The following is a 57,389-nucleotide window of genomic DNA, read 5'->3' on the forward strand; positions in this document are numbered from 1 at the left end:
ATCTTCACTCGAAAAAAACCTTTTATCATTGATTTTATAGGTTCTGTCGTTTGTACCATAATAGACAGAATTATAATTAAACCCACTTAGTTTACTAAGGATTTTATCCTCATTCATACTGTCATTCAACCTTTTGTTGAGACGATCGCCTCTTCTAAGATGCAAACCAATTATTGGTCTTTGCAAACGACTTAAAATGTTGTCTCCAAGCACTTTAATATATTGGGTTGGAGTGACTTCGGGAATTACGAACTTGACACCTACACCGTGATATAGTTTTGCCAGAGCAAAAACATCATACAGTTTTAAATTCCAAAAATTATCGTCCTTTAGATCTCTGACAATAACTCTTGCATCCGACTTTTTATCACTTTTTTTATCGTTAATATTAAGTATTTTATCTTGTGGTATGTCTTTTAGAATGGGAAGAAAATCTTCTTCAAAAATACAGTCAACATCCAATCGGTCTATACCAAAATACTCGCCTATAAGATAGCTTTCTATTAACTTGCCATGGTTGTGATGCGATCCTAATTGAAATCTTGGAACTACGGCTACTCTTTGGCTTAACTTCGCTTCTGCTAAAAGAATCATTAAGCAAGATCTTCTATCTAGAAGCCCTTCAGCATATTTTTTTGCCGGTTTATAGTAAAGGTATTTCTTTGTTGGTTGCATCTAAAAAAAATGTCATTCAGAACAAAGTGAAGAATCTCACTCTATCCGTTTGTAGAATTGAGATTTCCCACATTCGTTCGAAATGACAAATATATCTTTTAGTAAATATAGTTAAGGGTAGTTTGAAATTATTATTTTAATTTCTTTTTAACCTCAACTTCCTGGAAGGCTTCTATAATGTCACTTTCTTTGATATCGTTATAACCTTTTATTTGCATACCGCAATCGTATCCTTTGGAAACTTCTTTTACATCATCCTTAAAGCGTTTTAGCGAGGCCAATTCGCCAGTAAATACTACAACGCCATCTCTAATAATTCGCACACCAGAATTTCTAAAGATTTTACCATTAGTCACCATACAACCTGCAATAGTTCCGATTTTTGAAATCTTGAAGGTCTCCCTAATCTCAGCTGTACCTGTAACTTCTTCCTTCACTTCAGGTGACAATAGACCTTCCATAGCATCCTTTAAGTCGTTGATAGCATCATAGATAATAGAGTATGTTCTAATATCTATTTCCTCTTTATCTGCGATTGATCTTGCATTTCCTACTGGACGTACATTAAACCCAACAATAATAGCATCAGAGGCTGAAGCCAGCAGTACATCACTTTCGGTAATTGCACCAACGCCTTTATGGATAATATTCACTTGAATTTCTTCAGTTGATAGCTTCTGGAACGAATCTGTTAAAGCTTCTACAGAACCATCAACATCACCTTTAAGGATAATATTCAACTCTTGGAAATCACCAAGGGCAATACGTCTTCCAATTTCGTCTAGTGTGATATGACGTTGCGTTCTCACTGATTGTTCGCGCTGTAATTGTGTACGCTTTGCAGCAATTTGCTTGGCCTCTCTTTCGTCTTCAAATACATTGAATTTATCACCTGCCTGTGGTGCACCATCGAGCCCTAAGATTGATACTGGAGTAGACGGTCCGGCTTCTAGCACATTGTTTCCACGTTCGTCGTGCATAGCTTTAACCTTACCACTGTTTTTTCCTGCCAATACGTAATCGCCAACTTTTAAAGTTCCGGCTTGCACTAAAATTGTAGAGACATAACCTCTACCTTTATCTAAATAAGCTTCGACCACGGTTCCGTTTGCTGGTTTATTAGGATTGGCTGTTAACTCTAATAACTCAGCTTCAAGAAGTACTTTTTCGAGTAATTCCTTAACGCCTGTACCAAATTTTGCTGAGATGTCGTGCGACTGAATCTTTCCGCCCCAATCTTCAACCAATAAATTCATGTTGGCCAAGCCTTCTTTTACTTTATCGGGATTAGCGTCTGGCTTATCTATTTTATTTATTGCAAAAACAATAGGCACACTAGCTGCTTGGGCATGGGAAATGGCTTCTTTGGTCTGTGGCATTATGGCATCGTCTGCAGCAACAACAATAATGGCAATATCTGTGACTTGTGCACCACGAGCACGCATTGCCGTAAAGGCTTCGTGACCTGGTGTATCTAAAAATGCTATTTTTTGTCCGTCTGATAATTCTACACCATAAGCACCAATGTGCTGTGTAATTCCTCCCGACTCACCTGCAATAACGTTCTCTTCGCGTATGTAATCTAGAAGCGATGTCTTACCGTGATCTACATGACCCATAACAGTTACGATTGGTGCACGCGGTTTTAGGTCTTTAGGATCATCAGCTGCTGTCTCAATAGATTCTTCTATATCCGCAGTGACAAACTCAACGTCAAATCCAAATTCTTCAGCAACAATCGAGAGTGTCTCTGCATCTAATCGCTGATTCATAGTTACCATCATACCTAATGACATACATGCTGAAATGACTTGGGTAACACCAACATCCATCATAGTCGCTACTTCACTCACCGTAACGAACTCGGTTACCTTTAGGATTTTGCTTTCTGCTGCTTCTGCCTGAAGTTCTTTCTCAGACTGCTCTCTATGCTGTTCTCTTTTCTCTCTACGGTACTTGGCGCCTTTTCCTTTGTTGGACTTCCCCTGAAGTTTTTCAAGGGTTTCCCTTACCTGCTTTTGTACTTCTTCTTCACTTGGCTCTTCCTTTACCACTTTTGGCCTAGAACTTCTTCCTTTTCCGCCACGTCTGTTATCAAAATTAGGTCTTCCTCCTCCTTCGTTTCCGCCTTTGCTAATACGACGCCTTTTGCGCTTATTAGCGTCATTATTAGATTGCGTATCGGGCTTTTTTTCTTCTTTCTTCTTTTTAGGCTTGTTAAATTGAGAAAGGTCTATTTTCTTACCTGTAGTAGTTGGCCCCGAAAGCTTTTGATATTGTGTCTTTAACTTTTCGTCTGTCCTAGGTTTAACAGGTTCTGTTGGCTTTTCTACTTTAGGCTCTACTTTTTTAACTATTTCTTTTTTAGGCTTTTCTTCGACTACCTTAGGAGTCTCGACTTTTTCTACAGGCTTTGGCTTTGGCTTAGGTTTTTCTTCTTTTTTCTCTACTTTGGCTCTTGGCTTCTTGTCTAAATCGATTTTCCCTATTTGCTTAGGACCGGTCAATTCGGCCTTAGCTTTAACTACGGTATCTTTTGCGGCTTCTTTCTTTTCCTTTTCTTCAATTTCGCGTTCGCGCTGCTCACGAAGCTCCTCTTTTTCTTTGAGTTTTGCTTCACTTACTTCTTGAGCTTTTTCACGTTTAGATGCATCCGTCTGAAATTCATCAGATAGCGTATCGTAAACCTCTTGCGAAATTTTTGTATTGGGACTTTTCTCAATATCGATGCCCTTGGACTCTAAAAAGTCCACTGCACGGTCTAGAGAGATGTTTAATTCCCTTAATACTTTATTTATTCTAATTTGAGCCATAAATTGCCGTAATATACTTAAATCTGTTTATATCAATCTAACTTTCTTCATTTTAAAGTTAAACTGTTATTTAGTCTTCAAATTCCTCTTTCAGAATTCTAATGACATCTAAAATTGTTTCTTCTTCTAAATCAGTACGTTTCACCAAATCGTCAACATCTTGTTCTAGAATGCTTTTTGCGGTGTCTAAACCGGCTTTACTAAATTCATCAATAATCCAACCATCAATTTCATCTGAGAATTCTTTTAACTCCACATCTTCTTCTGCACCTTCCCTAAATACATCAATCTCGTAACCCGTTAACTGCCCTGCCAAACGAATATTATGGCCGCCTCTACCGATGGCTTTGGAGACCTCTTCTGGTTTTAGCAATACTTCGGCGCGCATACCCTCTTCATCTAATTTTAAAGACGTTACACGTGCTGGGCTTAATGCTCTGGTTACGAAAAGCTGAACGTTATTGGTATAATTAATTACATCGATATTTTCGTTTCCTAATTCTCTCACAATACCATGAATACGTGATCCTTTCATACCTACACAAGCGCCGACAGGATCGATTCTATCATCATAGGAATCTACAGCTACTTTTGCTTTTTCACCTGGTATTCTAACGACTTTTTTAACAGTAATTAAACCATCGAAAACTTCTGGAATCTCTTGCTCAAACAGTTTCTCTAAGAACAATGGTGATGTTCTAGACATAATGATTGCTGGCTTGTTTCCTTTTAGTTCCACACTTTCAATGATTCCCCTAACATTCTCACCTTTTCTAAAGAAATCTGATGGTATTTGTCTATCCTTTGGAAGTATTATTTCATTACCATCGTCATCTAACAAAATAATTGCTCTATGGCGAATATGGTGCACTTCTGCTGTGTAAATTTCTCCTTCTAATTCTTTAAACTGTTTGTAGATATTGGTGTTATCGTGCTCGTGTATTTTAGAAATAAGGTTTTGCCTTAACGCTAAAATAGAACGTCTTCCCAAGTCTACCAGTTTTACTTCTTCAGCTACATCTTCACCGACTTCAAAATCTGGCTCTATTTTCTGTGCTTCAGATAAGGCTATTTCTTGGTTTGGATCCTCAACTTCACCGTCAGCTACAACAATACGGTTTCTCCATATCTCTAAATCCCCTTTATCTGGATTTATAATGATGTCAAAATTATCGTCATCTCCATATTTTTTCTTTAATGCATTACGCAACACATCCTCAAGGATTGCCATTAGTGTTACTCTGTCTATTAACTTATCGTCCTTAAATTCTGAAAATGATTCAATTAATGCTACATTCTCCATAATTGATATGAATTAAAATTTTATTCTAACTTTTGCTTCTTCTATGTCCTTAAAGGCTATTCTTGCTTCTTTTGCCACCGTTACTTTGCCTTTACCTATAGGTTTTGGCTCTCTTGCTTTCCACTTTAACACGATTTCGTCTTCATTAGCTTCGGCCAGCTGACCTTCTAGTTTATCCCCTTCGCGGGTTTTTACTTCTAAATTTCTACCTATGTGTTTGCTATATTGCCTGGGAAACAGTAATGGCGATGTAGCACCACTCGATGTCACTTCTAAAGAGAAGTCTTGCTCGTCTCTATCTAAGCTATGCTCTATAGCTCTACTGACAAACATACAATCCTCTACCAACACGCCATTGTCACCATCTAGTACAACTCTTATAGTATTATCGGATAAGATTTCAAAATCTATAAGGAACAAATCCTTACGCTCATTTAATGCATTATCCAATAGCTCTTTTACCGTTTCCTTAAACATTTCTTGATATAAAAAGAGAGGACTCCTCGTCCTCTCGCTTATTCATTATCGTAAACAACGGTGCAAATATACAACTTTTATATTGATTTTTCAAAGTCGTTAAAAGTGGAATTATTTTCATAAATTTATAAGACTAACTAAAATCAATTTATATAATGAACAGAATACTCGTCCCTACAGATTTTTCTGAGCAAGCAGAGCACGCGTTGAAAGTTGCAGCGATGTTAGCAAGAAAACACAATGCTGACATTTATTTATTGCACATGATGGAAATCCCAATGCAACAGATCGATCCTATAAATGCGCACAGCGATGTTCCTGAAGCCTTATTCTTTATGAGACTTGCCCACAGGAAGTTTGAAGATCTTATGGAAAATGATTTCTTAGATGGGATTACTGTTCATGAAACGGTTAAGGCCGATATTACCTTCAATGAGATTAAAGAGGCCTGTAAAGAGTTTGATATCGATTTAATCGTTATGGGCTCTCATGGCGCTTCTGGTCTTAGAGAGATGTTTATTGGCTCTAATGCCGAGAAGGTGGTTCGCTCTTCGGATGTACCAGTACTTGTCATTAAAAATGAGCATAATAGTTTCAATATCAGGAACTTTGTGTTTGCATCCGACTTTAAAAACGATAATAAAGAAACTTATAAACAAGCCGTGAAATTTGCTGAGCTTTTTAACTCCAGAATTCACCTGCTCTTAGTGAATACGGCTAATAACTTTATTACCACCTATGATTCCAGAACACGAATTAATGATTTTATAGCAGGGCAAACTTTTGAAAACTATACAATTAATGTGCATAATGACAAAAGTGTGGAGCAAGGTATTTTAAATTTCTCCGAAGAGATTGATGCGGACCTAATTGGGATTAGTACACACGGCAGACAAGGTATAGCCCATTTCTTTAATAGTAGCATTAGTGAGGATTTGGTGAACCATGCCGATCGCCCTGTGATTACGTTTAAGATTTAGAGATGACAGTAAATATGACAAATAAAAAAACCTAGTCAGTTTTGATTAGGTTTTTTTCTTGGCCTACTTAGCTTTCGCTAAATGCTACAGCTAACAATGTAGGGCTCACTTCGGCTACGTATTTCGACTTCGCTCAATACGGCACTCAGCACAGGCTTCTCGCCCTTATCATAATATTGCAAATCAAAAAATCCTCATTCAAAATAGAACAAGGATTTCATTTCTGTTGGCCTACTTAGCTTTCGCTAAAAGCTACAGCTAACAATGTAGGGCTCACTTCGGCTACGTATTTCGACTTCGCTCAATACGGCGCTCAGCACAGGCTTCTCGCCCTTATCATAATATTGCAAATCAAAAAATCCTCATTCAAAATAGAACAAGGATTTCATTTCTGTTGGCCTACTAGGGCTCGAACCTAGACTCTTCTGGACCAAAACCAGACGTGTTGCCAGTTACACCATAGGCCAATACTCAACTATTTGTAGGTTGAACCCACTAAAGCACATTTTGTGCGAAAGAGGGTGCAAATTTAAAACAAAGTTTGTCTTGGGCAAAAAAAATCCAAAAAATAATTGAAATTACTTAACGTTAACTTAAAAACTTAGGCATTACTATAATAATTAGTAAATTCGCCAGCATCAATAAGTATGGTTTTCATGACGGATTTTAACTTTAAAAAGTGGAATAACATTTTAGCATGGTTTGTATTTGCAGTAGCATTTATTGTCTATGCGCTCACTATAGAACCAACCGTGAGTTTTTGGGATGCAGGTGAGTATATTTTAACCTCTGCAAAATTACAAGTTGGTCACCCGCCTGGTGCGCCGTTGTTTCAAATGATGGGTGCCTTCTTTTCCATATTTGCTTTAGAAGCCTCACAAATAGGGATGATTATGAATATGATGAGCGCTGTTGCCAGCGCATTCACTATTCTATTTATGTTTTGGACCATCAGCATGTTACTCGTTAAGCTAGTGAAATACAATAAAGATTCTAGTGCTAGTAAAGGTATGGCTGTCTTGGGCAGTGCTTTAGTTGGTAGTTTAGCATTTACATTTACGGATTCGTTTTGGTTTAATGCAGTTGAAACCGAAGTTTATGCCATGGCGACCTTAATCATGGCCGTGATGTTCTATCTTGCCTTACGTTGGGAGCAGGATATGCACACATCAAGGGGTAATCGTTGGCTCATTTTAATAGCTTTCATCATTGGACTGTCTTTCGGAGTTCACTTTATGGGCTTGTTAACCATACCTGCAATCGGGCTTATTTACTATTTTAAGAATTACAAAACGATTACCGTTAAGAACTTTATCATTGCTAACGTGGTATCTGCAGCAATACTGTTATTTATATTCAAATTACTGCTACCATCCACACTTAAACTTTTCGGGTATCTAGAGGTTTTCTTTGTAAATTCCATGGGATTACCATTTAATTCTGGCACCATAATTACAGGGTTGCTCGTTATTGGCTTATTTTACCTAGGTTTGAATTATACACGCAGGAAAGGGTTGGTTCATATTAATACATTGGTACTATGCCTCATGTTTATTTTCATTGGTTTTTCTTCTTGGATGATGTTGCCTATAAGAGCTAATGCCAATGTGATCATTAATGAAAATGACCCATCAGATGCAAGAGAATTATTAGCCTATTATAATTTGGAGCAATATCCCGAAACACATTTGTTCTATGGGCCTCAGTTTACAGAAATCTATTCTGGCGCTGATAAAGACGAACCTTTTGTAGATGACAAAAAGAATTACGAACGGGACGAAAAACTTGGTAAGTACGTAATTATAAACGATTGGGAGAATAGCAAACAAAATTATAACCACGACCATGCTTCCTTACTTCCTAGAATGTGGAGTAGCGAGCACGCTGCTAATTATATGATGTTTACAGGCCTTATTGAATTTAAGGTAGATCCCAATCTTCAAACTCGGGCTTTCAATGAAGCCCTTAGTGTAGGACTCAGTGAAGAACAAGCCAGTCAATATGCGTTGCAGGAAAAAAGACGATTCGACCAAGTGATCAATGATTTTAGAATGCGTATAAGAAATGGTGAAGTAGACTATGAAGACTATGACCAATTTTTAAGACGCTATGGGCAACAATATTTGGTTATTGAAAAACCATCCTTTGGAGATAATCTTGCCTATATGCTTCAGTACCAATTTGGTTATATGTATTGGCGTTACTTTATGTGGAATTTTACCGGAAGACAAAATGACATTCAAGGAAAATTTGATGATTTTAATGGGAATTGGATCTCAGGGATAAAATTTATTGATGAAATACATTTAGGCGTCTCCCAAGATAATTTACAAACCGAAGTTCTTGAGAACAAAGCCAGAAACACCTATTATTTTTTACCGCTTATCCTTGGCCTGATTGGTTTTTTCTTTTTAATGTATACTGATGCTAAACGCTTTTGGGTATTGTTAGTATTCTTCTTGTTAACTGGTTTGGCCATTCAGTTTTACACCAATATTAGACCTTTTGAACCTCGTGAACGTGATTATTCTGTGGTAGGCTCGTTTTATGTATTTGCCATTTGGATCGGTTTTGGGGTTTACGCCATTTACGACCTCTTAAAGTCGAGCATCAAATCTAAATTGTTAGCTCCAGCTATTACAATTGCATGCATTGTCATTGTACCAGGAATACTAGCAGCAAACAACTGGGATGACCACGATCGCTCAGGAAAGTATACAGCCAATGCTATGGCACGCAAGTATTTAGAATCCTGTGCGCCCAATGCTATTCTCTTCACGATTGGAGATAATGATTCTTTCCCCCTTTGGTATTTACAAGAAATAGAAGGAGTACGTACCGATGTACGTGTGGTTAATACGAGCCTTTTTCAAACGGATTGGTATATTGACCAAATGAAACGTAAGGCTTACGAAAGCGATCCGATTCCATCACAATTAACCCATAATCAATATAGAGGTGGGAATAGAGATGTTACGATAAGACGGGAAATTACCAACGATACACTTCCTATTAAAGATTTTATGGATTTTGTTGCTAATGAAGATCCAAAAACTAAGTTTGAATATGTAATAAAAGCACAGCGCGAAGATCCTAGCCAATACCCCAAGCATATTTTAAAAACCAACTATTTCCCTACAAGGCATATCAGTATCCCTGTAAATAAAGATGTCGTTTTAAAAAACGGCATTGTAAAACCTAAGGACGCAGACAAAATCGAAGATTATTTATATGCTGAAATTGAAGGCAGCTACATCTACAAAAATAGATTGCTAATGTTAGATATTATTGCTAACAATAATTGGGAAAGACCTATATACTTTACAGGTGGAGCTTTTGGTGCTGACGACTATGTATGGCTTAAGGACTATTTACAGCTAGATGGTATGTGTTACAAGCTAGTCCCTATTAAAACACCTGTAGACAGGGCCAACCCTTATGATATGGGACGTGTTGACCCAGACTTAATGTACAATATGGTAAAACAATGGAATTGGGGCGGAAGCGGAGAAGACATCTACCACGACATTGAAACCCGAAGAAATGGTATAACCTATAGAGGTAATCTAGCACGCTTAATTGAGGCACTTATCAATGAAGACCAATTAGACAAAGCAGAAGAAATTGCTGATTTGGCTATGGAAAAAATGCCTGTAGATAAATTTGGCTTCCAATCGCTATTAGAACCGTATATAAGTGCTTATTATGAAACTGGCAATTTTGACAAAGGCAGGGCACTTTACAAAGATGTGGCTAGAATATATCAAGAAAATCTGATATACTATGGAGGTTTGGATGAAGATGACCAGATCCGCTTATTTGAAGACATCTATCTAGATATTCAAAGATATAGGGCACTTGTTGATATTTTGTTTATTTACAATGACAAGGATTTTGCAATGGAAGAGAAAGATAAATATAATGGTTACTTAGGTCTATTGAATAAGCTGTTAATGGATCCTTCGGAAGAAGAATTTGAGCCAAGAGAGGAAATAGATATTAATTCTATATTAAACGATAGCATTCAAGATTCTATAGCACCCGAAGAATAGAACTTATGAAAATTATTCCTGCCAAGACACCTGGATTTGTAAAAGCACTGTTCCCAAATTTTGTCTGGAATATCAATACCTCTAATAAAGAACTTTATCTAACTTTTGATGATGGCCCTACGCCAGAAATCACAGAATGGGTACTTCAGACTTTGAAAGCTTACAACGCTAAGGCAACATTTTTCTGTATTGGAAAGAATATAGAATCCAATCCAGAAATTTTTCAAAATATATTAAAGGAAAACCATAGTGTTGGCAATCATACTTATGACCATCTAAAAGGATGGAAAACAAAAACCAAAATGTATGTTGGTAACATCGAACTTACAGATTCAGTAATTACATTTCAAGTTCAAAATTCAAAACTCCCAAATGACCATAGTTTAGGTACTCTAAAACTTTTTAGACCACCCTATGGTAAATTTAAAACCAAGCAAAGTAAAAAGTTACAAAAGCTAGGTTATCGAATTATTCTATGGGATGTGCTCTCCTATGATTGGGATAAATCCGTAAGTGAAGACATGTGTTTTAAGAATGTGGTTTCGGCGGCAAAAGAAGGTAGCATAGTTGTATTTCACGATAGCATAAAGGCCTCTCGAAACTTAAAATATACTTTGCCCAAAGTATTAGACCATTACACCGAAAAGGGATACAAGTTTAAAGCGCTTTCTAAACATACTCTTGGATAATACCAATTAAGGTATTGGCATCTTGCTCGCCACTATGACGCCATTTCATTTCGCCATTTTTGTAGATAATTAATGTTGGTAGACCTTTAACCCTTAGGGCTTCTGCAAGTTCCTTATTCTTATCGACATCAATCTTAATAACCTTAGCCTTGTCACCCAATGCTGCAGCGACATCCCGAAGTACAGGGTGCATAGCTACGGATTGCTCGTTCCATTCTGTATAGAAGTCTAATAACACTGGAATATCGACATCTATTAATTCCCCAAATTTTGACATATCTTAGTTATTTTAGTCAAATGAGCTATACAAACCTACATAAAATTTTAATAGAAAAATCTAGCAAGTTTATAATGAGCTACATAAAAATAAACAATTGTTAGCAATTAAGCTTCCTTTGCTCCTTTTTTAAGCTCTATTACTGTTATTTCTGGCCATATTCCTACTCTCCCAGGAAATGCCAAATAACCAAATCCTCTATTGACGTTAATATACTGCCCTAGCGCTTCATAAATCCCTGCCCATTGCTTATATCGCCATTTTACAGGACTCCACTTAAACCATCCTGGGATTTCGATCCCGAATTGCATTCCATGGGTATGACCACTTAACGTTAGGTGATAATGATATTGATCATTGACCACCTCCGCATCCCAATGACTGGGATCATGACTGAGCAATATCTTAAAATCATCCTTATCTACAAGGCTAGAAGCTTTTTTTAAGTCACCTGCTTTTTTAAAACCGCCTTTGCCCCAATTTTCTACACCTATAATAGCTATGCGTTGACCTTCTTTTTCAATGAAACGGTTTTCATTTAACAGTAAATCAAAACCTATGTCTTTTTGAAGTGCTTTTAAATCCTCGAGATTTTGTTTTTTGTCGGCTTCTGAGTTCCAACTAACATAGTCACCATAATCATGGTTTCCCAATACTGAATACAAACCGTCTTTAGCTTCTAATTTTTTAAAAATATCAACATACGGCAACATCTCTTTAGCTTTATTGTTTACCATATCTCCTGTAAACAATATGACATCACTTTTTTGTTGATTTATGAGGTCAATAGCGTATGCTACTTTATCCAAATTATCAAAACTGCCCGAATGTATATCACTAATTTGAGTGAGTTTAAATCCATCAAATGCTTGAGGTAAATCTTCAAAGTTCAGTGTGTATTTTAAAACTTTAAAATTGTATTTCCCTTTGTACATTCCATAAAGAATTGATGCAAACGGAACTGCTGCCAATCCAAGACCAATTTGACTAATAAATTTTCTACGGGATGGAAGGTGTTTTATTTGGCTGCCGCTAGCACTATCATCTTGCATAAAATAGCTATAAATCCCTTGTGGTATTCTAAATACATCTTCCGTGAACATAACGGCAATTAATACTAGCTTTGGAACTACTAAAGCGATTAAAAAACCTACAGCTAAAGAATTGGCTTGCGAAAAACCACTACTTCTGTTAAATCCGTAAAACTGAAAAATAAAATTCCCTATTACAGCTATGGTAAAAAACCAATACAGTGCATACCACCAATTACTCTTTGTTACAGTTTTTAAGGATTGAAAAGCATAATAGTCGGCAATTCCAATAATTGCTACAAAGATTATCCAGCGAATCATAAACAATTTTTAATTGTCAAAGTTAAGCATCAGTTTTTCCACTTATCTTATGAAATTGTTAAAGGTTTTATTGTTTATCTTGCGCTAGGCTGAGACCAATAATGAATTTCATTTATGTTTAGACGCTTAAAACTAATGCCTTCTAAACTTCAATTGGTATACTCCCAAAAAGGCATTTGGGTTATAAGTACATGGATAGATGATGGATTTTTGTGGATGAAATCATTATTAAGTAATCAGTATCAATATTCGGTTTTCAGTTATGGAAATTATCAATAAACTTAAAGACACTCAACTAGACTGTCATTTCGAGTGACAACGAGAAATCTCATAAAACCAATTAACATCAAATAACCTATGAACAACCAAAACAACAAATCAGCGCTAGCCACCTTAGTCACTGTATTCTTTTTCTGGGGATTTATAGCAGCATCCAATGGCGTATTTATTCCATTTTGCAAGACCTATTTTAACATTGACCAATTTCAATCGCAATTGGTAGATTTTGCATTCTATGGTGCCTATTATATAGGTGCTTTATTGCTATTTATAATGTCTGGTTCCATTAAAAAAGATATTATGAACAATTGGGGTTATAAGAATGGTATTATATATGGCCTACTCTTATCTGCTATTGGTGCTTTTATTATGTATCCTGCTACCGCGGGTGCAGAACAAGGGCAAACCGGTGTTTTCTATTTGGTTCTTATTGCTTATTTCATAGTCGCTTTGGGGTTCTCTATACAGCAAACTGCAGCAAATCCGTTCGTTATTGCTTTAGGCGATCCCAAAACGGGTTCGCATCGTTTAAATCTGGCAGGAGGCATCAACTCTTTTGGTACAACCATAGGACCCATTGTAGTCAGCTTGGTCATCTTTGGTTCTGCATCTTGGAGTACAGATGAATTAGCTTCAATGATTACAAATAATGAAATCACTTTGGTTACGGTACAGACCTTGTATTTGGGTGTGGGTCTATTGTTTTTGGTCGCAGCAGCCTTATTTTATTTTTCAAAAAAACTACCTGCACTCAAATCAGATACGGCATTTGAACCCGCAAATAAAGCCCAAAACTTATTGATCTTATTAACGCTTATCATTATAGGCTGTTTTGGATATATTTTTAACACTTATGCTCAAGATACAGCAGCAATCGAAAACGTAGAGAACATAAGATTAATTGTTTTATTTATTGCACTTTTAGCTGTTATTGCTACTGTATTTGTAGCATATTCAAGTGCCTCTAAAAAACCAGAAGGTTGGGGAGCGATGAAGTATCCGCAATTGGTTTTAGGGATGCTAGCCATTTTTATGTATGTAGGTGTCGAGGTTACTATAGGTAGTAATCTAGGTGAACTATTAAAGCAGAGCGTTGGGAATACTGGCTTAAATGCACTTGGTTTACCAGTACTAAACGATTCTCAATTGGGCATATACATCTCCTTATATTGGGGAGGTCTAATGATAGGTCGCTGGGTTGGATCTATTACTGTCTTCAGTCCGAGCAAAGGCCTTAAAAAGGTACTATTAATTCTCGTTCCTTATATTGCTTTTGTTGTTATCCTTGCCGTAAACTATATCGCAGGGAATGAATTTTCAACTAATGAAATTCTATTTTTTGCGATCTGTATAGCTGTTCAGATATTAGGGTTCTTTTTAGCAAAAGACCGACCTGTAAAAACACTAAAAATATTTAGTGTTTTGGGCATCTTAGGAATGTTAATCGGTCTGTTTGCCTCTGGAAATGTGGCTCTCTTTGCATTCCTATCTGGCGGTTTATTCTGTTCCATTATGTGGCCCTGTATTTTTACATTAAGCATAGCGGGATTAGGAAAATATACGTCCCAAGGATCTGCCTTCTTAATCATGATGATTTTAGGCGGTGCCATTATTCCACCTGTTCAAGGAAAATTAGCTGACGTGTATACAATTCAGTCGTCATATTGGATCGCCGTAGCATGTTTTGGTTATTTACTGTTTTATGCTTTTAGAACAAAAACTGTTTTGGACAAACAAGGGGTTGAATATTAAAATTAATTACATTCAAATTAAATTTAAAAGATTCTGAAATAAGTTCAGGATAAAATGAATCTGTCGTTTTGAGTCAGAAAATGAAAAGTCTTTCTGACCATTATTTATTGCTACCTGATATGCTGACAACGCGGCAGCTAAAGCGATGAGCACACTGTAAAATACTGTAAATGAGCAAATACAATCCGATTTTTTTAATAAGGAAGAAAATTCTTAAATTGTTGGTGCTAACCGCTAACCTCATTACATTGAACTATTTTTGGATTTTTATTTTTGTCTCTACCGTTTCAATAGCTCAAAATGTATCCTTAAAAGATCAACTAAAGGACTCCATAAAATCTACCAATAGTGTAGAAAAAAAAGTTCAGTTTTATGTGGATTTGGCTTGGGAATATACTATCGAAGAGAACGATAGTGCTTTGATCTATTCAAAGCAGGCATTAGATTTTTCAAAAAACAACAACTATGCTCTCGGGGAAGCCATTGCCAAAGAAACAAGTGGTCTTTTTTATGAAATTGTAGAAGGTGATTACGAAAAAGCCAGTAGTCTTTATTTTGAAGGTATATCGATTTGCGAAAAGCATAATCTAGATTACGACAGATCAATATACCATTCTTTAGGAGTGATGTTTCATACGTCAGATAACTATGAAAAAGCTTTAGAATATTATAATATTTCTTATAGTAAAGCTCTAAAGTCAGACGATTTAGGACTTCAAAAAAAGTGCTTAATTAACCTGGGCACTATAAACTCTTCCCTTGGAAATTACAATAAAGCTGAAAAACTCTTGCTTAAGAGCCTAGAGATTAACATTCTCAAGGATTTAAACTACGACACCTATGCTAACTTGGGCAATTTATACATAAGGCAAGATAAATACCAAGAGTCTTTGCCATATTTGGAATTGGCAACAGCTCTGCATGCCGATAATTATGGTGCTGATGAAAACCTAACCTATCTTTTAAATGCAAAAATTGCATTAAAAGATACCACGGCTATGCAACCTGTTTTAGAACGTGCAAAATCTTTTTTAAAAACACACAAGTCGTTAAGAGACAATAGCCTATTAATAATGTCGCTATCCAATTATTATAGAATGATCGGTGACTATAAAACTGCATTATTATACAGGGATGACTATTTAAAGGCTTATGAAACCATTAAAGAAAAACAAAGAGACCAAACGGTCTATGAGCTAGAAACAAAGTACCAAACCGAGAAAACAGAAGAAGAGCTTAAAAAAAAGGAAAGAGAGCAAAAATTATATCTATTCCTATTAGCAATAGGTATTGTAACAGCTTTAGCGTTTGGAATCTTATTCTACAACAACAGAAAAAAGAACATACAATTAGCTAAACAAAAGAAACTACTCGAAGCCACAATAGACGAAAAAAATGTGCTTCTAAAAGAAACACATCACCGTGTTAAGAATAGCTTTCAAATTGTATCTAGCCTGTTGTACCTTCAATCCGAAAGTGTTGAAGACAAAGAAGCCAAGATCGCTATCAAAGAAGCTGAAAACAGGGTGCGCTCTATGGTATTAATTCATCAAAAACTTTATAATAAAGATGAATTGGTTGGTATAAATACCAAAGATTATTTCAGTGATTTGGTAAGGGATATATTTGAGAGTCATCAATTTAAATCCGAACCTATCGCCTACCATTTAGACATAGAATCTTTAGTATTGGATATTGAAACCATTACACCCGTAGGACTTATTTTAAACGAACTTATTGTGAATACCCTCAAACATGCCTTTGATGACGTTACTTCAAAGAGCAAAATAGACATCCTTTTTAATAAACAAGGTAACAACCTCGAACTTAAGGTAATGGACAATGGCAAAGGCTTTGAAGGTGAAGTAAAAAATACATCGTTTGGTATTACTTTAATGAAAGCCCTCTCTAAAAAGCTTAATGCTACACTAGATTATTCTTCTATCCTAAATAAAGGTACCGAAGCCAAATTAGTAATGAGAAAATACACCTTGCTTTAATTGAAAACAACATTTACTAAAAAAACAAAGGGCTTTACTAAAAAAAGATAGTTGTAAATTAGTGATTGATTAGATTATTCAAAAATAAAAAAGGTCTTGAAATCCCTAAATATTTACATTGTTGAAGACGAACCAATTATTGTTTCTACAATTGAAGTCGCCTTAAGAAAACAAGGGTTTTATGCCATTGGTGATGCTGAAGACTATTATACGGCTTTAAGTGATATTCAACGTTTAAAACCAGACTTAGTGTTAATTGATATTCAATTATCCGGTAACAAGGACGGCGTGGATTTGGCAACAGAGTTAGACAAGAAAAAACAACCTTATCTGTTTTTATCTTCCCAAACAGACCCAAATACCATCGAACGTGTTAAGCAAACCAACCCCTTAGGATATATTGTAAAGCCTTTTACTGAAACAGGCTTACGAACTAATATCGAATTAGCATGGCATAATTACAACGATTCCCAACAGCATTTTCTAACCGTAAAGCACGAAGGGCGGCTACACCGAATCAATCAAGACACAATAAGTTATCTCAAGGCTTATGATAATTATTGTTATATAGTTACCAAAACACAAACCTATTTAGTACCTCATACACTTAAACATATTTCCGAGCAACTAGAAGGCAGTGACTTTGTTAGAGCACATCGCTCATATGTAGTCAATCTCAAGCATATACTAAGTGTTGACAAAAACACAATTTCCCTAAAAACTGACAGTATTCCTGTTAGTGCTTCCCAAAAAGGCTTAGTCGTGAGCAAGTTAAAAAGCATATAATTAAGCTTAGCTGTATTCACTAAATAAAAACAGGTCTTTACTAAAAACAACAACCCAAGGCTTTGATTTTGAACTAGCTTTAGATAGCTATTAATCAGTTTATTACAGTTGTCAGATCGTTTCTCTACAAACTTCTTCGAACGATTTAACAACTACAAACTCAAAACATATGAATTATGAAAACTAGGTTGTTACTTTTCAGTTTATCCTTTTTACTATCAGTATTTGTAGGATACTCGCAAGTGGGTGTAGGCAATACCAACCCACAAGCAAGTTTAGATATTTCTGCAAGTAGTACTACGACTCCTGCCAATAACGATGGTATCTTAATCCCACGAATGAGTGCATTTCCATCCACTTCACCTACAGCGGCTCAAGATGGTATGCTTATCTTTTACACGGGCACAGGTGCCTCTGGAAAAGGGTTTTATTATTGGAATAACAATACAACAAGTTGGATAATTATTTCTGGTGTTACCGATAACGATTGGTACGAAGAAGGAAGCTTTAATCCACCTGATAATATTAACGATAATATTTATACTTTAGGAGCAGTAGGAATTGGTCTAAATAGCGTCACCAATGGAAAACTTCAGGTAACTAGTAATTTTAGCGAACACGCCCAAAGCATCTATTTAACATCTGCGGGTACAGGCACAGGTAGTGGTACCATGCATGGTATCTATAACCAAACAACGGTATCAGATGTTGCTTTACTTAGAGGATTGCATAATAGACTCGAAGGTGACGATATTAATAATGTAACAGGTGTTCGGAATGAATTTTTGACTACAGGATCCGGATCACGGTACGGCATGTTTAATTCGTTCAGTAATTTTGGAACGCCTTCAATACGAGTAGGTGTACAAAACCATTGGACGGGAGGAACAACTAATACTAATTATGGTTTTTTTAATTCAAGTCCCCCAGCATTTACAATTACAGGAAGTCTCTACGGCGTATATAATGATTTTGATTCTAGTGGAAATGGTCAAAGATATGGTACGTATAATACAATTTCAGGAACAGGCTCTGGAGCAAAATACGGAACATATTCATTAATTGCGAGTACCGCTGGTGGAACCCATTATGGCATATATAGCGATGTTCAAAAAGCCTCAGGGTTTGCAGGGTATTTTATAGGAAGAACATCATTAGGTAATTCGTCCTCTAATCGTTATTTAATGCCTAGCGCCGATGGTACCAATGGCCAGGTAATGACCACGGATGGTGCAGGAAATATATCGTTTCAAACAATTAATACTACGGATACCGATTGGATAGAAGTAGGCGGAGATATTGAGCGTCAATCTGGTAACGTCTATATTGGTGACACCAATGCTACTAACAATCAGCTTTACATCAGCGACCGTATTTTCGATTGGGACAATGTATCTTACTTTTTAAATCCTGATGGTGATAACCGTGTTGACGAGATTCAGTTCGACGCTGGCACCACAGCAGACCCAAGTATTCGCTTCGCTGATTTAAACACCGGCTTTTTTAGCCCAACCATAACTACCACAGCCTATTCAGCCAATGGTACTGAAGCCTTTAGAATTCAAAATGACGGCGAGTTTAGTTTGGGGCTTACTACACCTACAGATTATTTGTTCAGCGTTAATTCGCTAGGAAATCAAAACTCAGTCAGGATTGGAAACGATGTTAATTCGGACGATAATGTCATTACTGTAAATCATGGAGCCCAAAGAGGCAATTCAATTGATGTTTCTGTTAACAGCGTCTATACTTTAGCCAACAGATCTGCGATCTCTGCATTTAATAATAATGGAGATACGCAAGTAGATATAGCTAAATATGCTTCTGGAAGCTTCAACTTTTATGGAGTAGAAGTTACTATTCCTGTTAATGGCAGTGGTACAGAGTATGGTATTTATTCTAATGTGCAAACAACTAACGGATTCGCCGGATATTTTTTAGGTGATGTTTCAATAGGAACGACCACCATCAATACATATACACTGCCAGCATCAAGAGGAACAAATGGGCAAATCATGCGTTCTGATGGCGTTGGAAACGTCAGTTGGGTGGATCCGTCATTAGTGGTTACGGATACAGATGATCAAACTATAGACAACTTTAGCTTATCTGGTACTACGTTAAGATTATCTTTAGAAGATGATGGACAACCACTACAAACTGTTAACCTAGCTTCTTTGCAAGATGGAACTGGTAATGATTGGACGACCACAGGAAATGCCGGAACCAATCCATCTACTAACTTTATTGGTACCACCGACAATCAAGACCTAGCCATTAGAACCAATAATACCGAAAAAGTTCGTATTACGGCTAAAGGACAGATTGAAACAACGCAATTGCAATCTGTATGGATAGGTGAAAATGCGGGTAATGCAGTGACAACGGGAACCAGAAATACCTTTGTTGGAAGAAATTCTGGGATTGCAATGACTACAGGTGTAGACAACACAGCAATCGGCGGACTCACACTATCAACCCTCACAGCTGGACGAGATAATACTGCTTTAGGTCTAGGCTCACTACTGGATCTACAAATTGGAAATGGAAATACGAGCCTTGGTGAACAGGCTGCGGAGAATCTGGTAAATGGTAGCTTTAATGTAGTTATAGGACATACAGCAGGAGAAAATATGAATGGTTCATCAAATATTTTTATTGGACATGCTGCAGGACTATCCATGACTGGGAGTAACAAATTAGTCATTGACAACGCTGACAATGGGACAGCATCATTTATCTATGGCGAAATGGACAATGAAATTCTTAGGGCAAATGCTCAAGTTGAAGTTACAAGAAATAGTGGTGCCACAATTTCACATATAGAATTATCAGAAACTCAAGCTAACGACGGTGCTAGAATAAGAATGACCAATAGTATCGAAACAACCAACGAATGGCTCCTTTTTGGAAGAGCAGATAATACAACTTCTGAGAGCCGATTTAACATTAACCATACCACTACTGGTAATATTATTCATATTCGTGGTGATGGACGCGTGGGTATTAATGATAGTAACCCTACTTATGCCTTAGAATTACCCAATAGCGCAACAGCTTCCGTCGGTCAAGGACGCGCCAATGCATGGGTTAATTATAGTGATGGCAGGGTAAAGAAAAACCAACAAACCATACCTTATGGTTTAGAAACCATCTTAAAGATGACACCAAAATCATATATGCATCATAGTTCTTCATTTGACAACGGATTGCTTCAATTAGATCAAAATAGCAAAACTAGAACTATTGGGTTTATTGCTCAAGAGCTAGCAGAAGTTCTGCCCGAAGCCACCTTTGTTCCAAAGAATGAAAACAAAGAACTATGGTCAGTCAACTATGATAAAATCATTCCTGTTACCGTAAAAGCGATTCAAGAGTTAAACTCAAAAATTGAGACGCTAGAAGCAGAAAATGCTGCTCTAAAAGAGCAACTCAATAAAATGGCTCAATTAGAAGCTAGACTTTTGGCCATTGAAAAAAACATGATTGGAACAACAGTTAATAACCCTATAGCTTCCAATACTAAAGAATAAACTGTTTATAGTTGATTTATAATTCATATAATAATTATGTTTTGAGTCCGACGCCGTAAAGTTTTGTCGGACAATAGAAAAAGTCGCAGTAGGGAGCGACTTTTTCTTTTTTAAAATTATCGCTACAGAATTTTGATTATTTCACTAAAGAAAAGTGTCCATTCACTAAAAAAAGCTGATTACAAAATACGATTCTACTAACTTTACGTAGCTATTAATCTAGTTTTAGATTAAAACATTTAGAGATAAAAAGCCGCTGTAGGGAGCGGCTTTTTTTGTTTTGGATTTATTTAGTAATTTAAGTTAGTCTTAGTTAATAATAGTCTACTTGTCTTCAACTATCTAGATTAATGCCTTTAAAGCCTATGCGCAAAACGCTAAAAATAATGACTTTGGTTTTTATTTCTATTGTAAATAAAGCTACAGGTCAGCTTAATTCAGAAAAAGAAAAATTATTAAAGGCTATTGATACCACCACAAAAATATCTCAAAAAATACAGCTCTATGCTGATTTATCTTGGGAATTTATTCTCGAAGAAAATGATAGTGCTTTGTTTTTTGCAGATAAAGCTCTAAAACTCTCCAAAAACAATGCGTATCCTTTAGGTGAAGCTATAGCCCTTGAAACCAAAGGTATATTCCATGAGGTCGCTAGAGGCAACTACGCCCAGGCAAGTAAACACTATTTTGAGGGCATACGAGTATGCCAGGATAATAATTTAGACTACGAGGCTTCCATACACCATTCTCTGGGAGTGATGTTTCACACTTCCGACAATTATGACCGTGCGTTAGAATATTACACAAAGGCATTAGAACTGGCAAGAGACTCAGGGGATAAAGTTCTTCAAAAAAAATGTATTATTAATTTGGGCTCCGTTAATTCTAGCTTAGAAAACTTTAATAAAGCTGCAGAATTAATGAAAGCTAGTCTCGAAATACCCGAAAGAAAAGATCTCGATTATTCAACCTATGCTAATCTAGGTTATCTGTATGTGAAGCAAGAAAAATTTGGAGAGGCTCTATATTATTTAAACAAGTCTATTGAACAACACCCAGACAATCCAGATTCGGAATTAAACTTGTATTTATACATCCATGCAAAAGTGAAGTCAAAGGATACTACCGGCATGACTTCTATTCTTAACAGGGCTAAAGCTGCTATCAATGCTCAAGGGCTTAGGGACAAAAGCCTACTTATTAGAAATATTGCAGATTATTACACACTAACAAAAGACTACAAAACCGCTTTGACTTATCGTAATGATTACATAAAGATTTTTGAAGAAATTAAAGAAAAACAAAAGGACCAAATTGTTCTGGATATAGAGGCCAAATACAAATCACAACAAAAAGATGCAGAGTTAAGTCTTTTGCAAATTGAAAATAAAAATAAAGAACAACAAAAACGACTATATTCAATTCTTGCTCTAGTAGGACTCATGGTAGCAACTCTATTAGGTTACTTCGCCTATAGAAATAGAAAACAAAAACTTAAACTAGCAGAACAGAGAGATGAATTGGAGGTAACCATAAAAGAAAAAGAAACCCTTTTTAAGGAAATTCACCACAGGGTAAAGAATAGTTTGCAGATGGTGTCTTCTTTGCTTTTTTTACAAGGTCAAAATATCGAAGACAACGAAGCAAAGAACACGCTTAAAGATGCCCAATCTAGAGTAAGATCTTTGGGACTAATCCATCAAAAACTATATAACAGAAAATACATTACCGGGGTGGAAACCCAAAGCTATTTCACCGATTTAATTGATGATGTTTTTAGTAGCCATAAACTAAAATCACAACATATTGAATACCAGTTAGATGTTGAAAACATGGTGCTAAGTGTAGATACACTGTCGACCGTTGGCCTCATCTTAAATGAACTTATCGTCAATGTAATTAAGCATGCATTTAATACTGAAAGTGACGATAAAAAAATGAGTATAAGCTTTGCCAAAGAAAAAGACATTCTTAAATTGAATGTTATTGACAATGGTATTGGTTTTGATGAAACAAAAAAAGATAAATCGTTTGGACTTAAATTAATTCATTCCTTATCTAGAAAATTAGATGCACAATTCAATATTAAAGCAATTTTACCAAAAGGCACTCACGCGCAATTAGTAATTCATGATTTTGAAATTATACACACATAATGAAATCATTAAACATTCATATTGTAGAAGATGAGCCTTTAATTGCAGAGACCATTAAAGCAATTTTAGAAAACGAAAAGCATTCTATTACAGGTATTAGCCTTAGAGCTAAAGAGGCCATTTTTGATATTGAAAACCTAAAGCCCGATTTAGTTTTGGTTGATATTATGATAAAGGGAGATATGGACGGTATAGATCTTGTAAGCTATCTAAAAAAGAAAATAGATATCCCTTTTATTTACCTTACCTCCCTATCTGATGAGAAAACACTTGAGCGTGTTAAAGAAACAAATCCATCCGGTTATATTGTAAAGCCATTTAATGAAAATACGCTTACCACTAATATTGAACTAGCCTATCACAAATATCAAAATACAAATTCAGATATCTCTGTAAATCAAAAAAGTGAATCCTTTTTTATAAAAAATAAAGGTGAACTTATTAAGGTAGAACAGAATGATATTCTCTATTTTGAAGCTTACGATAATTACTGTAATTTGTATACATCCACTAAGAAGCATCTTATAAGCCATACACTCAAACGTGTTGAAGAAAAACTACCCCCTTCAAAGTTCCTTAAAGTGCATCGTTCTTACGTCATTAATTTTTCTAAAATAGACTCTATACACGAAGGCTATATTTTTATAGGACATCATAAAATACCCTACAGTAAATCGCACAAGGATAGGTTAATGCAACAACTCAATCTTCTGTAGTTTTCATTCACTAATTAAATCTTACCGTTAGCTAAAGAATTTGGCAAAACTACCAAATAGCTGAATTTTAAGTTTTTTCTGTAACTAACTTCACAGAAAATCCTTATGGTTTCTAACCAAAAAATGCCTTATATAGAATTACAAACCGACTACGATGGTGATTTTAGAGTAACGATCTTATCTAAAAAAGGAGAAGTCTTGTTTAATCAAAATATAAGGAGTAACAATAAAAGAATAGTACTTAAAGGATTTACACTAAAGCAACATACCGTGACGCTTTCACCAATACAATTCAAATTATGAAACGATTTTTACTCACCCTCATCATTGCTTTATTATTCCGAGTGTTACCAGCACAAGTTGGTATTGGTAATACCAACCCGCAAGCACAATTAGATATTAGTGCCTCTAGTACAAGTTCTCCCACAAATTTGGATGGCATATTAATCCCTAGGGTAGATGCTTTACCCACCACTGCATCTATGACCACAAACCAAGATGGTATGTTAGTATTTTACACAGGAACTGGTGAGTCTGGCAAAGGTTTTTATTATTGGGATAATGACACAACGAGTTGGATTAAGATGACTAGTGGGATTACAAATGATAATTGGACAAAAACAGGAAATGATATCAACACTTCCGATTTTATTGGTACCACCAATAACCAAGCTATAAGATTTAGAACGAATAATGTTCAGCAAATGGTACTAGATCAAGATGGTGATGTAGGCTTAAACGAAACTAACCCTAATGCTACTTTGGATATTGGTGTATCTAGTGGAAAAAATGTGATTGAAGCTACTGGAAACGTCACAACACTTAGTCCTACTCAAATAGTATCAAATATTTCAGGCGCTACAACCAATTTAAATGCTGCAATCGATGGCGGTATGACTCAATCATTTATAACGACTCAAACAGGTGAATTAAACTATATTGAATTCTACGCAAGAGGTTCAAGTACAGGTAATCAAGATACTAGAGTGACCATAAGACAAAACGGAAGTTTAATATATACAAGTGTGCTTTCTATAAGCTACTCAGCTTCACCAAGCACCAGACGGGTAGTCTTTAACCCAGGGATTACAATAGCAACAGGTTTTAATTATTCTGTTGAAATAGAGGATACAAACTATGGTGTATGGTTATCTCAATCAATTTATGGATACTATTCTACAGCTAGCACATATAACGATGGCAGTGCTGGCGGAAACGCACCATCAACTGGTGACCTTGCTTTTAACGTAGGTATTAATATCGCTTCTTCTACAGCATCTAATCTTTTTGTTCTAGACGATGCTGGTCAGCTAAGTATAGGACATGGTAGTCCATCAGCCACTTTAGATGTTGAAGGTAACTTTCAATACTCAGACGGCAACGAATCTAATGGTTACATTCTGTCTTCGGATGCCAATGGCAATGCCACTTGGGCAGATCCTTCATCAGTGATAACAAGTGTTAATGAGATTAATGATTTAACAGATGGCAACTCTGATGGATTTTCAGTCTATCTTGGCGCCAATTCTGGTGACAATGACGCAGGAAGTGGAGGAAATACTGGTGTTGGAAATTCTGCCTTAGCTCAAAATACATCAGGTAGTGAAAACTCTGCATTTGGAAGTTCAGCATTGGGTAGTAATACAACGGGGTTCTTAAATACTGCAGTTGGAAGTTCTGCCTTAAGTAGTAATACAACGGGTTCCTTTAATACTGCAATTGGGGAAGTGAGTTTGACCTCTAGCACCACCGGATCAGGCAATGTTGCTCTAGGCAATACAGCTTTGGCCTCTTCTACTATAGCCAATTCAAATATTGCTATTGGCTTAAGTGCCATGTCTAACACCACTACAGGTGGCTCAAATATTGCCATTGGGAGCTTTGCTGGAAGGAATATCAATGGCTTTCAAAATATAGTCATAGGAAACTCAGCTGTAGAAAATAACAGCACCGGAAGTAACAACATTGTTATTGGAAACTATGCAGCTTATCTCAATTACGATGCCTCAGGAAGCATATTTATAGGCAATAGTGCTGGAGAGAACGAAACCAACGGCAACCGCTTTTATCTCGAGAATAGCAATGAGAATGCTGACAATGCCTTAATCTATGGAGAATTTGATAACGATATACTTCGAATTAATGACCAATTAGGTATTGGAAGAGCGCCTGCTACCAATGCCCTAGAAGTAGAGGGAGAAGCCTCAAAAAGTACGGCCGGAGCTTTTATAGGCAACTCAGATAGAAGATTGAAGAAAAATATACAATCTATTAAGGGAAAAGAAGCCCTAACAAAGATAGCTCAACTACAAGGGGTTACTTATGAATGGAATGACCAACGAACAGGCACCCAAAGACCAACTGGCATTCAATATGGTTTCATCGCACAAGATCTACAAAGAGTTTTCCCCGAAAAGGTTTCGGAAGATGCCTTAGGCTATCTACAAACAGCTTATGGCGATTACGATCCACTGGTAATAGAAGCCATAAAAGAACTTAAAAAAGAAGTGGATGACTTAAAACAAAAAAATGAAACGTTGAGAGCAAAGCTTAGCAAAATTGAGGCGATAGAAGCACGCCTCACTACTTTAGAGAGTAACAAATAACTCAACTATGTTTTGAGTGCAACCGATAGCAGTTGCAAAAAAAAGCCGCAGTAGAGAGCGGGCTTTTTATTTAAAACCATTTTATGGTCAGTCTTGCTAGTGTTTCCTTGAAGCGGGTATATGGAGGAAACAGTAATTCGTTAATACCATAGGTGTGTTGTCTTACAACGGCGCGCTGATTACTAAACACCTTAAATCCATAAAACCCATGACTTTTACCTATACCGCTATTATTTATACCACCGAAAGGTAAGTTATGATTAGAGTAATGAATTACATTATTGTTAATGCAAGTGCCTCCCGCTCTTGTATGATTTAAGATTCTCTTAGTGTTAGTTCTACTTTTACTATAAATATAAAGCGCTAAGGGACGTTCTTTTGAATTGATATAATCAATTGCTTCACCTAAATCATTATATGTTACAACAGGTAAGATTGGGCCAAATATTTCGTGTTCAAGCAATGACGCACTTTCTTTTAATCCTGAAACAATGGTTGGTGAAATATATTTAGATTCACCATCTATTTGTCCTCCTATCTCAATTTTAGCATTCAAGCTTTTTGCATTATCTAAATGTGCTTTTAAGCGTTCAAAATGTTTTTGAGTTACAATTCTTGAATAAGAATCAGAATTTTCTGGTTTTTCAGAATAAAAATGGCCTAGCCATTTCTTGCAAGCTTCAACAAATTTGTCTTTAATACTATTATTTATCAACACATAATCTGGTGACACACAAATCTGGCCAGCATTCATAAATTTTCCCCAAATAATTTTTTTAGCAGCTTTATCAATATTTGCTGTTTCGTCAATTATAGTTGGTGATTTACCTCCAAGCTCTAAAGTCACTGATGTGAGATGTTTAGCTGCAGCTGTCATAATAATCTTACCAACATTTGGAGATCCCGTAAAAAAGATATGATTAAATGGTAGTTTTAATAATTGAGTAGAGGTTTCTACTTCACCCTCAACTAAGGCCACTTCATCTTCTTTAAAAACCTGTGCCACTATTTCTGCCATAAGTGCTGAAGAACTTGGAGTCATTTCCGAAGGTTTAATAATTGCAGAATTACCCGCTGCAATTGCTGAAACCAGTGGTCCGAATGTTAGGTTAAAAGGGAAATTCCAGGGCGAGATGATTAAGCAAACGCCTTTTGGTTCATAAATATAATGTGATGTAGCTCCTAACATAGACAAAGGTGTTTTAACCTTATGTTTACGCATCCACTTGTGTAAATGGGTTTTTGCGTGCTTAATTTCTCCGATGATCTGATAAACCTCTGTTAATTCTGATTCAACTTTTGGTTTACCTAAGTCTTTACGTAAGGCTTCTAAGATTCTATCTCGGTAAGTTTTTCCAATGGCTATCTTAAGCTTATTTAGCTGTTTTATTCTATAGTTATAAGAATGTCGACCAATGCTAAGCTGTTTTGTTTTTTGCCTTTGAAACAATTCAAAGTAGGGATTCTCATTATATGTCTTATCGTATTCTTCCATTTTCACTTATGAAATTAAATCAATTTGTGCATTTCGTCGATGTTATTGACAAACTCGTGTATTTGGTCTAAATCTTAGGGTTTTTTATCTATAAAACCAACGCTTTTAAAGGGCTACAAGCCCATTTTGTGTATTTCGTCGATGTTTTTGGTTAACTGATGTCAGTTATCTAATTATCCCCTTGTTTCATCCAAAAATTTCATAACGAACAAACAAACCTGCGTTTCTTTGAACCGAAGTTAAAACAAAAAATAATTTAACAGTCATGAAAAAAGGTTTAGTCATCATATTATTTTTAACAATGTCTCTAGCAGGTTTTGCTCAGCAAGATGTTGTTAGTAATGTAGAGACAGAACTTGTTGAGACTGCTGAAGCTAAAAAGCCAGAAGTAAAGAAAACTTTTATTTCTGCTGAAGTAAAGGCTAAGGTTTTAAAAATAAACCGTAAAAAGAGTAACGAAATTATAAGCATTAAAGCTTACAGAAAGAGTTTACAAATAAAAGTAAAAACTGTAAAGCTTTGCTAATCAATAAATATGCTATTAACCATCAAAGGGCCAAAACAATGTTTTGGCCTTTTTTTGTTTCCATACAATAGAGTACTATGCTAAATTAAGTTCTCCCCTGGCTTCTTTTTCTTTTAGTTCCTTAACTAATTCAAGGGCATCAGGGACAACATCACTGCAAAGAATAATCAACGAGCCTTTTTCAGCATGTTTAACGGCATGCGTAATAGCCTCCCTTTCTGATGGGATAATGGTCGTTTTCTTGTTAGGATCTTTCATTTTAATACCATCATTGAGCATCTTAATAAGTCCTTCCTCGGTTTTACCACGTAAATGCTTATCCTGACGAATTATAATTTCATCAAACATTTCGGCTGCTATAGACCCCATTTCATTATTATCCTCCACTCGACGATCGCCAATACCTGCAATAATACCCACTTTCACTGTAGCATCAAGCTCGTTAGTGAATTTTTGAAGTGCTCGCATACCTGCAGCATTATGTGCATAATCCAATAGAATATTAAAGTCGTTAAACTTAAATAAATTCAATCGCCCTGGTGTCTGAGCTGCAGATGGAATAAAAGTCTCCAAACCTGCTTTCATATCCTCTATACTAATGCCTTGTACATGTACTGCTAAAATTGCCGCCAATACATTTTGAATCATGAATTTCGCTTTTCCACCATAGGTCAATGGAATGTTCTCGGCTTTCATAATACGCATTTTCCATTCCCCTCTACATATGGTGACATATCCATTTTCGTATACTGCTGTAATACCGTGAAGACGCTGTAAGGCCTTTATCCTAGGATTGTTTTCGTCCATTGAGAACAATGCCACATTACAATCCACGCTTCTGCGCATGTCATATACTAAATCGTCATCGGCATTTAAAATGGCATAACCATCTGGTAATACAGTTTCAGGGATTACGCCCTTAACTTTTGCTAATTGTTCAACGGTATGGATGCCTTTTAACCCCAAATGATCAGCTGCGACATTAGTTACTATCCCAACATCACATTTTTTAAATCCTAATCCAGCTCTCAATAACCCACCGCGTGCGCACTCTAAAACCGCAAAATTTACAGTAGGGTCTTTAAGCACAAATTCTGCACTTGATGGACCCGTACAATCGCCGGTCATCAGCAGTCTATTCTGAATATAAACACCATCGCTTGTGGTATAGCCGACACGATAACCTTTCATCTTTGCAATATGAGCAATTAAACGCGATGTTGTGGTTTTTCCATTAGTTCCCGTAAGGGCTATAATTGGAATTCGACCTGTATCGCCTTTTTGCGGGAATAGCTTGTCTATTACAGGAGCCGCAACATTACGAGGTAAACCTGTTGTTGGTGCCAAATGCATTCTAAATCCTGGCCCTGCATTAACTTCCAATACCGCTCCGCCTGTTTCAGATAAAGGCTTGGATATATCAGTGGTCATTACATCAATACCACAAATATCAAGATCTATAATCTTAGAAATACGTTCTGCCATAGCAATATTGGAGGGATGAACGATATCGGTCACATCTTCGGCTGTACCGCCAGTACTCAAATTAGCCGTATCTTTTAAAACCAACTTCTCACCATCGGGTATTACCGAATCTAATGCATAACCAGCATCTTTGATTATGGTTTGGGTCAATTCATTTACTGTGATCTGTGTTAGTACTTTTTCATGACCATAACCACGACGCGGATCTCTGTTGACTTCGTCAATCAACTCTTGAACTGTTGATTTTCCATCTCCAATTACATGGGCTGGTGAACGAAGCGCCGCAGCCACTAATTTATGATTGATCACTAATAGCCTATAATCTTCACCAACAATAAATTTTTCGATGATGATAGCTCCACTTCTTGAGCTATTTTTGGCATGTCTAAATGCTTCGAGTGCTTCATCATAATTCTGAATATTGACTGTAATACCTCGACCATGATTGCCATCAATAGGCTTTATCACTAAAGGAAAGCCTACATAACGACATGCTTCTTCCAAACTGCGTTCTCGACGAATAATATCTCCTCTTGGCACTTCAACCTCAGCTTGTTCTAACAGATATTTGGTATCTTCCTTATCACAGGCCAACTCAACACCTATACTGCTCGTTTCACTTGTAACAGTCGCTTGAATTCGTTTTTGGTTGGCTCCATAACCTAATTGGCATAAGGAGTATTTATTGAGTCTAATCCATGGTATACCTCTTGCTTCTGCTTCTTCAACAATAGAACCTGTACTCGGCCCTAAACGGTCTTCCTCCCGAAGCTCGCGCATTCTCTGAATATCTTCTGATAAATCATAGTCTTCTCCACTTATCAAAGCTTCACAAATTCTTACTGCTGCTTTTGCGGCATAGCGTCCAACGGATTCTTCCATATAAGCGAATACAACATTATAAACTCCATATTCGCCATAGCCCCTCGTTCTTCCAAAGCCCACATCCATGCCTGCTAAAGTTTGAATTTCTAAAGCAATATGCTCAATAATATGACCCATCCAAGTGCCTCTCTCGATACGCTGAAAAAAACCGCCTGGCTCCCCTACAGAACATCGATGCTCATACATTCCTGGGAACATTGTTGTTATACGCTCATAAAAACCTTCAATTTTATCCGAAGGTCTCTCCTCCATTTCCTGAAGGTCTAAGACCATCACAATTAACTTATGTCTCCTTACAGACCAGTAATTTGGCCCACGCATAGCATTTATACTTCTTATCTCCATTTGTGTTGGTTTTAGTTAGTGAAAGATTATAAATATAGCATTTTCAATAGAAAATTTGGTTTATTTTTACTCAATATTTTTAGATCGAAAATTATGCATAAGGCAAAAGGAACTTTAATACCCATTGGCGGAAACGAAGACAAAGGCATAGAAGCTGATGAAATGTATACACTAGAATTTATTGAAGAGGGGATATTGGCACATGTGGTTAAAGAAGCTGGTGGTGTGGATGCTAAAATTGTTGTCATCCCAACTGCCTCTAGCATTCCTGAAGAAGTTGGCAAAAGTTATATCACTGCATTCTCAACTTTAGGATGTAAAGATGTTACAATATTAGATATTAGATCTAAAAGAGATTCTGAATCTAAGGAAGCTATTTTTCTAATCAAAACTGCTGATTGTATTATGTTTTCTGGTGGTAACCAATCTAAAATAACAGATAACATAGGGGGTACATCTATCCATAAAATTTTAGTGGACCGCTACCAAAACGAGAAGGGCTTTGTTATTGCAGGTACAAGTGCTGGTGCAATGGCTATGGCCAACCAAATGATTGCCGGGGGAAGTGCATCAGAATCTTTCATTAAAGGTGCCGTAAAAATGTACAAAGGGCTGAGTCTTATCCCTGAACTTATAATCGACACCCATTTTATACGTCGCGGACGATTTGGACGTGTTACTGAAGCCGTGGCACAATATCCCAAACTCATTGGATTAGGTTTGGCTGAGGACACTGGCCTAATTATTAAAAACAATAGATTTGAAGTTATTGGCTCTGGAATGGTCATTGTCTTTGATGCCAGAAGCTTAAAACATAATAATCATAGGCTTTTGGAAGAAGGCACTCCTTTATCTCTTGTGAATTTAAAAACACATATCCTGTCCAATAGCGATCAGTTTAATATTAAAAAGAAAAAGGTAAAAGTACTGCCAATTGAAGCGCCATTTATCTAACTTAGACAATTGCAGAATCCAAAAATAATTCCATTTCATATTGATTGAATGAGTTCTGCAGTCCTAGGGATTCAACGGCATTAATTTTATCTCTTAACCTCTCATCAATATTATTGATTCTAACATTTTGATTAATGGATTTAATAGCCATAAAGAGTGTTTCCCATTGCTTATGACTATCTTCTAAAACTCCAAATTGCGCTACATAACCACTCGCCGAATCCATTACAAAATAGGATTGAATTGTATTATTAACGAATAGTTGATAATATTCATAATTACCTTTTGCCAAACTTTCCTTTTGGTTATCCCAAGAATACAAGTCTTGGTCAGGAATTATATGCCAATCTATGGACTGGTGTTCTACTTTTTTCAAATTAAAATCCTGTTGGCCTTGAGATGAAATTGTGCCTTTATAGCATTTATAATGTTTACAAATACCGAAACCAGTTCCTTGATAAGATTTAATGGCTTTTTCGTTTTCTGTAATGACTTCTAGCTGACATTTAGCAATCCCTTTTCTTTTCAATTCTGGAATGGCATACTCATAGATCGTTTTTACAATGCGTTGTCCTCTGTAGTCTGGAATTATACCAGTTCCTGAATTATATGCCGTTAAATGACCCTGCCGCTTATCAATAGCATTAATGATAAAACCTACTAACCTCTCACCGTCAAACATGCCAAACGATAAATCATACTGTACTCCAGCTGCTTTCCAGCGCTGTTTATAATAATCATGATTTGTTGGCATCTGCACATAATAATTTTCAAATGCACTGAGGAAGCATTCCATAATGACTTTAAAACCAGTATTGCCTAAATGTCTTACGTCCATTATTTATAGATTGAAATCTCTTCCTTTCCTCTTGAAGATTTACAAGCCCTATACATACCTTCGGTATTAAACGGCATCGCCATATTACCTTGTGCATCAACCGCAATTAATCCTCCGTCACCATTGATCTCTATAATTCGTTTGTTTATGACTTCCTCTGAAGCTTCTTGCAGGCTCATTCCTTTGTGCTCCATAAGCATGGCCACATCGTAAGCCACAACTGCTCTTATAAAAAATTCGCCACTACCAGTGCAACTTACCGCACAGGTTTTGTTATTGGCATAGTTTCCTGCGCCAATCATTGGGCTATCACCTACACGTCCCCATTTTTTATTGGTCATACCGCCCGTGGATGTGGCCGCTGCCACATTCCCGTTTTTATCACAGGCTACTGCACCTACTGTTCCAAACTTTGAATCTTTCTTGACGGAGTGATCTAATTGAAAGTTGTCCGTATCTTTAATCTCTAACCATTGCTGATGTCTAAATTCATCATAGAAATAAGCAGCATCTTCTAATTTATAGTTAAGTTTATCAGCAAACTGCATCGCGCCTTCGCCAGCCAAAAACACATGCTCACTTTTTTCCATAACATCCCTGGCCAAGGACACAGGGTTTTTAATTCCCGTAATTAAAGACACTGCTCCTGCGTTTAATGTTTTCCCATCCATAATGGCTGCATCCATTTCGTGAGTCCCTTGAGCTGTAAAGACCGAACCCTTTCCTGCATTGAATAAATGCGAATCCTCAAGTAACCTAACAGCTTCTTCAACGGCATCTATGGCTGACTCTCCTTTTTCTAGTACTTTATAACCACTATCTAAGGCTTCTTTTAGCGCCGATTTATATTTTGCTTCAAGGTCTGGTGTCATCATGCCTTTTACCAGAGTTCCTGCGCCACCATGTATAGCAATTGCGTAGTTTTTCATATAAGGTCTTAAAAGCTTCAAAAATAAGTTAACTATTTTGAAAATTTATGAATTTGGTTGCAAACTGTAACAAATTGACTTTCAATTTATCTATAAGACATTAACTCTAATTTTCCATCAATTATGTTTTCATCTGCACAATCTAGCGGCCTCAAATTTTCATTCTTTTTATTTTTTGTTTTTACTTTTCCCCAAGTACCAGCTCTTAATTCAACATCTAGTATTATGGTTTCTAATGGTGCTTTAGCTTATGCTTATCCAATGGACCCTATTACCGTTGATGGTGATTCCAAAGATTGGCCTATAGCACTAGAAAAGTATCCCATTGCGACAACGCCTTACGGAGAGCTCCCAAAAAAAGAAGATTTTGAAGCTTATTTTCAAGTTGGGTACAATATGGATGAACGCGCCCTTTATCTTCTTGTCACAGTAATGGATGATAACCATGTTGTAGACACAAGTGAAAATGCCACATGGATTACACAAGATTCATATGCATTGTATGTAGATTATAAACATAAATGGAACGGCTCAGGGGTTAACCTCTTTCAATTTGGCGAAAACTTTAAAAGAGATTATGATTATACAGCGAGCTGGGATCCAGAAATAAAAGATTTTAATTGGGATAAGGTGACGATACAAATGTCGCGAAACAGAAATACCATCACATATGAAGTTAAGATTGATTTGGGTGAACATCTGCAACTCAACAAAAGCGTTGGTATAGACCATGTTTTGGCTGACAAAGACCCAGATGATGAAGAGGGTAGATTTTCATTCATCTCATGGGGACAAAACGGTGGGAAAAGTCAGTCAGCTTCACGTTTAGGGGATGTCATTCCTGTTGCCAAAGGCACCACAATATCAAAAGTTAGTGGGAAATTGACTTGGGAAGACACCACCATTGATGAATTTCCTGATAGAGTGACGTTAATAAACAAAAGTAATCCCAAACAATGGACTGTGGCTGAAGTTGATTCCCTAGGTAATTATACAACGATGTTACCCAAAGGACAATATTTAGCAGAGTCATTTTGGGAATTTCGTAGTGGTAATCACATTGATCTAAAAAACAGTAAAGCTTTTTTCGAAGTCAAACCAGGTACAACCAATCAAGCTAAAGATTTGGTGCTTAAAATAAGAACTCCGCTAGACATCATACCTGAAAAAGGGACTATTTACGACTTTGATCCGAAGAATCCCTCAGAGCTAGACAATTTCATTGCTACTTACCAAGAATTTTACGTCATTCCAGGGGTTTCCTTAGTCATTATAAAAGACGGCAAAGTGGTTTATCACAAAACCTATGGAAACAAGAATAGCGTTACAGGTAAAGCTGTTAATAATAAGACCCTTTTTGAAGCAGCATCCATTACTAAGCCCGTATTTGCATTTGCAGTTTGTCGTTTGGCTGAGAAAGGCATTATTGATTTAGATACGCCTTTATACACCTATTTACCCTTTGAAGATATAGCCCACGATGAGCGCTACAAATTAATTACAGCCAGACATGTACTAACGCATCAAACTGGGTTTCCTAATTGGGCTTGGGAAAATCCTGATGGTAAAATTGATATCAAATTCACACCTGGAACTGGTTATGGATACTCTGGTGAGGGATTTGAATATTTAAAGCGTGTGGTTATCGAAATAACCGGAAGAAAAGTTGAAGATGTTGTAAAAGAAGAAGTATTGGATCCTTTCGGAATCAAAAACACCTATTTTACCGAAAACGATTATATGCGCACCCATGTGGCTAATGGCCATTACGGAAGATTTGCAAGCTCAGCTAACTTACCTGATGGACCAGGTATGGCATGGAGTATGCATACTGAAGCAATGGATTTTTCTAATTTTGCCCTAGGTCTATTAGAACGAAAAGTACTAAATACAGAGACCTATGAAGACATGTTTAAAGTCCATACCGTAGTAGATGATGATGACCTAAGAGAAGGTTGGGAAAGCTATTTTGGCTTGGGTGTATCCATGGAAAAAACACCTTTTGGCCCTTCTTTTGGGCATGGCGGAAACAATGGCGATTTTAAGTGTTTGTTTAAAATGTATTCAGAGCTTAACTCAGGTTTTATTGTTTTCACCAATAGTAATCGAGGTGATTATTTATCTGAGGGGCTCGAACAATATTTAATCACTGGAAAAACAACAAACTAACGATCAACATATTAACTGCATTTCGGAAAACTTCCTTTTTGGTTAAATATTGAAAATTATAGAGTGCTTGTAAAATAAGCACTCAACTTTTTGTAGTTTTATAGACTTCAAAATTTAAATACATGTCAGACCAAAAACGTCTCTTCCTAGTTGATGCCTATGCCCTTATTTTTCGCGGTTATTATGCCTTTATAAAAAATCCAAGAATCAATTCCAAAGGTGAAGATACCTCTGCCATTATGGGTTTTATGAATTCACTTTTAGATGTCATAAAACGTGAGCGTCCAGACCATTTAGCTGTGTGTTTTGATAAAGGTGGAAGTGTGGATAGAATTGAAATGTACGAAGCATACAAAGCCAACAGAGATGAAACCCCAGAAGGTATTAGAACGGCAATTCCGCATATCTGTAATATCCTAGAAGCCATGCATATTCCAATTATGGTGAAGGAAGGCTATGAAGCAGACGACGTTATAGGCACACTCTCTAGACAAGCAGAACAAGAAGGCTACAAAGTCTTTATGGTGACACCAGATAAGGATTTTGCACAATTAGTAACCGATAATATTTTTATGTATAAACCTGTTTTTGGTGGCGGTTATGAAACTTGGGGAATACCAGAAGTTCAGAAAAAATTTGAAGTGGAGAACCCATTGCAAGTCATTGACTTTTTGGGCATGATGGGAGACTCTAGCGACAATATTCCGGGATTGCCTGGTGTTGGTGAAAAAACTGCAAAAAAATTCATCAATCAATTTGGCAGCATGGAAGGTCTTTTGGCCAGCACGGATCAATTGAAAGGGAAAATGAAGGAAAAAATTGAAGCCAATGGTGAGCTTGGTCTATTATCTAAGAAGCTAGCGACCATAATGCTAGATGTCCCTGTAGAATTTGACGCTAAGGATTTTGAATTGGACCATCCTGACATTGAGAAGGTGAAAGAAATTTTCCAAGATCTGGAATTTAGACGACTCACCGAGAATTTTTTAAAAACCTTTGCTACTGAAACTCCTGCAACAACAACTGCTGAACCTACTCAAAAACAAGAAGCACCAAAAACAACACCAAAAGTTACTCCCAAAGAACAAAAAGCTGCTGGTGCAGGTCAGTTTTCGTTATTCGCCACTGGGGATTCCAATGGTTCAGCTACTGAAACATCTTCAGCATATACAAGGAAAACTGCGGAAACCACGTCACATTTTTATCAAAGTATCGCTTCCGGAATGGCCACAAAACTGTTTGTGAAGAATTTAATGAGCCAATCTTCGGTATGCTTTGATACAGAAACGACCAGTATCAATCCATTACAAGCAGAATTGGTTGGCATAGCTTTTTCATGGGAAGCTGGCAAAGGGTTTTACATGCCTTTCCCAGAAGACAGAAGTGAAGCACAAACGCTAATTGAAGAATTAAGACCTTTTTTTGAGAGTGAAAGCATTGAGAAAATAGGCCAGAATTTAAAATACGATATTAAAGTGCTTGCTAAATATAATGTTGAAGTTAAAGGCAAGCTGTTTGACACTATGTTAGCGCATTACTTAATCAATCCGGATATGCGTCATAATATGGACGTGCTGGCGGAGACTTATTTGAATTATACGCCTATTTCAATCACAGAGCTTATTGGCAAAAAAGGGAAGAATCAATTATCAATGCGCGACGTTCCTCTCGAAAAGCAGACCGAATATGCCGTTGAAGATGCAGATATAACCCTTCAATTAAAGGAACATTTTGAAAAAGAACTCAGCGAAGCCAATACCCAAAAGCTGTTCGATGATATCGAAATTCCACTGTTGAGGGTTTTAGCGGATATGGAATTGGAAGGGATTAATTTAGACAAAGACTTTTTAGGTTTATTATCGAAAGAGTTGGATACTGATATTGCGAATCTCGAAAAACGTATTTATGAAGCCGCTGGTGAGGAATTCAACATTGCTTCACCAAAGCAATTGGGTGTCATCCTTTTCGAAAAAATGAAATTGGTCGATAAGCCCAAAAAGACAAAAACGGGGCAATATTCAACAGCAGAAGATGTATTAAGTTATCTGGCAAAAGACCATGAGATTATTCAGAATATTCTCGATTTCAGAGGGCTTTCAAAATTAAAAAGCACCTATGTCGATGCGCTACCTCAACAGGTCGAAGAAAACACAGGACGTGTTCACACAGATTATATGCAAACCGTTGCAGCAACGGGCCGATTGAGCAGTAATAATCCTAACTTACAGAACATTCCTATTCGTACCGAACGTGGAAGACAAGTCCGCAAAGCTTTTGTGCCAAAGAATGAAGACTACACCTTACTTGCTGCGGATTATTCGCAAATAGAACTGAGGATTATTGCCGCTTTAAGCGAAGAAGAGAACATGATACAGGCCTTTAAGAATGGTGAAGATATTCATGCCTCAACAGCTTCAAAAGTATTCAATGTGCCAATTTCTGAAGTGACCAGAGAGCAACGTAGTAATGCTAAAACAGTGAATTTCGGCATTATCTATGGTGTTTCTGCCTTTGGCTTAAGTAACCAAACGAACTTAACACGTTCAGAATCTAAAGAACTTATCGAAACGTATTATGCCACTTATCCAAAACTCAGAAATTACATTCAAGATCAGGTGGATTTTGCAAGGGATAATGGTTATGTACAGACGGTTTTGGGTCGACGTCGCTACTTAAAGGATATCAATTCCCGAAATGCCGTGGTAAGAGGTGCAGCTGAACGAAATGCAGTTAACGCACCGATACAAGGTAGTGCGGCAGATATCATCAAGATTGCCATGATTAATATTCATAAAAGACTTAATGAAGGCGAGTATAAAACAAAAATGCTGTTGCAAGTGCATGATGAATTGGTCTTTGATGTTTACAAGCCCGAATTGGAAAACATTAAAATGCTGATTAAAACAGAAATGGAAAATGCTTATGAGCTTGCTGTGCCTTTAGATGTTGATCTAGACATTGGTGATAATTGGCTGGAGGCGCATTGATAGTAAAAAAACAGAAAACAATACCTGTTTTCTGTTTTTAAAGGGAAGTATAATGGTCGATTAATTAATAGCCTATATTCTATTTTTGAGTTAAAAATTCTGAAAGCTTAGATCAAAGACTTCGCAAAAGCTTACAATGCGCGGCTCATCCGCTAAGGATTCTGGTCTAGAGTCCGTCCGAACAGACACATTAGCGTCGGCGACAACCGCATCATCCGTTTGTCTTCGTACCTGAACATTGATAGACTCACCATCTTCCACCAACAAGTTAAGAAATCCTGTGCCTTGAGCAGGCAAATCAATAAACGCCTGAATATCGCGATAAGACACTACAAAGGTTACTGCATAACTTGGGAAACATCCACCTATGCCTCGATCATTATTAAACTGTGCCAATGCATTCACGCGGTCGGGTTCTTCATTCTCGTCTTCTTCTTCGTCGCACCCTAAAAATAGTGTGAAGCAAAGACAAAATGCAAATAGATATTTTATGGTTTTCATGGTTATTATAAATTGATTAATCTTTTATATATCTGGTTTTATGGTCACCGTACAGTTAATCGAAACATCGGTTACAAAACGCACAGGATTATCAGAAACCGATCCTGAATAGAAAAAAGCAATGGCTCTAAGTTGTGTCAGTGCCGTATTGACGTTGGTAAAATCACCCTCTAAAGTAAATAAGGTATTATTAAAATCGGCTTGTGATAAATTAACTACTGCTGTTTCGTATTCCTCGCCAGCTTGCCCCACTGCAATTACGATTTCGCCCTCAACAAAAGCATCTGGGTTTCCGACGACATCTTTATAAAAATAGCGGACGCTATTAATTCTAATTTTGGTAATCTCGTCTGAGTCACCTAAATATTCCATTACATTAGGATCTTCCCTAAAATCCCATAAGCCTGTATTGGATTGAAAATCCATAGCCGTTTCTGGGGTTGGCCCATTAGGAACGTTAATTTCCAACTCTGTGATAAATGTGGTTTCAACATCGATCTCTTGCTCAAGTAATTCTTCAACCTCATCACAAGCAAAAAACAATAAGAGGCAAATTAATATTAAGAGCTTAAATGCTTTCATTAATTAAGACTTTTAAATTGGGCATTCTATAAACCCTTCGATTGTCTCTTCTTCATCAGTTGCCAAATTTCTCATTGTTCCCTCAAACCGCATACTGCTGACTGTACCAGCATCAACTAAATCTACACTTCCAGAAATACTCACATAAGTTTCCACCACAACCCCGTTGTCTGTTATCTGTAGGACTAAAAAAGCATCACTTGAGTCATTTAATTCATCTCTAAGATTAAACGTGGCCGATCGACATGTCCCTTCGTGACTAACAGCGATACCATAAGTCAACCCATCCAACTGATAAAATCCAGAATACACACAAGTAATGTCTAATCCACCTTGGGATTCTACATTACAGCCGCCTGTAGCTTCTGTGGTTTCGCCAAGAAACGTAACAAAATTGTCATTAATAGAGCCGCCACCATCGTCATCATCACTACTGCAACCACCACCTTGCAACACAATAAGTAAGGGTATTAATACAAGTAATTTGAGTTTCATAATTAATAGCGTTTTGGTTAATGGTATAAAGCTATCGTCACGAAATCGCTTATCATATACCTAATTGTAGGTATATAAGATTTTGGCATAAGAAGATACTTTTGAATACGACTCTATTGACCTCAAATAGTTGGAATAAAATATTTAGTAACTTTAGTACTTAGCTATTAACTCATTATGACTAAGCATCTCCTTGCTATACTATTAGGTCTGTCTATGTCTTTGATGCATTCCCAAACCAAAGAAATAGATAGCTTGATTAATGTCATTGAAAACACAAACGATTCATTTGAAGTTGCTAAAACACATTTGATATTAGCAAAACTCCATGAGCGTATCGATTTAAACAAAGGAAAAGCTTACGCCTATAAAGCTTACAAATTCAAAGAGAATGATTCCCTTTTGGCTGAAACCAGCAATCAACTTGGGCGTTTTCAGTTCTTTACTAACCAATTAGATTCTGCAACTGTATATTTTAAAAATGCCATAAAACTATTAGAAAAACATAAGGACGAAAAACGTGTGGCCATTATTAATATAAGTCTTGGGGCTATTTATTTAAGACAAGGAAATTATGAGAAAACCATCTCAACATTAACGGAGAGTGCCTCTTTTTTTGAAGCCAGCAATGATAACCTCAATGCCGCCAAATGCTACAGTAATATTTCGAGTGCCTTTGCTGAGTTGGATAATTTTGAAAAAGCCATAGAATATAGCGAAAAAGCCTTAGAGATATTTAACAAAAATAACCTTACCCAATTTCAGTTGATTACATTACCAAACCTGGCAACCCAACACTACAAACAAGGAGATACCGTTAAAGCTATTAACTATTACAACGAGGCCGAACAATTAGCTAAAAGTGTCAATGATAAGCGATCATTATCAATGACATACAACAACCTTGGGAATATCTATTTAGAAACCGATGTTGTTAAATCCAAAGCGTATCTTGAAAAAGCCCTCGCTCTTAAAAATGAACTTAACTTAACATCAGGAATTGAGATTACAAAGAGTAATCTGGGTTATATCTATCTCAAAAACAAGGACTACAAAACGGCTACCTCTTTATTGAATGAAGCTTTAGTAAATGTAAAAGGAAAGCAACAGGTTTTTGTTTACAATAATTTATCTAAAGCCTATAGAGGATTGAATAATTTTCCCAAAGCTTTAGAATTTTCAGAAAAAGCCAAAACACTCAACGATAGTTTACTCAGTGCGGACAACCAAAAGACCATTTTAGACATTCAGACCAAATATGAAACTGAAAAGAAAGAGAAGGAAATTTTACAACTTCAAACAGAAAACCTACAAGCTAACTATAAGCGTAAACAAAACCGCAATCTGTTGCTTGCTACCTTGGTTGTATTGTGTCTGTTATGTTTATTTATTTACCTGCAGTTAAAAAATGCACGTAGAAAACGTATTATCTTAGAACAAGAGCATACGATTAAAGCACAGGAATTGGAGCAAAAACTCCATGAACAAGAATTAGATGGTATTGATGCTATACTAGATGCTCAGGAAGAAGAACGCTCCAAAATGGCTTCTGATTTGCACGATAACCTAGGAAGCAAGGTCGCCACACTAAAGCTTTATCTCGAAAGCTATGATAATAAGGACGATTTTTCAGGCTTTTATAACAAACTGAAAAAACTAATGAACGATACTTACAACGAAATCCGAAGTATTTCAAAAAACAAAAACTTTGGTGCTCAGATCGACAAAGGTCTCATTCCATCCACAAAAAGTATTGCAAAACAAATTTCAGATTCAAAAAAAATAGATATTAAGGTTATTAATGTAGACGTTAACAAGCGGATTGAAAACACGCTCGAAATTCAGATATTTAGAATTATCCAAGAACTACTGACCAACATTATTAAACATTCCTCAGCAACCGAAGCCATTGTACAATTCTCTGAACACGATAACACACTCAATATCGTGGTTGAGGATAACGGGAAAGGTTTTGATATCAACGCTGTGAAGACCGGAATTGGTTTAATTAATATCGAAAAACGAATCACTAAAATTGATGGTGAGTTGGTTATTGATTCGTCTCAAGGTAATGGCACCACTATAATTTTAAATATTCCTTTATGAGAATTAAAGTTATTATAGCAGACGACCACCAACTTTTTATTGATGGCTTAAATTCCATATTAGCTAAAGCCCTAGAAATTGAAACCATTGGTGAAGCCAATAATGGTGTAGAGGTTTTAAAACTTTTAGAAAATGGTCTTTCGCCAAACATTATACTTACAGACATTAGAATGCCTGTGTTAGATGGTGTTTCTTTAACAAAAACCATAACAAAAGATTATCCAAATATTAAGGTATTGGCACTTAGCATGTTCGATCAAATACCCGATGTGATAGAGATGCTAGATGCCGGTGCTAAAGGCTATGTCACTAAAAATGTTGAAAAAACGGAGTTGATCTCCGCCATCCATACCCTTATGAAGGGCGATTATTTTTTTAGCGATACTATTCCTAAAGAGATTGAAAATTGGTTTCGACAGGAAAAAATAGCATCTACAGCATCTTACTTAACCAAAAGGGAAAAAGAAATTCTTCAGCTTATTGTAAAAGGCAGAACATCGCTAGAGATGGCTAATCAGCTCAATCTGAGCAAATATACCATTGACACCCATCGAAAAAACATACACAAAAAATTGGGCATAAAAAGTAACACGGGCTTAGTCAACTATGCTTTAAAGCATTTGTAAAAAAGTTACTTAAGAAAGTATATTTTGGAAATATTCATCAAAAAATCTATAGTTAGACTTAGACACTGATGGCAGGAGTAAGGAGTACATCAAATAACTATAAACTATACTTTGCCATTGTTCTTTTGACGATTGTATAACATAAGACCAATAAACAATAAGACGATAGCAATAACCAACCAGTACCAAAGGCTCATGGTTTTAGTGCTAACGGGCTCATCTAAACCGTAGAGCACAAACCCTGCCCAATAATAAGGCTGTGCCAGCTTAGTGCCTTTGTGATTTTCCAAAAAGCTGAGTTTGGCGTTTTTGAGTGCCTCCGATTTGGTTTGTCCTTTTTTGAGATTAGAGTAAAAACCAACCATTATCTCCTTTGTTGGCCAGTCTGGCACTTCCCACAGACTTGCAATCGTGGCAGGTACACCTGCAAACGTAAATGCCCGCTGAAAAGATTCTATATCACTCCCTTTATTGCTCTCATCAACACCTGTATTACAAGCGCTTAGCACAGCCAAATCGGCATTGAGATTTAAGCCATATAATTCTTCTAAATACAAGTCATCAGCTTGTGACGATGCATCACTAAATAATAATCTACTGATACCCGAAAGTGCGGGGTCCACATCTGCATGCATGGCTAAATGTAAAAGCTTGTATTGTGAAGCTGTCTCAATAAAATCTTGTTTGGTAAGTTGCTTACCGTTATATAAACTAGACGAAAACATTTGGCTGATCAACTCAGATTCTTTTAGCGCGCCTTCCAAAAAACTGGGTTTGCTTCTTACCTGCAACATATTGGCAGATCGTGGATATTCGGGTGCGTAGATGGCCAGCTCTTTGGAATGCTGTTCTTGAAATACCGAAGGAAACACAAAGACTAAATTAGAGGTATAGCTTATGCTTAAGTTTTCAACCAAATTAGTATCATCCTGCATTAAAACTTCAAAGGCCAGCTTATTTAAGATTTCATCTGGATTTATAATGACGTGGGTGACCATATCATCAATCTCTGGCAGAAGCTTATCTGCTAAGTTTTGTGCTTGTTTTGCATCGAATGCTTTTGTTTTCAGCATTGCCATAAAGGTTTCAACGCTTTGTTGGTCTAATTCCGACCATGGTTTTAGAATAACATCAACGACATCTTTAGAAATCGTGAAAATTGCTATCTCATCATCAAAAACAACATACTTTATAACCATTTGATGTGGCTGTAGTTGTTGCATTAAATCGACAACTCTAAAGTTTGACTCATCAAACAACTCCAAATTAGGAAACATTTCCTTAGTCAACTTTTCGGTTTGACTTAATAATGTTTGCAGAGAATCTGCCTGACTGATTTGCGCTTTGTACTTTAAATCTGCTATTTGGCTTCGTAGCTCGTAATTTCGAAATTGAAGTGAATCGAGCTCTGGAAAATTGTCGATTTGACGGTTCTGATTAAACTTCTGCCAAGCCAGTTGATTTTGTATATTTTCAAAACGATTTAAAAGATCAATGTGCTTAATGTCTTTATTATACCCTAACTTTTTTCTTCTTAAAATGCCTTGAATGATTTTTTTTAGGAATGTTTCTTGGGTTTTATTGAATTTTCTTTTGTCGTAGCTGTTTTCGAACTGATAAAATGCCAAAGGATATAATTTGGCTACTATTTGTTGGGCCGTAGAATCTTTAGGGAAATACTTATGAAGTTCTTCTGAAATCCTAAGAAGCAAATTGGTATGACCAAAAACACCACTCGGCTTAAAATTGTCTAAAGACGGTGTGAGCTGAATAGAGTCGGAATGTACTTTTCCAATAGCATTTAAAAACGTGGTAATAGCAGAATCTTTTTGTTTTTGTTTCGCTTTTATTAAACCCTTTTGTGCTAAAAAAAATGGTCGTCTTCTATCCGATAGTGATAGGGCACCAAGAAGTTCATTAATCTGAGATTCTGCTTTTGCCAATTCATTAGTTCGTACTAATAGTTTAACTCTGTTGTACTTGATCGACAATATCACCCCACCATAACCTTTTTTCTCCATCAAATCAATGGATCTGTTGATGTACTGAGATGCCTTTTCTAAATCATCTTTTGAAGTTTCGGCTTCTGGCTTTCTACTGCAGTACCAGTCACCTATATGACTGAGTGCTGTTGTATAATATACACCATCCCTTTTTTTATGAAAATTCGACCGTTTATTGTAGGCTTCAAAATTTCTGAGTGTTTGCTCAATCAATAAGCTATCGGCCGCTGTTTTGCCATATTTATAGAGTTGATAAACTCTACTGTAGTCTAAAATTATATCGTATTTGTAAATATAGCCACTTGCATCGGTGACGCTTAGATCTACAGCTTCTTTATTGTTATGATACAATTCTTCGGCTTGTCTTAGGTACATCTTAGCATCATCAAAATTGCCATGATAGGCACACTGTTCTGATAAATATCTATAGGATGTAATTAAATAATCGTAATCTGGATCTTTGACACTTCTTAAGTATTTAATGGCATTTAAAGTCGAATTAAATGTGCTTTTATCTTTGCTACAATAGGTCTCGGAAGAAGCTTTATCGCTATACAATTTTCCTTTTAGTTGCCGTCCCTCTTCCGTATTGTTGCAAAATGCTATTCCTTTTTTAGCACTTTTAATTGACTCTAAATAATTTTCCTGTTGATAATACGCCTTATTCTCATACTTGTACAGCATGGCTATCTCTAAACTGTCTTTTTGCGCTTGCTTTAAAAGCTTAGTTATTTGCGCTTTACAGAAGGCCAGTAAATCGTCATATTGCTTATTGGCCAACAGTTGGCTAGCTTTATCACTTGGTTGTTGTATTATAGAATCTTGTAATGGTCTAGTATATATTTCAGCATTGGCACTACTGAAATTGAGAAGTGTAATACATATGATAAGACCTAGCTTTAATATAGAGCTCAATTTGATTTTTATTGATTGGAAAACCCTAAATTAGAATAAATAGAACGTTATCACAAACGCTCTATTTATTCAGAAGTGTGAATTACCTGTTATTTAAAAACGTTTTTATCTTAACATTGATAAGAATAGCGCCAGGACCTTCGCTCAATACTTCTGCATCTGGCAAGTATTGAGACAGAGTTGATTTACATTTTTGCTCCGCTTCAATGGAGCTTGCAGCACGCTTTTCAACACATTCTTCGATAAGCTCGCCCCTATATTCAGCTATAAATGTGGTTTCGTTAAATGTTTTAATGTACAGGTATCCCGAAAAAGTTTCGGTATCGGTTAGGGTTTCATTATTATAGAAATTTATCGAATAGGTTGATCGTTCCTGATATTCATCTATATTTTCAAGGTTCTTCATTGCCGCAGAGTTTTCCAAAGCCTCGAATTGAGGTTCCATTAAGGCCATGAGCTGTTTTTGAGCTTCATCGGGCGTAATTTTACCTTCTTGTAATTGTTTGGAAATAGCCATACTTTTTGCTTTGATAACCTCAGCATTACTTTTAAGCTGTGCTTCCTCCGCTCTGTCTCTAGAACTTTCATATTCATCAATCTCTTGAGATGCAAACTTATACTCCGCTAGACTTTCTTGTAAATTACTAACACGGACATATACACTATCGGTTTCTTCTATGGGGAATTTAAATCCTCGTTTAAAATCCACATCCAAGATTAAAGATTTACCATCGGGGCAATCAGTACAATTATCGGTTTGATATTTGGGATCGGACTTGTCAACTTCATAAAGGACTAGCGATAACTTCTCTTTAGAAATCTGTGCTTTTACCACTTCTAAATTTGAATTGAAAGACGTTCCATTGGCGTTAACCTGATTTTGGGCGATCCCTACTTTTGTAAACAGTATCACTACTAATAGTACCGTGATTTTTGTGCTTAGTGTTTTCATGAATTAGCGTTTTTCTATTTTGAACCCTATAAACGCAGAGAGATAACCCCCTAACCCATTTAGATGAGACATTGTTCTAAAGTATTCTTTACCTAGTTGGAGATCATCTATCTTAAATTTTATTCGCCGCCACCTAAATGGATCATCATGAGTTAATAATTTCTGTGTAAGATCTGATTGAATATCAAAAGTTAAACTTTCATTTGCAGCTTCGCCTGCAACTCTAAATTCGCGTATTATTCCAATATCTATTTCTTTACTAACTTCACGAGTTCCGTACAATTTTTTATCATTATCATTGGTCTGATGGATCCAATTGATAGTTTTTTTCTGAATATCCTTTGTCTTCCGCGGATTGCTTTTACTAACATCCCAAACTCTATTTTTATTATTATCAAGTGGCATCAATTGGGAGTTGCCAGATTTTGTTTCTGCACTTACGTAGACTCCTATAGTTCCGAAAATTTCAATTGAGCTAAATGGCCTCTTGTTGTTTTCCATACTTATGTACAATTTTGTAAATGTAACCCTGTACGTCCCTGAGTAATCTTTAGGTGTGGTGGGTTTTTTGTTCTTGTCATAATAGTAAATAGACTTATCCGTACCAATAGCCCATATTTTACCATTGTGTACAGCGATATCTTTAAAATCCTTTCTTGTATTTTTTAGCAATATCCATTTATTTGAAGTGCTTTTCCATTCATAAATACCTTTATTTCTCCCTACAGCATAGACCTTTCCCGTTTTGTCATCTATTGTGATTTTAAGCGGACTTCCACTAAGGGTATTCCATTTGCCACTTTTAAACTGCTTGAATTTATTATCCTTAAATCTTGCAAAGAGAGTTTTAGAATCCTTTCCTAATACCTGGTTGAACCCAGAGGTATTTCTATTCACCAGGTTTTGATCTTTCCATTGGCCTTGAAACAACTTTTTTAGTTTTCCGGATAAATCCAAAGCTCTAATATTTCCCTGTTTATCAATATCTACTTCTTTGGTTTTTAACCCTGGTATTTTGTTCCATCTACCGTTGACATCGATGTATACTTCGTTTGAAGTAGAGGTCATATAAACACTGCCATTGGTATGCACAGCAACTGATGTTGCATTTTTAGATTGCTTACCAAACACCAAAAATTTTTTGCTTCTAGAATCGTACTTTTTAATATTCTTAGAGGCGTTAACCACATAAACACTTCCATCTTTTGGACTCATAGCGATATCTGTAGCCTGCCCACCTACTTTTACAAACCCTTGGGCTCCAAGCATTAGGGATGTTAAAAACAGTACAATTGTATATGTTCCCTTTAATTTCATAATCTGTATTTTATAAATTATAGTGTTTAGCAATTTCTAAGGCAATGGCTTTGTTTTCCTTTCCACTAGTAGTGGTATTGCCATGATAAGGCGGTGTAATGGTATACAAAACCCCTTCTTTTAATATTTGTAACTGATACATGTTAGAGATATAAACAGCCTTATCACCTAAGCCCTCTACCTTGTGATATAGTGTGGCATTTCTTTCTGGACTATATTGCCAAAAAGGATCTAGCATCTGGTTAATATGAGCAGAAACCTGTCCTTTCCAATACTCATGTTCCTTCTTACCATAAAATAATTTTGCATTACAGTGTAATATGCCTCCCGAGCCATTATCAACAGTCTCTATATCTATATGTGTGCCACCTGGATTATATGACAAGACCAGTTCTTTAGGGAATTCATTGCATAGCCTTTGCTTTATTTTTTCAATGTCTATTTTACTTTCACTGGCTTCAAGCACATCACTGTTAGTTTGAGTATCATTTTTAGAACTGTCTTTTTCGCCTGCGCACGATGCCAACATTAAAGACATCGCTATTAGCATATATTTTAATCGTCTCATTTTCGATGGTTTTTAGTTAATATATCCGGCAGCTTTAGCAATGTCTATAGCCGCTTTTTTGTAATCCCTATTTTTTGCAACCTCATCTTGGTTAGATCTGTTATTTGGCGGATACACATTTAGAGTATAACCCTTGAACTTTATTTTCAATTCTTTATTGTTAGCGTTCCATACGGCAGCCATGCCCAGATTTTCCACCCACTCTGAAGATTTAGATATTGATTTTTGCATGGCCCAAGCTTCTTCCCAGTTTTCACCACCACCAGTAGCTTCATGTACTTCGCCCATAAATTCATCCTTCCCAATTTCTCTAGAAACAGAAATAGAGCCACGTAACCATAAAAAATCAGAATCTCCAGACTTTACATAGAAAGAACAAACGGGTGTTGAAGTAGCGCGTCTGTGCTGATTTTTTAGAGGGTCATCTAATAAAATTTCATCAGGAGAAACTCCATAAATACCGGCAATGTCTTGAGTACTCAACTTGTCACAAGCACTCATGCCTTCAGCATAATTAATGCGATTGTTTTTAAAATTTTTATTTACAAAACTGATATCTCCCATTTCTGAGATATCTACCGTTTTTTTATCCCCCAAACAAGAGGTGAATAGTATTGCCAATACACCAAGCACGGTGATCTGTCTTAATTTCATAATTGTTACTTTATTGGATTAATAGCTTCTTATTGATAACTGTATTTTGACTTTTAACTCGTATGAGATATAAGCCTTTGGATAGGTTTTGTAGGTTTAGTTTATGGTTTTGGGTATTTAAAGCATTTATAGACAACACCTGCTTCCCGGATATATCAAATAATGACACACTATCTATAATAGATTGTGTCTGAATGTCAACTTCCGAAGCCGCTGGATTTGGAAAGAGCTTTACATCGGATAGGGCAACATTTTCATCAATCGATAAGGTAGTTGTATCAAAAACTTCTATGGTAAAATCCCCGACTTGGTTAATATTTTGTGCAAAACGCTCATCAAGATTACCACCAATCCATAATTGCACATAATAGGTCTGCCCAGGGACTAAATTGTTGACCTCAACTGTCCCTGAATCGCAACTAATGGGTTGTGCCTCATTACAGTCATTATATATAGCCACATTGACATTAAGATTGTTTAGATCTGCACTTGCTATGGCCGTTACAATACCAGAAGATGGGGCCGTAAATTGGTACCAAACATCAATAAGCACAATGCTATCGGGTTGACAACTCGGAAAACTTGTTGAAGAGGTCGCACTGATCGTAGTACCAGCCGTAAGTTCGCCCAAAGTCAATGTAGTTGCTTCTGCACAATCGTCGTTGGTAGGTGCACAATCTAAACCAAATGTAACTTGAGCATCAAAGTTGAATTGTGGCTCTGCATTTAACCAATTAGTATTGCTATAGCTAACATCATCGACTTGAATACAGGATAGTTCCGCGTTGTTTTGAGCTTCGAAATTTGTAAAGTTGATATTGTTTCCATTATTTACTATTAACGAGACAAGCGCATTATCATCACAAAACAAAGTTGTAATATTTGGATTTTGACTAAGGTCTAATTCAACAATCGCATTAGACCTTAATCCTAAGTTCTCTAGATTTGAGAGCATTGATAAATCAACTTCAGAAAGGTTATTTTGGTTTAAAAACAATTGGGTTAATAGCAAGTTATTAGATAGATCGATGGCACTTAAGTTGTTGTCGTTAAGACTTAAACTTATTAAACTGGGATGATTGGACAGATCAATTTCTGTTAGATCATTTAAAGCTAAAAGAATGGTTGTTAGCTGTGTGTTCTGACTAAGATCTACGGCTGTTATATTATTATTAAAGGCTGTCAAAACTTCTAAATCCGTAAAGAATTCAATTCCTGTTAAGTTAGAAATATTATAACTGTTCACGTCCAAATCGGTAACCCCTAGAGCATCACTTTCTAATATCTGACCATTGATGATACCGTCTGAATCGATTCCTAAATCTATAAGGGCTTGTTCAAAATTGGGATCTGGAATCATTACGGTAGTGTTAGGGCTTCCGCAGGACAAACTAAATCCTTGGAAATTGTCTGTTGTAAATCCCCAAAACGTATTACTCCAATCCACATCATCGACCTCTACACAGGTTAAGTTAGGGTTATCTTTAACTCTAAAGTTTTGACCAATATTTGTATTATTCCCGTTTTTAATAAAAATGGTCTCTAATAAGAGATTGTCTTCTGCACGAACATCATTCAAAGCAGTATTGGTAGACAAATCCATAACTGGCAACACAGGGTTGTCATCAAATTCTATACGTTCTAAAAGCAAATTTTGAGATAAGTCTACATCTGTAAGTGCACTGGTGCTATTTATAAGCAAGACTCTCAAAGCCTCACATCCAGAAAAATCTAAGGTTTCAATATCTGTAATATTAAAGTAGATATCATCTAGCATCGGATGATATCCAAAGACCACTTCGGTAACACCACTTTGTTCTATACTAAGTTCTATAAGCTCACTATTGCTAGTAAAATCAACAGTCGTCATAGAAACTTCGTCAATGTAGAGGTATTGTAAATTGGTCAGGGCACTAAAATCAAAAGTGGTGTCTAATACATCATTTATAGAAAGGACTTCTAAATTCACCAAACCTTCCGCTGGGCTAAGGTCTACAATATCACCATCTAGTCTTAAGTCTTTTAATGCTACAAAATCTTGTAAACCCGTAATATCAGTAACATTGAAGTTACCAAAATCAAAATCTTCCAGATCACTAATATTAGCTGTAAAAACAAGATCGTCTAGTGGACCAGAATCTAAGCCTAATTGAATAAGTCGAGATTCGAAGGCATCATCAGGCACAAATGTTGTTTGTGCTTTTACAGCAAATAATGCACAGAAACTTAAAGTGTAAAGGAGTAAATATTTTTTCATGATTAATTATTGAGGTTATTGTTGTTTAAAACATCTTTCGATATTCTTTTGGGTTAATCTTTTTACTGATATGATCATTTATCGCTGTTGTTTCACTTCTTACATTGCCGTCTTTAGAGCTAATGGTATATTCCATAATATGACCTTCTAGAATACTGTTATTTTGTATAAACCAGTTGGGCAGATTAACACTTGGCGCGGCCCAAAGCTCAATCTTTACCTTATCATCAGACATGATATATTCATTGCAACTGGCTCCTAAAATTGTCTTTGTTCGTCCAGTTTTAGTCAGATTTGTATAATCGTAGTTCGCCATTTCCTTACTAGGATTCTGCATTTGTTGACTGCCCATCATACCTTGAGACATTCGCATTTTCATGCCTTCAGCTTCAACAAAAATGTGCACATCATCACCATCCATAACAATTATAGATTCACCTTGAACCTCTTCATCACTATACGCCGACATGTCGGCTTTCATTCCAATATATTTAGCTGCCGGGTTCATGAGGTATGAGATCTTATAGGTTTCGTTTTCATCCAAATCAGTGATATTAACCTCGGTTTCGAAAGTAAAATGATACACGCCTGCAGCTGGGGCATCTCCTGAAATCAAAGGCATATCAAATTCTTGTGTGTCTTTGCTTGGTTTTTCCTTTATTCTGTTATCAAAGAATTGAATGGGCCCAACATCTATAGCTCCAGTTAAATTTGCGGACTCATATGAAGATGTGTATTCGTCCTCACTATTATTTGGGTTTTTAATTCGTGTCTCTAACTGAATCTCTCCAGAAAAAGAGAATTGAATATTATCCTTGCTTACTACATCTATAGTCACCTTTCCGGCTTCGAGATTATAGGATTGGTAGTCTTTTGTTACTGCCGATGAAAATCCGTTCTCATCCTCTAATTCTGGTTCCCATATGGGATCGTATGATAGTTTTAATGTGGCTTCCTCAGGTATGCTTAGGACAATTTGAGTTTGCTTTGGCTTATCATCTTCAAATAAAAGCTCATAACCATTAGGAATCTCCAAAACGTAACCATCGTGAATATCTGCACCGTGCGTTACCCATGAACCAAATATTTTTACAGCCTTGTTGGTTCTTTCTAACGTTGCTTTTCCAAATTCATCAATGATATAGTTACCATACTTTAAACTGTGTTTTAGTATCGCAGAACCACTTGTGCTATTTAAGGGTGTTTTATCAGCAACATCTTGTTCCTTTTGATTTTGCTGTTTTTTATTCTTGTTTTTTTTGAGAGAAAAACTATCTATTTCCTTATCAATCGTCTGCTCTACTTTACGTTCTAACTTTTCTTTTGTTTTATCTTTTAACCTCTTAAAGATCTGGGCTTCAGCACCACTAACAGTTAAAAGAGCGAGTAAAACAAGGCAGAGTGTTTTCTGAAATTTCATAGTTGAGATACATTAGATTAACACTTTTTAGTACAGACGCTTATCGAAAGGTTAACAGCAGCTCAAAAAAAATTATATTTGTTATCTACTGTTAACTTTTCCAAATCAAAAAGAACTAAATGGCAGAGACTATTCGAGAAGATGATTTACAACAGCGTCTTAGAGCTGAGGATAAATCTGCACTTGAGTTTGTCTACAAAACTTATAAATCAGAGTTTATAAATTATAGCAGGCGTTTTGAGTTAAAAAATGATGACGCCCTAGACGTATACCAAGATGCCATTATAGCGATGTACCAAAATTTTACAATGCAGCAATTGGAGCTTACATCGAGTAGTATTAAAACGTATTTATTTGGTATTGGAAAACATAAGATTTATAAACTCTGTAAGTCAAAAAACAAACAGATAGAAATTGAAAACAACATTGAAGATTTTGAAGACATTGAACTCAATGATGACAGCTTAAATTATTATCAAAAAGAGCTTTCAAAACTTATAGCAAACATTTCTGATAGCTGTAAAGAGTTATTGCGCTTGTACTATTATAGGAATTTGACCGTACAGGAAATTGTAGAGCAAACCCAATACAAAGATGCTAATACTGTAAAGAGTCATAAATCGAGATGCATGAAGCGTATAAAATCATTAGTTAGTACCAAATAAGTGATGAATAAAGAGGACTTATTAAAAAAATATTTTAGGCAAAGCTTGTCCGAGGAAGAAGAAAAAGAATTTACGCTTCTGCTTGAGTCTGATCATGATTTTAAAGCTTTGTACGAGGAATATTCAAATTTAAATCTGGCGTTTAAGTCTCACGAAGCAGAAGAACTAAAAGCCTTTTTAACCTCTATTGACGAACAAGAGGGTGTTAAAAAAATCATCTGGTATAAATCATCAACCTTTTATTATCTGGTAGCCGCGGTATTAATTATAGCCCTATGCTTACCCTTTTTACTAAAGCCCAGTGCAAGTTCTTTATATAATGAATTTTATGAGGTATATCCAAATGTAGAGCAACCCGTAGTAAGAGGTTCTGAAGAAACCAATACCTATAATGCATTCAAAGCTTATGAAGCTAGCAATTATAGTTTAGCTACGAAGGCATTTGAAGAACTTCTGCAAACTAACAGCAATCCCAACTACAAGTTTTACTTTGCCATGTCCCTATTAAATGATGGTAAATTTGACCAAGCCTTAAATACACTTAAGGACTTAGAAGATCTTAAGTTCAGTTACACCGACGAAACTTTATGGTATATGTCTCTTATCCTCATAAAACAGGAACAACCCCTTAAAGCTACATCAAAGCTAGAACTATTAGATAAATTAGGTTCGTCGTTTAAATCTAAAGAAAGAAAAGTACTTTTGCAGAAACTACAGGACAACTGATGTCTATAATCTCAAAAGATATTTCGAAAGCTATTGCATTATTGAGTGCAGAAGAATTAGTTGCTATTCCAACAGAAACAGTTTATGGTTTAGCTGGCAATATTTATTCAGAAAAAGCGATTAAGGCGATTTTTGAAACTAAACAACGCCCTTTTTTTAATCCACTGATTGTTCATATTCCATCGGTAGATTATTTAAACAATATAGTTGCATCCATTCCCGAAAAAGCAAAACTGTTGGCAGATGCATTTTGGCCAGGACCTATTACTTTGGTATTAAAAAAGAAAAGCATTATTCCAGATTTAATCACTGCTGGTAAAGATACAGTCGCCGTACGCGTTCCAAATCATCCTAAAACTCTAGGATTATTAAATCAATTAGATTTCCCTGTGGCAGCACCAAGTGCCAATCCATTTAATCGCATTAGTCCTACCAAACCAGAACATGTAGAAGAGTATTTTAAAAATCAAATCAAAATGGTTTTGGATGGTGGTCCAAGCAAAAAAGGTATTGAATCGACCATTATTGGTTTTGAAAATGACGAACCCATCATCTATCGCTTGGGTTCAACCTCAATTGAAGCCATAGAGGCTGTGGTTGGCAAAATCGAAATTAAGAATAAGAAAGAAGTATCACCTCAAGCACCTGGAATGCTAGAGCGCCACTATGCACCAAAAACAGAAACCGTATTAACTGATAATCTTCAGAAAATCATTAAAGAATACCGAGGGAAACGTATTGGATTATTGCTTTACAATGATATTTTAAATGATGATGCTATTGACTTCAAAATTGTATTGACACAAGACCAAAACCTTGAAGAAGCTGCATCAAAACTATACGATGCGCTTCATGAGTTAGATAAACAAGATCTTGACATCATTATCGCAGAGCGCTTACCAGATTATGGTCTCGGTAAATCCATTAATGATAGATTATTAAGAGCTACTAAGTAATAATGCCTTGCCGAATTGAAAAAACAGTCTTTTCTTGTTCTTGGTTTCATTGATTTATATCATATTTTAAAACTGAATTATTAGCTACCTTCAAAGAGTGTATACGACCACGGGTGTTTAATTGTAAATCCTTTCATCATGAAAAATATTTTACTTCCTATAGACTTTAAGGGTAATGAACAATTACTTTTAGACAAGGCCTACGAAATAGGAGAAAAGTTTGACTCTAAAGTATGGTTAATTCATGTGGCCGCTCCAAATCCAGACTTTATCGGTTATGATGCTGGTCCGCAATCTATAAGAGATAGTCGTGCCGAAGAACTTAGAGAAGAACATAAGCAAATTCAAGGTTTTGCTAGAAGTTTAAATCGAAAAGGCCTAGAGGCTGATGCTCTATTAATTCAAGGTACAACGGTAGATACGTTAATTGAAAAAACCGAAAAACTAAACATTGACCTCGTTATAATAGGACGCCAAACACATGGTATATTTTACAAAGCGATATTTGGAAGTGTTGCAGACAGTCTTGTAAAAAAAACAAAGGTTCCGATTTTAATCGTACCGCTAGATTAAATCCTTATTTGACCTTATATTTTCCTTAATTGATCAAGTTATATTTACACTTGGTTAACACTACTGATTTTCAGTCTAAAAAAAACCTTGACAAGGTTTGTCAATCCAATAAGTTATCGTAGATTTGCAAACTCTTTTTTGGAAGAGGAATGTTTAATCTATTGCATCAAAAAATGCAATTATAAATCAAATTAGTGTGGATACATTAAGCTACAAAACAGTTTCAGCTAACAAAGCTACCGTTAATAAGGAGTGGGTTTTGGTTGATGCTGATGGACAAACTTTAGGTCGCTTAGCTTCAAAAGTAGCAATACTATTGAGAGGAAAGCACAAACCTAACTTTACGCCACACGTTGATTGCGGAGATAATGTTATTGTTATCAATGCAGAAAAAATCAACTTAACTGGAAACAAGTGGACAGAAAAGACTTATGTCCGTCACACAGGTTATCCAGGTGGTCAAAGAAGCTTGACTGCTACTGAAATGTTTGAGAAAGACCCAACCAGATTGGTAGAGAAGTCAGTAAAGGGAATGTTGCCTAAGAACAAACTGGGAGCACAACTTTTCCGCAACCTAACTGTTGTTGCTGGTGCTGAGCACGCTCACGAAGCTCAAAAGCCTAAGACAATTAATTTAAACGAATTTAACTAATGGAAGTAATTCACAAAATCGGCCGTAGAAAGACGGCTGTTGCCCGTGTATATGTTGCCAAAGGAAAAGGTAACATTACGGTGAACAAAAAAGACATGGCAGATTACTTTACTACTGCGCCTTTGCAGTATAAAGTGAATCAACCTTTAGTCATGACTAACAATGATGGCAACTTTGATATTACTGTTAACGTATATGGAGGTGGTATCACCGGCCAGGCGGAAGCTATACGTTTAGCATTATCTCGCGCCATGTGCGAAGTTGATGCTGAAAACAGAGCAATATTAAAGCCAGAAGGTCTATTAACAAGAGATCCAAGAATGGTAGAGCGTAAGAAATTCGGTCAGAAGAAAGCGCGTAAG

At 36.3% G+C, this 57,389-nt stretch carries 44 protein-coding genes and 1 tRNA gene (1 of these 45 only partly in view); 24 read left to right on the top strand and 21 right to left on the bottom strand.

Going from position 1 to position 57,389, the window contains the following annotated elements:
• The 4 genes from Q0972_RS08715 to rimP form a co-directional block, all read right to left on the bottom strand.
• Nucleotides 1–675, bottom strand: the 5' portion of a protein-coding gene (locus Q0972_RS08715; RefSeq protein ID WP_299364929.1) for a hypothetical protein. It extends 324 nt beyond the left edge of the window; the window shows 675 of its 999 coding nt (coding positions 1–675); the start codon lies at nucleotides 673–675; its stop codon lies off the left edge, out of view.
• A gap of 131 nt (nucleotides 676–806) precedes the next feature.
• A complete protein-coding gene (gene infB, locus Q0972_RS08720; RefSeq protein WP_299364931.1) occupies nucleotides 807–3,488 on the bottom strand; it encodes a translation initiation factor IF-2 in 2,682 nt (893 codons plus the stop codon).
• 70 nt (nucleotides 3,489–3,558) lie between these two features.
• Nucleotides 3,559–4,791 (bottom strand): transcription termination factor NusA, encoded by a 1,233-nt coding sequence (nusA, locus tag Q0972_RS08725; protein ID WP_299364933.1) that lies wholly within the window; start codon nucleotides 4,789–4,791, stop codon nucleotides 3,559–3,561.
• A 12-nt stretch (nucleotides 4,792–4,803) separates the two neighbouring features.
• Nucleotides 4,804–5,268, bottom strand: coding sequence for a ribosome assembly cofactor RimP (rimP, locus tag Q0972_RS08730; protein WP_299364935.1), 465 nt, complete (start codon nucleotides 5,266–5,268; stop codon nucleotides 4,804–4,806).
• 155 nt (nucleotides 5,269–5,423) lie between these two features.
• On the opposite strand from rimP, the gene Q0972_RS08735 reads away from it, so the two are divergent.
• Nucleotides 5,424–6,248 carry a universal stress protein gene (locus Q0972_RS08735; RefSeq protein ID WP_299364937.1) on the top strand — a complete coding sequence of 275 codons (825 nt, stop codon included), beginning with the start codon at nucleotides 5,424–5,426 and terminating at the stop codon, nucleotides 6,246–6,248.
• A gap of 394 nt (nucleotides 6,249–6,642) precedes the next feature.
• Here the strand turns inward: Q0972_RS08735 and Q0972_RS08740 are convergent.
• Nucleotides 6,643–6,715: transfer RNA gene (locus tag Q0972_RS08740), tRNA-Gln, on the bottom strand.
• 189 nt (nucleotides 6,716–6,904) lie between these two features.
• On the opposite strand from Q0972_RS08740, the gene Q0972_RS08745 reads away from it, so the two are divergent.
• A complete protein-coding gene (locus Q0972_RS08745; RefSeq protein WP_299364939.1) occupies nucleotides 6,905–10,300 on the top strand; it encodes a DUF2723 domain-containing protein in 3,396 nt (1,131 codons plus the stop codon).
• Nucleotides 10,301–10,305: 5 nt separating this feature from the next.
• Nucleotides 10,306–10,989: a polysaccharide deacetylase family protein gene (locus Q0972_RS08750; protein WP_299364941.1), complete on the top strand. Its 684-nt coding sequence runs from the start codon at nucleotides 10,306–10,308 to the stop codon at nucleotides 10,987–10,989.
• On the opposite strand, the gene Q0972_RS08755 is transcribed toward Q0972_RS08750, so the two are convergent.
• Nucleotides 10,970–11,266 carry a co-chaperone YbbN gene (locus Q0972_RS08755; RefSeq protein ID WP_299364943.1) on the bottom strand — a complete coding sequence of 99 codons (297 nt, stop codon included), beginning with the start codon at nucleotides 11,264–11,266 and terminating at the stop codon, nucleotides 10,970–10,972. The genes Q0972_RS08750 and Q0972_RS08755 overlap by 20 nt on opposite strands.
• Nucleotides 11,267–11,373: 107 nt before the next feature.
• Nucleotides 11,374–12,618, bottom strand: coding sequence for a metallophosphoesterase (locus Q0972_RS08760; protein WP_299364945.1), 1,245 nt, complete (start codon nucleotides 12,616–12,618; stop codon nucleotides 11,374–11,376).
• Nucleotides 12,619–12,753: 135 nt separating this feature from the next.
• Between Q0972_RS08760 and Q0972_RS08765 the strand changes: the two genes are divergently transcribed.
• The 9 genes from Q0972_RS08765 to Q0972_RS08805 all read left to right on the top strand — a co-directional run bounded on the left by Q0972_RS08765 (nucleotide 12,754) and on the right by Q0972_RS08805 (nucleotide 26,446).
• The gene (locus Q0972_RS08765) at nucleotides 12,754–12,897 is read left to right on the top strand and encodes a hypothetical protein (protein WP_299364947.1); all 144 of its coding nucleotides are present in this window, start codon (nucleotides 12,754–12,756) and stop codon (nucleotides 12,895–12,897) included.
• Nucleotides 12,898–12,975: 78 nt separating this feature from the next.
• On the top strand, nucleotides 12,976–14,649 hold the full coding sequence (locus tag Q0972_RS08770) for an MFS transporter (protein WP_299364949.1): 1,674 nt from the start codon (nucleotides 12,976–12,978) through the stop codon (nucleotides 14,647–14,649).
• Nucleotides 14,650–14,819: 170 nt separating this feature from the next.
• On the top strand, nucleotides 14,820–16,649 hold the full coding sequence (locus Q0972_RS08775; RefSeq protein ID WP_299364951.1) for a histidine kinase dimerization/phosphoacceptor domain -containing protein: 1,830 nt from the start codon (nucleotides 14,820–14,822) through the stop codon (nucleotides 16,647–16,649).
• A gap of 96 nt (nucleotides 16,650–16,745) precedes the next feature.
• Nucleotides 16,746–17,435, top strand: coding sequence for a LytTR family DNA-binding domain-containing protein (locus tag Q0972_RS08780; RefSeq protein WP_299364953.1), 690 nt, complete (start codon nucleotides 16,746–16,748; stop codon nucleotides 17,433–17,435).
• Nucleotides 17,436–17,611: 176 nt separating this feature from the next.
• Nucleotides 17,612–20,968, top strand: coding sequence for a tail fiber domain-containing protein (locus tag Q0972_RS08785; RefSeq protein WP_299364955.1), 3,357 nt, complete (start codon nucleotides 17,612–17,614; stop codon nucleotides 20,966–20,968).
• Between the two features lie 365 nt (nucleotides 20,969–21,333).
• Entirely contained in the window at nucleotides 21,334–23,124 is a 1,791-nt protein-coding gene (locus tag Q0972_RS08790; RefSeq protein WP_299364957.1) for a histidine kinase dimerization/phosphoacceptor domain -containing protein, read from the top strand.
• Nucleotides 23,124–23,840, top strand: coding sequence for a LytTR family transcriptional regulator DNA-binding domain-containing protein (locus Q0972_RS08795; protein WP_299364959.1), 717 nt, complete (start codon nucleotides 23,124–23,126; stop codon nucleotides 23,838–23,840). The genes Q0972_RS08790 and Q0972_RS08795 overlap by 1 nt, the downstream gene beginning before the upstream one ends.
• A gap of 123 nt (nucleotides 23,841–23,963) precedes the next feature.
• Nucleotides 23,964–24,143 carry a hypothetical protein gene (locus Q0972_RS08800; RefSeq protein ID WP_299364961.1) on the top strand — a complete coding sequence of 60 codons (180 nt, stop codon included), beginning with the start codon at nucleotides 23,964–23,966 and terminating at the stop codon, nucleotides 24,141–24,143.
• Nucleotides 24,140–26,446 (top strand): tail fiber domain-containing protein, encoded by a 2,307-nt coding sequence (locus Q0972_RS08805; protein ID WP_299364962.1) that lies wholly within the window; start codon nucleotides 24,140–24,142, stop codon nucleotides 26,444–26,446. Before Q0972_RS08800 ends, Q0972_RS08805 begins: the two co-directional genes overlap by 4 nt.
• A gap of 70 nt (nucleotides 26,447–26,516) precedes the next feature.
• Here Q0972_RS08805 and Q0972_RS08810 read toward each other — a convergent pair whose 3' ends face one another.
• The gene (locus Q0972_RS08810; RefSeq protein WP_299364963.1) at nucleotides 26,517–27,941 is read right to left on the bottom strand and encodes an aldehyde dehydrogenase family protein; all 1,425 of its coding nucleotides are present in this window, start codon (nucleotides 27,939–27,941) and stop codon (nucleotides 26,517–26,519) included.
• A gap of 265 nt (nucleotides 27,942–28,206) precedes the next feature.
• Between Q0972_RS08810 and Q0972_RS08815 the strand changes: the two genes are divergently transcribed.
• Nucleotides 28,207–28,467, top strand: a complete 261-nt coding sequence (locus Q0972_RS08815) for a hypothetical protein (protein ID WP_299364964.1) — start codon at nucleotides 28,207–28,209, stop codon at nucleotides 28,465–28,467.
• Nucleotides 28,468–28,542: 75 nt separating this feature from the next.
• Here Q0972_RS08815 and cphA read toward each other — a convergent pair whose 3' ends face one another.
• Nucleotides 28,543–31,182 (bottom strand): cyanophycin synthetase, encoded by a 2,640-nt coding sequence (gene cphA / locus Q0972_RS08820; RefSeq protein ID WP_299364965.1) that lies wholly within the window; start codon nucleotides 31,180–31,182, stop codon nucleotides 28,543–28,545.
• 93 nt (nucleotides 31,183–31,275) lie between these two features.
• Between cphA and Q0972_RS08825 the strand changes: the two genes are divergently transcribed.
• Nucleotides 31,276–32,136 (top strand): cyanophycinase, encoded by an 861-nt coding sequence (locus tag Q0972_RS08825; RefSeq protein ID WP_299364966.1) that lies wholly within the window; start codon nucleotides 31,276–31,278, stop codon nucleotides 32,134–32,136.
• Between the two features lies 1 nt (nucleotide 32,137).
• Here the strand turns inward: Q0972_RS08825 and Q0972_RS08830 are convergent, their stop codons facing one another.
• Both Q0972_RS08830 and Q0972_RS08835 read right to left on the bottom strand, forming a co-directional pair.
• Nucleotides 32,138–32,974, bottom strand: coding sequence for a GNAT family N-acetyltransferase (locus tag Q0972_RS08830; protein WP_299364969.1), 837 nt, complete (start codon nucleotides 32,972–32,974; stop codon nucleotides 32,138–32,140).
• Nucleotides 32,974–33,903 (bottom strand): isoaspartyl peptidase/L-asparaginase family protein, encoded by a 930-nt coding sequence (locus tag Q0972_RS08835; protein WP_299364971.1) that lies wholly within the window; start codon nucleotides 33,901–33,903, stop codon nucleotides 32,974–32,976. The genes Q0972_RS08830 and Q0972_RS08835 overlap by 1 nt, the downstream gene beginning before the upstream one ends.
• 123 nt (nucleotides 33,904–34,026) lie before the next feature.
• Between Q0972_RS08835 and Q0972_RS08840 the strand changes: the two genes are divergently transcribed.
• Both Q0972_RS08840 and polA read left to right on the top strand, forming a co-directional pair.
• Nucleotides 34,027–36,072 carry a serine hydrolase gene (locus tag Q0972_RS08840; RefSeq protein WP_299364972.1) on the top strand — a complete coding sequence of 682 codons (2,046 nt, stop codon included), beginning with the start codon at nucleotides 34,027–34,029 and terminating at the stop codon, nucleotides 36,070–36,072.
• Between the two features lie 122 nt (nucleotides 36,073–36,194).
• On the top strand, nucleotides 36,195–39,059 hold the full coding sequence (gene polA / locus Q0972_RS08845) for a DNA polymerase I (protein ID WP_299364973.1): 2,865 nt from the start codon (nucleotides 36,195–36,197) through the stop codon (nucleotides 39,057–39,059).
• Between the two features lie 90 nt (nucleotides 39,060–39,149).
• On the opposite strand, the gene Q0972_RS08850 is transcribed toward polA, so the two are convergent.
• From Q0972_RS08850 to Q0972_RS08860, 3 genes are read right to left on the bottom strand one after another with little or no spacing between them, the layout of a single operon-like run.
• On the bottom strand, nucleotides 39,150–39,560 hold the full coding sequence (locus Q0972_RS08850) for a hypothetical protein (protein WP_299364974.1): 411 nt from the start codon (nucleotides 39,558–39,560) through the stop codon (nucleotides 39,150–39,152).
• A gap of 24 nt (nucleotides 39,561–39,584) precedes the next feature.
• Nucleotides 39,585–40,142, bottom strand: coding sequence for a hypothetical protein (locus tag Q0972_RS08855; RefSeq protein ID WP_299364975.1), 558 nt, complete (start codon nucleotides 40,140–40,142; stop codon nucleotides 39,585–39,587).
• Between the two features lie 12 nt (nucleotides 40,143–40,154).
• Nucleotides 40,155–40,637, bottom strand: a complete 483-nt coding sequence (locus tag Q0972_RS08860; protein WP_299364977.1) for a hypothetical protein — start codon at nucleotides 40,635–40,637, stop codon at nucleotides 40,155–40,157.
• 177 nt (nucleotides 40,638–40,814) lie between these two features.
• Here Q0972_RS08860 and Q0972_RS08865 point away from each other — a divergent pair, with 177 nt between their 5' ends.
• Together Q0972_RS08865 and Q0972_RS08870 are read left to right on the top strand one after the other, a co-directional pair.
• Nucleotides 40,815–42,743 carry a tetratricopeptide repeat protein gene (locus Q0972_RS08865; RefSeq protein WP_299364979.1) on the top strand — a complete coding sequence of 643 codons (1,929 nt, stop codon included), beginning with the start codon at nucleotides 40,815–40,817 and terminating at the stop codon, nucleotides 42,741–42,743.
• The gene (locus Q0972_RS08870; RefSeq protein ID WP_299364981.1) at nucleotides 42,740–43,369 is read left to right on the top strand and encodes a response regulator transcription factor; all 630 of its coding nucleotides are present in this window, start codon (nucleotides 42,740–42,742) and stop codon (nucleotides 43,367–43,369) included. Before Q0972_RS08865 ends, Q0972_RS08870 begins: the two co-directional genes overlap by 4 nt.
• 104 nt (nucleotides 43,370–43,473) lie before the next feature.
• Here the strand turns inward: Q0972_RS08870 and Q0972_RS08875 are convergent, their stop codons facing one another.
• The 7 genes from Q0972_RS08875 to Q0972_RS08905 all read right to left on the bottom strand — a co-directional run bounded on the left by Q0972_RS08875 (nucleotide 43,474) and on the right by Q0972_RS08905 (nucleotide 53,455).
• Nucleotides 43,474–46,287, bottom strand: coding sequence for a CHAT domain-containing protein (locus Q0972_RS08875; RefSeq protein WP_299364983.1), 2,814 nt, complete (start codon nucleotides 46,285–46,287; stop codon nucleotides 43,474–43,476).
• Between the two features lie 82 nt (nucleotides 46,288–46,369).
• Nucleotides 46,370–47,239: a hypothetical protein gene (locus tag Q0972_RS08880; RefSeq protein WP_299364985.1), complete on the bottom strand. Its 870-nt coding sequence runs from the start codon at nucleotides 47,237–47,239 to the stop codon at nucleotides 46,370–46,372.
• Nucleotides 47,240–47,242: 3 nt separating this feature from the next.
• Entirely contained in the window at nucleotides 47,243–48,556 is a 1,314-nt protein-coding gene (locus Q0972_RS08885; RefSeq protein ID WP_299364987.1) for a tectonin domain-containing protein, read from the bottom strand.
• Between the two features lie 10 nt (nucleotides 48,557–48,566).
• Nucleotides 48,567–49,124, bottom strand: coding sequence for a hypothetical protein (locus Q0972_RS08890; protein ID WP_299364989.1), 558 nt, complete (start codon nucleotides 49,122–49,124; stop codon nucleotides 48,567–48,569).
• Nucleotides 49,125–49,136: 12 nt separating this feature from the next.
• A complete protein-coding gene (locus tag Q0972_RS08895) occupies nucleotides 49,137–49,778 on the bottom strand; it encodes a hypothetical protein (RefSeq protein ID WP_299364991.1) in 642 nt (213 codons plus the stop codon).
• A gap of 10 nt (nucleotides 49,779–49,788) precedes the next feature.
• Nucleotides 49,789–52,035, bottom strand: a complete 2,247-nt coding sequence (locus Q0972_RS08900) for a T9SS type A sorting domain-containing protein (protein WP_299364993.1) — start codon at nucleotides 52,033–52,035, stop codon at nucleotides 49,789–49,791.
• Between the two features lie 25 nt (nucleotides 52,036–52,060).
• Nucleotides 52,061–53,455 (bottom strand): DUF4412 domain-containing protein, encoded by a 1,395-nt coding sequence (locus tag Q0972_RS08905; RefSeq protein WP_299364995.1) that lies wholly within the window; start codon nucleotides 53,453–53,455, stop codon nucleotides 52,061–52,063.
• A gap of 119 nt (nucleotides 53,456–53,574) precedes the next feature.
• Here Q0972_RS08905 and Q0972_RS08910 point away from each other — a divergent pair, with 119 nt between their 5' ends.
• The 6 genes from Q0972_RS08910 to rpsI form a co-directional block, all read left to right on the top strand.
• Nucleotides 53,575–54,120 (top strand): sigma-70 family RNA polymerase sigma factor, encoded by a 546-nt coding sequence (locus Q0972_RS08910; RefSeq protein WP_299364997.1) that lies wholly within the window; start codon nucleotides 53,575–53,577, stop codon nucleotides 54,118–54,120.
• A 3-nt stretch (nucleotides 54,121–54,123) separates the two neighbouring features.
• Nucleotides 54,124–54,846: a hypothetical protein gene (locus Q0972_RS08915; RefSeq protein ID WP_299364999.1), complete on the top strand. Its 723-nt coding sequence runs from the start codon at nucleotides 54,124–54,126 to the stop codon at nucleotides 54,844–54,846.
• On the top strand, nucleotides 54,846–55,802 hold the full coding sequence (locus tag Q0972_RS08920) for an L-threonylcarbamoyladenylate synthase (RefSeq protein ID WP_299365001.1): 957 nt from the start codon (nucleotides 54,846–54,848) through the stop codon (nucleotides 55,800–55,802). Before Q0972_RS08915 ends, Q0972_RS08920 begins: the two co-directional genes overlap by 1 nt.
• Nucleotides 55,803–55,940: 138 nt before the next feature.
• Nucleotides 55,941–56,375, top strand: a complete 435-nt coding sequence (locus Q0972_RS08925) for a universal stress protein (RefSeq protein ID WP_299365003.1) — start codon at nucleotides 55,941–55,943, stop codon at nucleotides 56,373–56,375.
• Nucleotides 56,376–56,571: 196 nt separating this feature from the next.
• Nucleotides 56,572–57,027, top strand: a complete 456-nt coding sequence (gene rplM, locus Q0972_RS08930; protein WP_299365005.1) for a 50S ribosomal protein L13 — start codon at nucleotides 56,572–56,574, stop codon at nucleotides 57,025–57,027.
• The coding region (gene rpsI / locus Q0972_RS08935) for a 30S ribosomal protein S9 (protein WP_299365007.1) at nucleotides 57,027–57,389 on the top strand (363 nt) is incomplete at its 3' end. The genes rplM and rpsI, both read left to right, overlap by 1 nt.

The organism is Winogradskyella sp. (genome assembly GCF_028282165.1).
In the GTDB taxonomy this organism is placed as follows: domain Bacteria; phylum Bacteroidota; class Bacteroidia; order Flavobacteriales; family Flavobacteriaceae; genus Winogradskyella.

Bases quoted from the DNA above. Each gene is read 5' to 3' on its own strand.
- infB (WP_299364931.1), bottom strand. From the start codon at position 3,488: ATGGCTCAAATTAGAATAAATAAAGTATTAAGGGAATTAAACATCTCT.
- nusA (WP_299364933.1), bottom strand. From the start codon at position 4,791: ATGGAGAATGTAGCATTAATTGAATCATTTTCAGAATTTAAGGACGAT.
- rimP (WP_299364935.1), bottom strand. From the start codon at position 5,268: ATGTTTAAGGAAACGGTAAAAGAGCTATTGGATAATGCATTAAATGAG.
- Q0972_RS08735 (WP_299364937.1), top strand. From the start codon at position 5,424: ATGAACAGAATACTCGTCCCTACAGATTTTTCTGAGCAAGCAGAGCAC.
- Q0972_RS08745 (WP_299364939.1), top strand. From the start codon at position 6,905: ATGACGGATTTTAACTTTAAAAAGTGGAATAACATTTTAGCATGGTTT.
- Q0972_RS08750 (WP_299364941.1), top strand. From the start codon at position 10,306: ATGAAAATTATTCCTGCCAAGACACCTGGATTTGTAAAAGCACTGTTC.
- Q0972_RS08755 (WP_299364943.1), bottom strand. From the start codon at position 11,266: ATGTCAAAATTTGGGGAATTAATAGATGTCGATATTCCAGTGTTATTA.
- Q0972_RS08760 (WP_299364945.1), bottom strand. From the start codon at position 12,618: ATGATTCGCTGGATAATCTTTGTAGCAATTATTGGAATTGCCGACTAT.
- Q0972_RS08765 (WP_299364947.1), top strand. From the start codon at position 12,754: ATGCCTTCTAAACTTCAATTGGTATACTCCCAAAAAGGCATTTGGGTT.
- Q0972_RS08770 (WP_299364949.1), top strand. From the start codon at position 12,976: ATGAACAACCAAAACAACAAATCAGCGCTAGCCACCTTAGTCACTGTA.
- Q0972_RS08775 (WP_299364951.1), top strand. From the start codon at position 14,820: ATGAGCAAATACAATCCGATTTTTTTAATAAGGAAGAAAATTCTTAAA.
- Q0972_RS08785 (WP_299364955.1), top strand. From the start codon at position 17,612: ATGAAAACTAGGTTGTTACTTTTCAGTTTATCCTTTTTACTATCAGTA.
- Q0972_RS08790 (WP_299364957.1), top strand. From the start codon at position 21,334: ATGCGCAAAACGCTAAAAATAATGACTTTGGTTTTTATTTCTATTGTA.
- Q0972_RS08795 (WP_299364959.1), top strand. From the start codon at position 23,124: ATGAAATCATTAAACATTCATATTGTAGAAGATGAGCCTTTAATTGCA.
- Q0972_RS08800 (WP_299364961.1), top strand. From the start codon at position 23,964: ATGCCTTATATAGAATTACAAACCGACTACGATGGTGATTTTAGAGTA.
- Q0972_RS08805 (WP_299364962.1), top strand. From the start codon at position 24,140: ATGAAACGATTTTTACTCACCCTCATCATTGCTTTATTATTCCGAGTG.
- Q0972_RS08810 (WP_299364963.1), bottom strand. From the start codon at position 27,941: ATGGAAGAATACGATAAGACATATAATGAGAATCCCTACTTTGAATTG.
- Q0972_RS08815 (WP_299364964.1), top strand. From the start codon at position 28,207: ATGAAAAAAGGTTTAGTCATCATATTATTTTTAACAATGTCTCTAGCA.
- cphA (WP_299364965.1), bottom strand. From the start codon at position 31,182: ATGGAGATAAGAAGTATAAATGCTATGCGTGGGCCAAATTACTGGTCT.
- Q0972_RS08825 (WP_299364966.1), top strand. From the start codon at position 31,276: ATGCATAAGGCAAAAGGAACTTTAATACCCATTGGCGGAAACGAAGAC.
- Q0972_RS08830 (WP_299364969.1), bottom strand. From the start codon at position 32,974: ATGGACGTAAGACATTTAGGCAATACTGGTTTTAAAGTCATTATGGAA.
- Q0972_RS08835 (WP_299364971.1), bottom strand. From the start codon at position 33,903: ATGAAAAACTACGCAATTGCTATACATGGTGGCGCAGGAACTCTGGTA.
- Q0972_RS08840 (WP_299364972.1), top strand. From the start codon at position 34,027: ATGTTTTCATCTGCACAATCTAGCGGCCTCAAATTTTCATTCTTTTTA.
- polA (WP_299364973.1), top strand. From the start codon at position 36,195: ATGTCAGACCAAAAACGTCTCTTCCTAGTTGATGCCTATGCCCTTATT.
- Q0972_RS08850 (WP_299364974.1), bottom strand. From the start codon at position 39,560: ATGAAAACCATAAAATATCTATTTGCATTTTGTCTTTGCTTCACACTA.
- Q0972_RS08855 (WP_299364975.1), bottom strand. From the start codon at position 40,142: ATGAAAGCATTTAAGCTCTTAATATTAATTTGCCTCTTATTGTTTTTT.
- Q0972_RS08860 (WP_299364977.1), bottom strand. From the start codon at position 40,637: ATGAAACTCAAATTACTTGTATTAATACCCTTACTTATTGTGTTGCAA.
- Q0972_RS08865 (WP_299364979.1), top strand. From the start codon at position 40,815: ATGACTAAGCATCTCCTTGCTATACTATTAGGTCTGTCTATGTCTTTG.
- Q0972_RS08870 (WP_299364981.1), top strand. From the start codon at position 42,740: ATGAGAATTAAAGTTATTATAGCAGACGACCACCAACTTTTTATTGAT.
- Q0972_RS08880 (WP_299364985.1), bottom strand. From the start codon at position 47,239: ATGAAAACACTAAGCACAAAAATCACGGTACTATTAGTAGTGATACTG.
- Q0972_RS08885 (WP_299364987.1), bottom strand. From the start codon at position 48,556: ATGAAATTAAAGGGAACATATACAATTGTACTGTTTTTAACATCCCTA.
- Q0972_RS08890 (WP_299364989.1), bottom strand. From the start codon at position 49,124: ATGAGACGATTAAAATATATGCTAATAGCGATGTCTTTAATGTTGGCA.
- Q0972_RS08895 (WP_299364991.1), bottom strand. From the start codon at position 49,778: ATGAAATTAAGACAGATCACCGTGCTTGGTGTATTGGCAATACTATTC.
- Q0972_RS08900 (WP_299364993.1), bottom strand. From the start codon at position 52,035: ATGAAAAAATATTTACTCCTTTACACTTTAAGTTTCTGTGCATTATTT.
- Q0972_RS08905 (WP_299364995.1), bottom strand. From the start codon at position 53,455: ATGAAATTTCAGAAAACACTCTGCCTTGTTTTACTCGCTCTTTTAACT.
- Q0972_RS08910 (WP_299364997.1), top strand. From the start codon at position 53,575: ATGGCAGAGACTATTCGAGAAGATGATTTACAACAGCGTCTTAGAGCT.
- Q0972_RS08915 (WP_299364999.1), top strand. From the start codon at position 54,124: ATGAATAAAGAGGACTTATTAAAAAAATATTTTAGGCAAAGCTTGTCC.
- Q0972_RS08920 (WP_299365001.1), top strand. From the start codon at position 54,846: ATGTCTATAATCTCAAAAGATATTTCGAAAGCTATTGCATTATTGAGT.
- Q0972_RS08925 (WP_299365003.1), top strand. From the start codon at position 55,941: ATGAAAAATATTTTACTTCCTATAGACTTTAAGGGTAATGAACAATTA.